This window comes from Azohydromonas australica DSM 1124, from assembly GCF_000430725.1.
Classification (GTDB): domain Bacteria; phylum Pseudomonadota; class Gammaproteobacteria; order Burkholderiales; family Burkholderiaceae_C; genus Azohydromonas; species Azohydromonas australica.
This window is the reverse complement of sequence record NZ_KE387205.1, coordinates 323,972-381,172: the sequence shown is the minus strand read 5'-3', so window position 1 is coordinate 381,172 and position 57,201 is coordinate 323,972. Positions and strand designations below refer to the sequence as shown.

The following is a 57,201-nucleotide window of genomic DNA, read 5'->3' as shown; positions in this document are numbered from 1 at the left end:
TGTCCACCGAGGTCCCGCTGCTGGAAGTCGAGGTGCTCGCGGCGCCGCAGGCCGATGCCCTGGGCATGGTGCAGGACGGGCGCGCGCAGCTCGCGCTGGTGTTCGAGCGCCTGGGCGTGGACGCGCGCGAGGAGTTCCAGGAGGTGGCGCAGGAAACGCTGATTGCGGTGGTCTCGCCGGCGCACCCGCTGCTGGCGCGGGAGGGCAGCCCGGCCGTTCGCGACGAGCAGCTGCTGTCGGAGCGCCAGATCATCGTGGCCGGGCGGCACTGCGGGGACGTGGACCAGCGCATCGCCATCTCGCGCCACCAGTGGCGCACCGACAACCCCGTCGCGGCGCTGCAGATGGTGATGGCGGGGCTGGGGTGGGCCTGGCTGCCGCAGGGCTTCGTGCGCGCTGCGCTGGCGGCGGGCCAGCTGGTCGAGATTCCGGCGCAGAACTTCACCAACGTCCTGAAGCTCTGGGTGGACGTGGTCTGGGCCAAGGACAAGCCGCCGGGGCCGGCGGCGCGCCGCTTCATCGAACTGGTGAGCGCGCGGCAGGGCCGCGCCCACTGAGCGGGCGCCCCGCGCGCAGCTCAGGTGCCCGCGCCAGCCGTCCGCGCGGGCAGCCGCCGCCGGACCAGCTCGGCGAAATACCGCGCGCCGATGGGCAGGATGCCGTCGTTGAAGTCGTAGGCGCCGTTGTGCAGCGGCACGCCGCCGGCGCTGCCCACGGCGCCGTTGCCGATGAAGACGAAGGCGCCGGGCACGACCTTCAGGAAGGCGCCGAAGTCCTCGGAAATCATCATCGGCCGCACGTCGCCATCGACCTGGTCCGCGCCCACCACGGCCGCCGCCGCGGCGGTGGCGAGCTCCACGCACTGGGGCCAGTTCACCGTGGGCGCGAACTCGTGCGTGTACTCCACCTCGCACTGCGCGCCGTGGGCGCTGCAGATGCCCTGGCACAGCTCGCGCATCCGGCGCTCCAGCAGGGCCTGCACCTGTGGCGAATAGCTGCGCGTGTCGCCCTTGATCGTGACGTTCGACGGCAGGGCGTTGCGGATGCCGTCGCTGAAGATCTCGGTGCAGGAGACGACGGCCGGTTCGCCCAGGTCCACCGAGCGCGCCACGATCGTCTGCAGCGCCAGGATGATCTCCGCCGCGACGACCAGCGGATCGACGGCCATGTGCGGCCGGGCGGCATGGCCGCCGCGGCCCTGGATGCGGATCACGAAGTTGTCCTCGCTGGCCATGATGCCGCCCACGCGTGTGGCGACGTGGCCCTCGGCCAGGCCGGGGATGTTGTGCGCCCCGTAGATCTCGTCCACCGGGAAGCGCTCGAACAGCCCGTCCGCAATCATGGCGCCCGCGCCGCGCCCGTGCTCCTCCGCAGGCTGGAAGATGAAGCGCACCGTGCCGTCGAAGTCCGGTCGCTGCGCCAGCAGCTGCGCCGCGCCCAGCACCATCGCCATGTGCCCGTCGTGGCCGCAACCGTGCATGCAGCCGGCATGGCGGGAGGCGTGGGGCCGGTCGGGCGCCGTCTCGGCCATCGCCAGGGCGTCCATGTCCGCGCGCAGCCCGATCACGCCCGGGCCGTCGCCCGCGCGCAGGCTGGCCACCAGGCCGGTGCCGCCGATGCCGCGGTGGACCTCCAGGCCCAGCAGCTGCAGCACGCTGGCGACGTAGTCCGCGGTACGGTGCTCGTTGAAGCCGGTCTCGGGAAACTGGTGGAAGTGATGGCGCCAGCGGACCATCCGCGCCTTGAGGTCGTCGTCAACGAGCATCGCGTGCTCCCGCTTGCCAGCCCGCTTGCCGCTGCAGCACCGCATCCGCCGTCTCGCCGACCAGCGCTTCGTAGACCGCCGGCGCCGTGGCGCCCTCGGTGTTGATGAGCAGGACCCGCGAGCGTTCGTCGAGTCCGAGCTGCGCCGACCCGGCCGCGTCACTGCGCAGGGCCTGAAGGCCGGCCAGGCCAGCGGCGCCGGACTCGCCGGCGACGATCGGGATGTCCTGGCCGCTGCCCGCGGCCAGCACCCGCATCGCCTGCACGGCCGCCTCGTCCTCGATGGTCATGAAGGCGTCGATGCCGGGCTGCAGGAAGCGCCAGGCCAGGGGCGAGGTCTCGCCGCAGGCCAAGCCGGCCATCACGGAATCGACCGAGCCGGTCGCTCTGGCGGCGCGGCCCTGGACGGCGCTCTGGAACAGGCAGTCGGCCTGCCGCGGCTCCACCACGACGAAGCGAGGCCGCTGTGCGCCGTGAAACTCCCAGAAGCAGCTCGCCACCCCGGCCGCCAGCCCGCCGACGCCGCCCTGCAGGAAGAGGTGCGTGAAGGCGCCGGGCTCGTTCGCGGCCGCGCCGGTCTGCTCCAGCACCTCCGCCGCGATGGTGGCGTAGCCCTGCATCACGTCGCGAGGGATGTCCTCGTAGCCCTCGTAGGAGGTGTCCGAGACCACCTGCCAGCCGTTGGCCGCCGCCAGGCGCGCCGCCTCCTCGACCGAGTCGTCGTAGTTGCCCGCGATGCGCACGATGCGCGCGCCGTGCACCGCGATGGCCTGCTCGCGCTCCGCGCTCACGTGGGCATGCAGCACGATCACGCAGCAGCAGCCGATGCTGCGCGCCGCGGCGGCCAGTCCGCGGCCGTGGTTGCCGTCCGTGGCGCTGACCACGGTGGTGTCCTGAAGCAGGCCGGCATGGTGGCCGTTGAGCAACGCGGCGGGGTCGAGATCCGGATGCCGGCGCAGGATCTGGCGAACCAGCGCGATCGGCGCCCCCAGGGCCTTGAAGCTGCCCAGCGGCGAGCGCACCGATTCGTCCTTGACGCTGAGCCGCGCCACGCCGAGCCTGGCGGCCAGATCGGGCAGGTCGTGCAGCGGCGTCGCGCCGCGCGCCAGCGCCGCCCACGAGGCGAGCCAGCGCCGGTTTTCCCGGGCGCGATCGAGGTTCATGAGCGACCGGAGCGCCGCGGGGTAAGGCCCGCGTTGGGCGCGCGGGTTGGCGATCAGCATGCAGCCTGCCGGGGGACGAAGTTGCGGCCGCGGGTCCTGCGGACGCTCGGTATTCGACAAGACGGGGGGCGCGGACATCACGGTCTCCAGGGAGTGTCGGCTGGAATAATATTTATCCGCATTGCTCGATTTTTCGAAAACCAAGGCGTTTCGTTGAATGTTTTCTCGCATTGAAGCGCCAATCCGGATCGTTCTTCACCATGGCCCTGAAGCTCGACAGCTATGACCGCGTGCTGCTCTCCGCGGTGCAGGAAGACGCGCGGGTGGCGCAAAGCGAACTGGGCGAGCGCGCCAGCCTGTCCACCGCCGCCGTGAACCGCCGGCTCAAGCTGCTGTCCAGCGAAGGCGTGATCGAGCGCTACACCGCCTGCATCAACCCGAAGGCCGTGGGCTATAACCTGACCATCGTCGTGGAGGTCAAGGTGGAGAGCGAGCGGGCCGACCTGCTCGACGAGATGCAGCGCAGCTTCCAGGCCTGCCCGCAGGTGCAGCAGTGCTACTACGTGACCGGCGACTGCGACTTCGTGCTGATCTTCCTCGTGCGCGACATGGAGCAGTACGTGGCGCTGACGCGCAAGCTGTTCTTCGAGAGCAACAACGTCAAGTCCTTCAAGACGCTGGTGGCGATGAACCGGGTCAAGACGGGCATGAGCGTGCCGGTGGATGCGCCGTGACCCGGGCCCGGCGGCAGCCGCGCTCAACCATCGAAGGCGGCCCGCGGCCGCTCCCCGTCCGGGCGCAGCCCTGCCGGGCCTGACAATTCAGCGGCATCCCCTGCCTGCATCCGATCGGGCCGCGGCGGCGTATTGCCATTCCATCAACGTTTCAGACTTCGCCGCCGCCATGAGCCGCTGCCCTGCCCCCTCCTCGTCCCGCTTCGCCTTCCACGCCGTCGCCGTGGCTGCCGCCTCGTGCGTGGCAGCCGCCACCGTCCACGCCCATGACGCGCCCGAGACGGCCGAGGGCGCGGTGCAGCGTGTGGACGTCACCGGGCGGCACTACGACAACGCCGTCGGTACCAGCGATGCGGCGTCACAGGGCGTCATCCGCGCCGAGCTGCTCAAGAGCCGGCCCGCGCTGCGCCCGGGCGAGGTGCTGGAGTTCGTGCCCGGGATGATCGTCACGCAGCACTCCGGCGACGGGAAGGCGAACCAGTACTTCCTGCGCGGCTTCAACCTGGACCACGGCACCGACTTCGCCACCAGCGTCAACGGGCTGCCGGTGAACATGCCCACGCACGCCCACGGCCAGGGCTACTCGGACCTGAACTTCCTCATTCCGGAGCTGGTGGACCGCGTCGAGTACCGCAAGGGGCCGTACTTCGCGCGCAATGGCAATTTTTCAGCCGCAGGCTCGGCCGACATCGCGTACCGCCGCACGCTGGACGTGCCTTTCGCCGCGCTCACGCTGGGCCAGCGCGGCTACCAGCGGCTGGTCACGGCCGGCTCCACCGAGGTGGCGCCGGAGCTGTCGCTGCTGGGCGCGCTGGAGCTGCAGCGCAACGACGGGCCGTGGACCGTGCCGGAGGGTCTGCACAAGCTCAACGGCGTGCTCACGCTCAGCGGCGGCAGCAAGGCGCAGGGCTTCAGCGCCAGCCTGATGCACTACGACGCGCACTGGACCTCGACCGACCAGGTGCCGCAGCCGCTCATCGACAGCGGCCGCCTCGGCCGCTTCGACTCGCTCAACCCCACCGACGGCGGCAGCACGCGGCGCAGCAGCGTCTCGGGCGAGTGGCACCGCCGCGGCGACGATGGCTCGGCCACGCAGGTGTCGGCCTACGCCATCGACTACCGGCTCAAGCTCTTCTCGGACTTCACCTACGACCTGCCAGAGGCCCTGGACGGGCGGCCCGATGCCGAGGGCGACCAGTTCGCGCAGCAGGACCGGCGGCAGGTCTACGGCTTCCAGGCGAGCCATGCCTTCGACCACGCGCTCGCGGGCCTGCCCGCGCGCACGGAATTCGGGCTGCAACTGCGCCACGACCGCATCCGCGTGGGCCTGTTCGACACGGTGGCGCGGCAGGCCGTGCGCACCACGCGCGAAGACCGCGTGCGCGAGACCCAGCTGGGCGTCTACGGCCAGACTTCGGTGGAGCTGGCGCCGTGGGCGCGCACCATCGTGGGCCTGCGTGCCGACCAGGCGCGCTTCGAGGTGGACAGCCTGTCCAACGCCGCCAACTCGGGCCGCGCCTCGGCCCACCTGTTCTCGCCCAAGTTCTCGCTGATCCTGGGGCCGTGGAACAGGACGGAGCTGTTCCTCAACGCCGGCCGTGGTTTCCACAGCAACGACGCGCGCGGCACCACCGCCTCGGTGGACCCGCGCAGCGGCCAGCCGGTGGACCGCGTGCCCGGCCTCGTGGCCGCGCGCGGGCAGGAGATCGGCGTGCGCACCGAGTGGCTGCCGGGGCTGCAAAGCTCGCTGGCGCTGTGGAAGCTGGACTTCGACTCGGAGCTGGTCTACGTGGGCGACGCCGGCGCCACCGAGGCGAACCGGCCCAGCCGCCGCCGTGGCGTGGAGTGGAACAACCGCTGGATCCCGGTGCCGTGGCTGCTGGTGGACGCCGACCTGGCCTGGACCCATGCGCGCTTCGGCGGCGACGACCCCGCCGGCGACCGCATCCCCAACGCCGTGGACCGGGTCGGCTCCGTGGCGCTCACGCTGCGCGAGCTCGGCCCCTGGTCCGCGAGCCTGCAGTGGCGCTACCTGGGCTCGGCCGCGCTGGTGGAGGACGACAGCCAGCGCTCGCGCTCCTCGCTCACGACCAACCTGCGCGTGGCGCGCCGGCTGGGCCGCAAGGCCGAGGTGACGCTGGACGTGTTCAACCTGTTCGACCGCCGCGTCAACGACATCGAATACTTCTACGAGTCACGGCCGTCGGGCCAGGCGGACGTGGCGCCGGCCCACCACGTGCACCCGGCCGAGCCGCGCACGCTGCGGGTGACGCTGAAAGTGGACTTCTGAACAAGTTGCCGGGATCACCTTCGGGCCGCCTGCGTGCCTGCCGTACCCTTGCCGCCCATGGTGACCCACAAGCAGTTGCGCTATTTCGTCGAGATCGTGGAGGCTGGCAGCTTCAGCTTGGCGGCGCAGCGGCTGTACGTCGCTCAGTCCGCGCTCAGCCGCCAGGTGCGCGAGATGGAGGACACGCTGCAAGTGGTGCTGCTGGAGCGTGATGCGCGCCATCTGGCGCTGACGGCGGCCGGGCGCTCGCTGTACGAGGACGCGCGCCGCCTCCTGGCCCTGCTGCAGGACGCCGTGGCTCGCGCCGGGCATGCGCAGCGCGGTACCGAGGGCACGCTGAAGCTGCTGCATTCCAGCTCCGTGCCCTTGGATCCGTGCGTGCTGGCGCTGCTGCAGCGCCATGTGCAGGACTGCCCAGGCGTGAGCATCGAGGTCTCGCAGGGCTCGTCCGAGCAGCAGGCGCTGGAGATCGACGAGGGGCGGGCGGACGTCGGGCTGGTGCGCGCGCCGCTGTTGCGGCGGCTCGCCCGGCTGCAGTACACGCCGCTGTACGCCGAGCGCCTGTGGGCGGCGCTGCCGGCGGCGCACGCGCTGGCGGGGCGCGAGAGCGTGGGCCTGGGGGAACTGCGCGAGGACCGTTTCGTGGCGGTGCCGCATCCGGAGCGCGGAGGCTTGAGCCACCGCGTGGCCGAGCTGTGCCGGGTGGAGGGTTTCCAGCCCCGGCCGGCGGCCGTGCGCTCGCGCAAGTGGTCGCAGCTGTCGCTGGTGCAAGCCGGCTTCGGCGTCGCGGTGGTGCCGGCTTCGATGGCGCAGCTGGCGCCGGCCGGGGTGCGCACCGTCCCGCTGCGGGGCGAGGGTTGCACGACACAGGTCATGGCGTTGTGGCGGCACGACGCGCCGGCACTGGTGCTGCGCTTTGCCCAGGCGCTGCAGGCGGCACTGGCGCCGGGCTGAGAAGGACACGACGCCGCAGCAGGGCGGCGGCCGGATCGGCGCGCGAGGCCGCCGCCGTGCATCTGATTTCGAGATGCTTGCACGCCGAATTCCATATTGGACCGAGCGCTGGCCGTTCCCTAGATTGGCGCCCGTCGTCATTCCTGTGTCCCGTGCGCCGTGAGCCTGTCCTTCCTTCCCCTTGCTTCCACCGAGCTGTGGCTCGCCATCACGGGCGTGGCCTTGGCCTACGTCGTCTTCGGCATCGCCGGCTTCGGCACGGCCCTGGTGGCCGGGCCGGTGCTGGCGCACGTGATGCCGGTGGCGCAGGTGGTGCCGCTGCTGGCGCTGCTGGACTGCGCCGCTGCCGGCCTGGCCGTGGCGCGGCAGCGCCACAGCGCCGACCGTGCCGAGCTGCGCCGCCTGGTGCCGCTCATGGCGCTGGGCAGCCTGGTGGGCGCGGCGCTGGTCCTGCTGGGGCGGCCGCAGGCGCTGCTGCTGGCCCTGGGGCTCTTTGCCGTCGCCTACGCGGCCTATGCGCTCAGCGGCCTGAAGCCGGCGGTGCGATTCACGCCGCGCGCGGCCTTGCCTTTTGGGCTGATCGGTGGCGTGTTCTCGGCGATGTTCGGCAGCGGCGGTTTCCTGTACGCCATCTACCTCGGCGGCCGGCTGGAAGACGCGCAGGCGCTGCGGGTGACGCAATCGACGCTCATCGGGTTGAGCACGCTCACGCGCGTGCTGCTGTTCATGCTGGCCGGCGTCTACGCCGATGCCTCGCTGCTGGCGCTGGCGGCGCTGCTGGTGCCGGCCATGCTGCTGGGCTCGACACTGGGCCGGCGCATGACGCAGCGCGTGTCGCGCGCGCAGTTCATGCGGCTGGTCCACGGCGTGGTGCTGTGCTCGGGCGCGGTGCTGCTGGCGCGCGCGGTGCTGGGCTGAACCGGCCCGGGCCCAGCGCCAGGGCGAGCTTGAAGAAGGTGGTGTCGAGGTCCTGGGGCGTCCCCTGCCGCCCGCCCGGGCGGACGCCCGTTTTACACGGCGCCGCGGCGCGGGCTCAGTAGACCTCGGGGACGATCATCTCGGCCGGCACGGGGGTGCGGAAGTAGTCCTCGTGGCGCTCGCGCCCGGGCAGCTCGATCGGTTCGCGCGGCACTTCCGCGTAGGGCACGAGGCTGAGCAGGTGGTGGATGCAGTTGAGCCGCGCGCGCTTCTTGTCCACCGCCGGCACCACCCACCACGGCGCCTCGGCGATGTGGGTGCGCTCCAGCATCTCCTCCTTGGCCTTGGTGTAGTCCTCCCAGCGCCGGCGCGACTCCAGGTCCATGGGCGAGAGCTTCCACTGCTTGAGCGGGTCGTGGATGCGTGCCAGGAAGCGCCGGTGCTGCTCGTCGTCGGTGATGCTGAACCAGTACTTCACGACCTGGATGCCCGAGCGCACCAGCATGCGCTCGAACTCCGGCACGGTGCGGAAGAACTCCTCGACCTCCTCCTCGCTGCAGAAGCCCATCACCCGCTCGACGCCGGCGCGGTTGTACCAGCTGCGGTCGAACAGCACGATCTCGCCGCAGGCCGGCAGGTGCGTGACGTAGCGCTGGAAGTACCACTGGGTGCGCTCGCGGTCGTTGGGCGCGGGCAGCGCCACGGTGCGCACCACGCGCGGGTTCAGGCGCTGCGCGATGCGCTTGATCACGCCGCCCTTGCCCGCGGCGTCGCGGCCCTCGAAGACGATGACCATCTTGTGGCGATGGGCCACCACCCAGTCCTGCAGCTTGATGAGCTCGCGCTGCAGCCGGAACAGCTCGCCGAAGTAGCGCCGGCGCGGCATCCCGTCGTCGCCATTGCCGCCGGCCGGCCCGGTGGCGGGCTCGCCGCGCCGGTCTTCCCATTCGAGCTCCAGCTCCTCGTCGTAGTCGTCGATCAGGTCCTGCATCAGCAGCTTCCACTGCTTGTCGTCTTGGGGAATTGCACTCATGGTCGTCAGGCGCGGGCGGCGGGTTCGTGGGAGGCGCGGGTTTCGCGGCAGGCCACCTTGGCGGGGCATGAGCCATGCCGGGGCCGGAGGGCCGGCGCGGTCGTGCCTGGCGTTGTAGGAGCGCGGCGTGACAAGGGCGTGTCAGCCAGCGCGGCGCGAGATGCCCCGGCCGGCGCTCGAACGCGCCGGCTCCCCCTGCGGCGCCTGAAATGCGTGCGGCCAGCCCGTGGGGGCCGGCGCGGCAATGGCTGGCGATGCCATTGCCGCGATGCGGCGGCCTGCGTCCGCAGGCGCGGCGCCGGAATCGCCGCTGCGCCGCGGCAGACCTCAGGGCTTGGGCACCAGCATGTAGGCCCGCACGTTGCGCGCCCCGGTCTGCCCCACGCCCACGATGACGCCGCGGTTGTTGATGGCCGTGGTCTCGCCCAGCGCGTACCAGCCTGCCGCCGCGGCTTCGGGCAGCACGTCCAGCGCCACGGGCTGCGAGTTCTGCCACAGGCGGCCGCGCTGGCGCGGGTCGCCGCCGGCGTCGAACTTGTGGCCCACGGTCTGGCGCGCGTTGTTGATGGCGGCGGCCGAGGCCGGCGAGCCGTTGCAGCAGGCGTCGCTGCGCAGCCGCTTGAGCTGCGTGCCCACCAGCGTGAAGGCCTGGGTGTCGAAGCTCAGGCCGCCGGCCTTGTGCAGGGTGCCGGCGATGTCGCCGTTCCTGTTGATGGACTGCGGCACCAGGGCGTCGAAGCCCGCCGGCGGGCGCAGCAGCTGCGGCGCTTGGCCACTGAGCACGCGCACGCCCTGGCGCACCAGCACGCCCTCGCGCATCACCTCGCGGAAGCCCACGATGTCGCCGTTCTCGTTGATGCCCGTGGCCTGCGCGCTCACGCCGCCCCAGGTGCCCAGGTCCACCACCTTGCCGGCATGGAAGTAGGCCGCATGCACCACGCCGGGCGAGACCTCGGACCAGCCCACGATCTCGGAGCGGTCGTTGATCGCCGCGGCGTAGCTGCTGCCGCCCAGCGTGGGCAGCGGCGTGAGCGTGTTGCCCTTCCAGCGGAAGGCCTGCGTGGCCGCACCCTGCATGTACCAGCCCACCACCTCGCCGAGGGCGTTCACGCCGGTGGCCTTGCCGGGGCCGTCCGTGTATATCGGGACGGGCAATTTTCCCAATTCAAACAGCGCCGGCCTGAAACTGCCGTCGATATTGAAGGTGACATACCCGGCCGCCTTGCCGTTGCTGCTGACGCTGCGCGCGTCGCTCATGCCGCCTTCGACCGATCCCAATTCATGCACCGTATAGGCCGGCTGCGCCAGATTGGCGGATACCGGTGGTGATTCGCCCGAATTGGCGCCCAGGGCCGCCGGGCTGGCGTGCAGCAGCGTTGCGGCTGCCAGGAAATAGGCCGTCGAATATGCCGTGGTCTTGAGGTTCATGCTGCCTCCTATGCATGTCCTGGGAAAGCAGCGTAACGGTGCGTGAAAAATTGTCCAGTGTTCAACCAATTCCGAAGGTTGTTACTGACACGGCGAAATCGTTGGAGTATTTCGCGGGCGTGGGTGGAAAAGCCTGCACGGCTGAGCCGAATTTTTGCGTCGGTACCACGGAATCCGGATTTCCCCTGATTTGCGCATGGCGGCCCGCAAGTCCGGATGCTGGCCTTCCGGATGGAGCCTGGCGAGCTCCATGAGCCTCTTTCACCAAAAAAAACGAAGGCACTGCAACGCCTTGCGTGCGGCATGCCGTGCGCCTCTATTGAATTTATTTTCTTCCCGGAAATGAATGCCGATAAATGCGGTGGGTATTGGTGGTCATTCAGGAATCACCCGTTCCGAGTCAGGAGTGAGATTCGTGAAATAGTACCGCTGCTGGATGGTGTAAAAGTCGAGTGCATTGCGGGGTTGTTACATGCATCCTGTGGAATCAGGGAGAAGTGATACCGAGCCTGTATCCATGTTGCCGTATCAGGTTACCTGAGAAACATGCACTCACACTGCTGCTGCTTATTTCACGGTGGACGCCGCCGAAACAGTAGGCACGTCGCTTGAAAAGCCGGCTCGATAAAAAGGGCCGCAGGCGACACCCGAATCCAATCCCGTTTGAACTGCCCCAGTCTGCCGCAGCGTGAAACCGTTGCGGGCAGGCGGGAGCGTGCCCTAAAAACATTTTCGAATCTGGCGGCCATGAATATCCTGAAGTCCCCGTTCCAAGCGCGCCTGGCCCTGGCCGGCTCCCTGTTCTCCATGACCGTGATGCTGGCGGCCTGCGGCGGCGGCGCCGAAGATGCGTTCACGCCGGCTGCGAACCCCGAGGCTGCACAGGCCCTGGGCACCGCCTCGGTGGCCAGCGGCGAAGGGGCCACGGACAGCGGCGCGACGGCTCCAGCGCCCGAAGCGTGGGAGCTGGAGGACGACCCGGTGGAGTCGGCCCGGTTCCTCTCCCGCCAGCTGGCCCGGGCGGCAGCCACGCCCAGCGAAAGCGCGATGGCCGTCACGCCCACCGACACCCGCGTGAAGTGGAACCCCGGCCACTACATTGCCCTGCCGCAGCGCGACGAGGCGACGATCCAGAAGGTGATGGCGGAGATCAAGCCGCTGCCGCAGGTCAAGGGCCTGATCCTGCGCTACGAGTGGTCCAAGCTGGAGACGGCCAAGGGCGTCTACGACTTCTCGCGCATCGAGCACGACCTGGCCCTGGTGCAGGCCGCGGGCAAGCGGCTGTTCGTGATGGTCGGCACCAAGGTGTTCCACCCGGGCGGCCGCGCGGTGCCGGACTACCTGCACACCGCGGAGTACGAGGGCGGCGCCTACAAGATCGTCATCGCCGGGCGCGACGCCATCGGCAGCAAGGAGCGCTACGGCGAGAACGCCGCGCTGCACAACGTCAAGGTGCGTGACCGCTTCATCGCCCTGATGAACGCGATGGGTGCGCGGCTCAACAAGCACAACGCGCTCGAAGGCGTCACCTTCAACGAGACGGCCATGGGCCAGATGCTCGTGCCGCTGACCACGGCGCAGCGCGCCACCTACTTCGACAACCTGGCACAGACCGATGCCGCCGCCCAGCGCGCCTTCCCGAACACGGTGGTGATGCAGTTCATCAACTTCCCGCGTGCCTACATGCCGGGCCTCATCTCCAACATGGTGAGCAACAAGGTCGCGCTGGGCGGGCCGGACATCCTGATCGAGGACGCCGACCTCAACACCCACATCTATCCGATGTACGACCCGGCCAAGGGCAAGGTCGCGGTGGGCCCCTCGGTGCAGCCCGAGAACTTCGCCACCACCGTGCAGCACGGTGCCTACAACCCGCCCAAGATCAGCGACCTCTACAACTTTGGCCGCACCCGCCTGAGCGCCAACTACATGTTCTGGACCCGTGTGACCGCCGGCTCGCCCTCGCCCTACACGCGCACCCTGGACTTCTTCAAGTCCAGCGCCTTCCCCAAGGACGCCTCCGGCGGCCTGATCAGCACCTGCCCCTCGACCTACGCGTCGTGCGTGTCGAAGCTCTGATCGCCCGCTTGCGCGGCTGAACGAAAAAGCGGGCCTTCGGGCCCGCTTTGCGTTGGGGGCGCCGCCCTCACCCCGACAGGTTGCGCAGCAGCTGCATCAGCCGGCGCGGCGCCACCGGCTTGACCAGCACCTGGAAGCCGCTCTCGGTGGCGCGGCGCAGCTCCTCGTGCGTGGTGTCGCCGGTCACGAGCACGGCCGGCAGCTCGCAGCGCCAGTGGTGGCGCATGGCCTCGATGGCGGCGATGCCGTCCGGGCCCTCGCCCAGGTGCAGGTCCGACAGGATCAGGTCCGGCGGCAGCGCCTGCGTGCGCTGCGCCATCAGCGCCTCGCGCGCCGAGGCCGCCAGCACCACGCGGTGGCCCCACTCGCGCAGCAGCGCCCCCAGCGCCTCGCGGATCGGCTCCTCGTCCTCGATCACCAGCACCGTGCGCGAGGCGGCCTCGGGCATGGGCAGCGTGCAGTCGGGGCCGGCGGCGTCCTGCAGCGCATCGCGCTCGGCACGCGCCACGCCGACGCGGAACACCGTCCCCCGTCCTGGCTGCGACACCACGCTGAGCTCGTGGCCCAGCAGCTGCGCCAGCCGCTTGACGATCGCCAGCCCCATGCCCAGCCCCTGCGTGCGCGAACGGCCGCCGCGCCCCACCTGGTAGAACTCGTCGAACACCCGCGGCAGCTCCGCGGCGCCGATGCCCACGCCGGTGTCCCAGACCTCGATGTTCACGTGCGTGGCGGTGCTGCGCGCGACCACCACCACGCCGCCGTTCTCGGTGTACTTGAGCGCGTTCTGCACCAGGTTGGCCAGCAGCCGCTCCAGCAGCTGCGGGTCGCTGCACACGCACTTGCCGCCGGGCGAGAAGCGCAGGTTCAGCCCGGCCAGCTCGGCCTGCCCCGCGAACTGCATGTGCAGCCGCCGGAACACGTCGCGCAGCGGGAAGGTCTGCATGCTGGGCTCGATGCTGCCGGCATCCAGCCGCGACACGTCCAGCATCGCGTTGAAGGAGCGCTCCAGCGCCTCGATGCAGCGGATGAGATTGCGGATGTAGGGCTCGTCCTCGCTGCCGCGCAGCCGCTTCTCCAGCGTCGCGGCGAACAGCCCGATGGCGTGCACGGGCTGGCGCAGGTCGTGGCTGGCGTTGGCCAGGAAGCGGGTCTTGTCGCGGTCGGCCCGCAGCGCCTGGTCGCGCTCGGTGCCCAGCGCGCACACCTTCTCCTCGCGCTCCAGCTGCGCCGCGGCCAGCGTGCGCCAGTGGCGATGGCGGTGCAGCGCCATCGCGGCCACGGCCACGCACAGCAGCCCGCCCACGCCCAGCACGGCCATGGCACGCCCGGACTGCGCCCGCAGCGTCCAGGCCAGCGCCAGCGCGGCGGAGCCGGGCAGCAGCAGCGCCAGCATCACGGCCGGACCCAGCGGCGCCAGTCCGCCGGCCACGACGAAGGCCATCATCGCCAGCACGATGAGCAGCAGCCACTGCTCGGTCTCGCCTGCGGGCAGCCAGGCCATCAGGGCCAGCAGCCCCAGCGCCAGCCCCGTGACGCCCACGTAGGCGCGGTACACCGCGATCCGCGGCACCGGCGGGCCGCACAGCCAGTCCGGCCGCCAGGCCCACAGCAGCCACAGCGCGGCCGTGCACGACGCCCAGGCCAGCACGCCCGGGCTCCTGGGGCTGAGCACCAGCGCCACCGCCAGCGAGCCCAGCACGGCCGCCACCACGCCCGGCGCGGCCTGCAGCAGCTCGGCCCGGGCCAGGTCGTGCAGCCGGCGCTCCCGCGCGCGGCGCTCGGTCCAGGTCCGGGGCGCGGCGCCGGGCACCGGCTCCTGGCCTCCCACGGCGACAAAACTGCCCCGCGCCGCCCGGCCCGCCAGGGCAGCAGCGATATTCACGCCCGACATGGACCCTCCTCGGTGCGGCGCTCAGCGGAAAAGGCTGATCAGGTGGGAGCGGGATTTCACGTCCAGCGCCAGCAGCAGCGCCGACACGTAGTTTTTCACCGTGCCCAGCGACAGCGACATGCACTGGCTGATTTCCTGGTTCGCACAGCCCGAAAGCACCAGCTCCAGTATTTCGAGATGGCGCGGGCCCAGCTCGGAAACGCGGTCCATCAGCGCCGAAGCGGCAAAGCGTGGAAACAGCGCCGCATTCGGCGACATATTCGCTTCGCGTTTTCCGGGGCGGGCCTGCAGCAGCGCCTGCAGGGCGCGGCGCATGTCCTCCATGAGCGCGCCCTTGTGCACGTAGGCCGCGGCGCCCAGGGCCCGCGCCTGGCGCACCACGAACTCGTCGGCGGTGCCGCTGAACACCGCCACGCGGGCGCCGGGATGGCACTCCACGAAGCGGCGCAGCCCTTGTAAACCCTTGCAGTCGCTCAGGTTCAGGTCCAGCAGCACCGCATCGATGGGCGGCTGCCGGGCATAGACCTCCAGCGCATCGAGCAAGGTCACGGCTTCGAGCCATTCGATGCGCAGGTTGTCGATTTCCGCGTAGAGCGAGCGCACGCCGCAGCGGATCAATTCATGGTCGTCCACCAGCAGCACGCGGCGCTGGGACAAGGTTTCCCCCTCCGGCATGCCAAAACGGCCGGCCGAATGCACAGGCTGGGACTCGATGACGCAGTGCATATCTTCCCCCTCTCGAAACAATGGGAAAGCCAGGCGCCTGCTGTAATTCTCGCGCAGTCAGCTTTCCTGAAAGCTACACGCTAAAATCGTCAACAGGTTCAAGGTATTGTGTCCATGCGAAAAATAAAAACAAACACGATGAAGAGTTGACCCCGATTGGGGTTGAAATCCCCCAAAGGGGGATGAAAGAATTATGGTCCGATATTCCCACGACAGCGGGTGGGAATTTCACATGCGGTGCGGCGGCGTGATGCCGTGGCGCTTCATCTGCCGGTACACCGTGGCCCGGCACACGCCCAGCTCGCGCGCGGCGGCGCTGATGGCCCACTTGTGCCGGCGCAGCGCCTGCAGCAGCAGCTGCGCCTCGGCATCGTCATCGGGCTGCGTTGCGACGGGCAGCGCCGCCATGGCGGTCGTGGCGGGCGGCATCGCCACCGTGATGGCCAGGGTGCGCGCGGGCGGCGCGGCCTCCACCACCTCCAGCGGCAGCTCCGCCGGCGTCACGGGCGACTCGCCGGCCAGTGCCAGCGCATAGCGCAGCGCATTGCGCAGCTCGCGCACGTTGCCCGGCCAGCGGTGCGCCAGCAGCAGCCGCAGCGCCTCGTCCGACAGGCTGGCGCGCTCCAGCTGCATCTGCCGCGCCTCCTCGGCGAAGAGCGTGCGCACCAGGTAGTCCAGGTCGCTGCGCTCGCGCAGCGGCGGCAGGCGCAGCACCGCGCCGCTGAGGCGGTAGTATAGGTCCTCGCGGAACGTGCCCTGCGCGATGGACTGGCGCAGGTCGCGGTGCGAGGCGGCGATCACGTGCAGCTGCACCGGCACCGGCTTGTCCGCGCCCAGCGGCAGCACCTCCGACTCCGACAGCACGCGCAGCAGCCGCGTCTGCAGCTGCAGCGGCATGTCGCCGATCTCGTCGAGGAACAGCGTGCCGCCGTCACTCTGCGCGATCAGGCCCTTCATGCCCTTGCTGCGCCCGCCGGTGAAGGTGCCGGGCGTGTAGCCGAAGAGCTCGCTCTCGATCAGCGACTCGGGGATGGAAGCGCAGTTGACGGCCACGAAGGGCTTGTTGGCGCGGCGGCTGTGCGCGTGCAGCGCCTTGGCCAGCACCTCCTTGCCCGCGCCGGTCTCGCCCTGGACCAGCAGCGCCACGCCGCTGTCCACCAGGCGCCGGGCGTGGCCGATGAGCTGCTGCATCGCCGCGTCGTCGCCGGCCAGCCGCTCCAGCGGGCCGCGCGGCGGCACCGCCTCCTCCACCGCCTGCAGCCGCGGCGCCGGCGTGCGCAGCACCGAGGCGGCGCGGCTGCGCGGCGGGATCACGCTGGGGAAGAAGCGCTGGCCGTGGTGCGGGAAGCGCGTGGCGACCTCCGCCGCGCCGTGGCCGCGCGCTAGGCCCCACAGCACGTTGGGGCTGATGTCCAGGAGCTCCGTCAGCGGCGTGCCGATGAGCCCGGCGGCATCGCGGTCGCCGCGCAGCGTCTGCCAGAACTGCCGCCGCGCGCCGGTGTTGGCGCCGACGATGACGCCCTCCTCGTCGAAGGCCAGCATCAGCTCGCCCGACACGTCCACCAGCCCGCGCGAGCGGCCCAGGCGCAGGATCCAGTGATGGTCGAAGGCGCGCAGGAAGTTGGCGTCCTCGATCATCTGCGCGTACATGGTGGTCAGGTGCCACACCAGGTGCTGGCTGTCGCGCGCCTCGGCCGACTTCAGCGCCGACACGTCCAGCACGCCCAGCAGCTCGCCGTCGGGCGCGTACAGCGGCGAGGAGGTGCAGGTCAGCGAGATGTGCGTGGCGTCGAAGTGCTCCTCGCGGTGGCAGGTGATGGTGGTGCGCTCGATCAGGCAGGTGCCCACGCCGCAGGTGCCGGCATGGGCCTCGTTCCAGTCGGCGCCGATGTAGAGCCCGGCGCGCTTGAGCTGCGGCTCGGTGGCGGGGTTGCCGATGTAGTCCACCGCGATGCCGTCGGCGTCGGTGAGCAGCAGCATGTAGCCCAGGTCGGCCACGCGGCGGTACATGTCCTCCATGCCGGCGCGCGCCACGCGCAGGAAACCTTCCATGCGCTGGCGGTGCTCGCGCACCGCGGCCGAGGGCAGGATGCGCGCGGGCGTGGGCCGGGAGGGGTCCAGGCCATGCTGGCTCATGCAGCGGGCCCACGATTTGTGGAACAGCGATTCCGGACCCGCGGCCCGCACCGCCAGCGCACCGGTGCCGACGGCGATCACGTTGTCGATGTGTCGGGTCAGGGCGTTGGTCATGTGTTGTCTCCTCCTGTTGCCGGCCGCTGCCGCGGCCGGGCTCGCATCATCTGAGTGCGGGCTCCCAGGGAAAACAGCAATTACCCCGAAGCCGCCCGGGTGACTTGCAACCGGACGTGGAGCAACTGCGACAGCTGTGCTGCGACACCTGTCGCACGGCGATGGGGCCGCTGCAACAGGTCCGGGCCGCAACGGCCCGTGCGCGGCACGGTGCCGCCCGGGCGATCGCCCGAATCCGGCCGGCCGGCGCCACTTTTTCACGCGTGGCACAGGCCTTGCGGTTAGGGCCCCGTCCAGTTGACGGAGTGCCCGGACCATGTCGATGCCAGCGAAGAGCGGGGAAGTGTGCGTGGGGATCATCGCGAACCCGGTGTCCGCGCGCGACATCCGCCGCGTGCTCGTCAACGCCAGCAGCCCGCAGCTCGCCGAGCGCGTGAGCATCGTGCTGCGGCTGCTGACGACGCTGAAGTCGCTGGGCGTCGGCCGCGTGCTGGTGATGCCGGACAAGGCCGGCATCCGCGCCCTGCTCAACCGCCACCTGCAGCGCGAGCCGGCGTCGGGCGGCACGCTGCCCGCGGTCGAGTTCCTGAACATGCCGGTGAGCTCCAGCGTCGAGGACACCTTCGAGGCCGCGCGCCGCATGCGGGCCGCGGGCGTGCGCGCGCTGGTCGTGCTGGGCGGCGACGGCACGCACCGCGCGGTGGTGCGCGAGTGCGCGGACGTGCCCATCGCGGGCCTGTCCACCGGCACCAACAACGCCTTCCCGGAGCTGCGCGAGCCCACGCTGGTGGCCATGGCCGTGGCGCTGTTCGCCACCGGCCGTATCGGCGCGGACGAGGCGCTGGCCTGGAACAAGGTGCTGGAGGTGAGCATCGGCGAGCGCCGCCGCGACATCGCGCTGGTGGACGCGGTGATCAGCACCGAGCGCTGCATCGGCGCGCGCGCGGTGTGGAAGACCGAGCAGCTCAGCGCCGCCTACCTCACCTTCGCCGACCCGCAGTGCATCGGGCTGTCGGCCATCGGCGGCCTGCTGCAGCCGGTGGACCGGCGCACGCCGCAGGGCTTGGCCGTCACGCTGGCGCGCGACGGCACCGACGCGCAACTGACGCTGCGCGCACCCATCGCGCCGGGGCTGCTGGCCGAGGTGCCCATCGCGCACTGGGAGCCCATGGCGCCGGGCCGCGCCTTCGAGGTCGCGCAGGCCGGCGGCATCGTGGCCCTGGACGGCGAGCGCGAGCTTCCCTTCGAACCCGGCGAGCGCGTGCAGCTCACGCTGCGCCCGAACGCCTTTCCCACGGTGGACGTCACCCGCTGCCTGCAGCTCGCGGCGCAGCGGGGGCTGTTCCACCGTTCCCCAAGCAACCACTGACAGGAGACGAACCATGACTGTGAAACCCTTCCCGCTGGAGCGGCAGGCACTGCTGCAGTGCTACCGGACCATGCGCACCATCCGCGAGTTCGAGGAGCGGCTGCACGTGGACTTCGCCCGCGGCGACATCCCGGGCTTCGTGCACCTCTACGCCGGCGAGGAGGCCACCGCCGTGGGCATCATGAGCCACCTCGGCGACGGCGACCGCATCGCCAGCACGCACCGCGGCCACGGCCACTGCATCGCCAAGGGCGTGGACGTGGCGTCGATGATGAAGGAGATCTACGGGCGCAAGGGCGGCTCCTGCAACGGCAAGGGCGGCTCCATGCACATCGCGGACCTGTCCAAGGGAATGATGGGCGCCAACGGCATCCTGGGCGCGGGCGCGCCGCTGGTGTGCGGCGCGGCGCTGGCGGCCAAGTACCGCAAGAGCGGCGAGGTGGCGGTGTGCTTCGTGGGCGACGGCGCCTCCAACCAGGGCACCTTCCTGGAGAGCCTGAACCTGGCGGCGGTGTGGAACCTGCCCGTGCTGTTCGTGGTGGAGAACAACGGCTACGCCGAGGCCACCTCGCGCGACTACGCCACCGCGGTGGAGAGCTACGTGGACCGCGCCGCGGGCTTCGGCATCCCCGGCGTGGCCGTGGACGGCACCGACTTCTTCGCCGTGCACGAGGCCGCAGGCGAGATCATCAAGCGCGCCCGCGAGGGCGGCGGCCCGGCGCTGCTGGAGTGCCGCATGGTGCGCTTCTACGGCCACTTCGAGGGCGACGCCCAGACCTACCGCGCCGCGGGCGAGCTCGACGACATCCGCGCCAACCGCGACTGCCTCAAGAAGTTCGCCGCCGCCGTCACGAGCGCGGGCGTGCTGCAGGCCGGCGAGCTGCAGGCCATCGACCACGAGGTCCTGGGCCTGATCGAGGACGCGGTCAAGCAGGCCAAGGCCGCACCGCTGCCCACCGCTGCGGACCTGCTCACCGACGTGTACGTCAAGTACTGACGCGCGCACGTCGCCACGTTTTCAACGCATTCATTCACACAGCCATCCAGCCAGGAGACAGGACATGGCCAGGAAGATTTCATTCAAGCAGGCGATCAACGAAGCCATCGACCAGGAAATGGCGCGCGACCCGTCGGTGATCATGATGGGCGAGGACATCGTCGGCGGTGCCGGCGCCGAGGGCGAGAAGGACGCCTGGGGCGGCGTGCTCGGCGTCACCAAGGGCCTGTACGCCAAGCACGGCGACCGGCTGCTGGACACGCCGCTGTCCGAGAGCGCCTACGTGGGCGCGGCCATCGGCGCCGCGGCCTGCGGCATGCGGCCCATTGCCGAGCTGATGTTCATCGACTTCATGGGCGTGTGCTTCGACCAGATCTTCAACCAGGCGGCGAAGTTCCGGTACATGTTCGGCGGCAAGGCGGAGACGCCGGTGGTGATCCGCGCCATGGTGGGCGCGGGCTTCCGGGCCGCGGCGCAGCACTCGCAGATGCTCACGCCGGTGTTCTCGCACATCCCGGGCCTCAAGGTCGTGTGCCCGAGCACGCCCTATGACACCAAGGGGCTGCTGATCCAGTCCATCCGCGACAACGACCCGGTGATCTTCTGCGAGCACAAGAACCTGTACGGGCTCGAAGGCGAGGTGCCCGAGGGCTCCTACGCCATCCCGTTCGGCGAGGCCAACGTGGTGCGCGAGGGCGAGCACGTCTCCATCGTCACCTACGGGCTGATGGTGCACCGCGCGCTGGAAGCCGCCGCGGCGCTGGCCAAGGAAGGCGTGGAGGCCGAGGTGATCGACCTGCGCACGCTCTCGCCGCTGGACATGGACACGGTGCTCGACAGCGTGGAGCGCACCGGGCGCCTGGTGTGCGTGGATGAGGCCAGCCCGCGCTGCAACATCGCCACCGACATCTCCGCGCAGGTGGCCATGCACGCCTTCAAGGCGCTCAAGGCGCAGATCGAGCTGGTGTCGCCGCCGCACGTGCCGGTGCCCTTCTCGCCCACGCTGGAGGACCTCTACATCCCCAGCGCCCAACAGATCGGCGACGCCGTGCGCCGCACGCTCAAAGGAGGCAAGCAGTAATGACCGCAGCAATCACGCCCATCGTCATGCCCAAGTGGGGCCTGTCGATGAAGGAAGGGACCGTCATGTCGTGGCTGGTCGAGGAAGGAACCGAGATCACGGTGGGCATGCCGATCCTGGACGTCGAGACCGACAAGATCGCCAACGCCGTGGAGGCGGCCGACCCCGGCGTGCTGCGCCGCAAGGTCGCGCAGGAGGGCGAGCTGCTGCCGGTCAAGGCGCTGCTGGGCGTGATGGCGGGGCCCGAGGTGTCCGACGCCGACATCGACGCCTACGTCGCGGCCTACCAGACGCCTTCGGCCGACGACGAGGAGGATGCCGATGCCGCGCCCGCCTACCTGTGGACCGAGGTGGACGGCATCCGCGTGCGCTACGCCCGGCGCGGCGCGGAGAGCGGCACGCCGGTGCTGTTCATCCACGGCTTCGGCGGCGACCTGGACAACTGGCTGTTCAACATCGACGCGCTGGCGGAAGTGGCGCCCGTGATCGCGCTGGACCTGCCGGGGCACGGGCAGTCCGACGTGAAGCTGCCGGGCGCGAGCCTGGCGGCGCTGGCGGACTTCACCGCCCGCTTCCTGGACGCGCTGGACGTGCGGCAGGTGCACGCGGTGGGCCACTCCATGGGCGGCGCGGTCGCGTCGCAGCTGGCGCTGGCGCACCCGGCGCGGGTGGCCTCCGTCGCGCTGATCGCGCCGGCCGGGCTGGGCGAGGACATCAACCACGCCTACACCGAAGGCTTTGCCACGGCGGCGTCGCGGCGCGAGCTCAAGCCGGTGCTGGAGCAGCTGTTCAACGACCCCACGCTGGTGAGCCGCCAGATGGTGGACGACGTGCTCAAGTACAAGCGGCTCGACGGCGTGGAGCCGCTGCTGCTGTCGCTGAGCCAGGCGCTGTTCCCGCAGGGCCGGCAGGCGGCGCGGCCCGGGCTGGAGCTGGGCTCCGGCGGGCAGCCGGTGCTGGTGGTCTGGGGCACGGAAGACCGCATCGTCCCGGCCGCGCACGCCGCCCACGCCCCGCCGGGCGCGACGGTGGAGCGCTTCGAGGGCGCCGGCCACATGGTGCAGATGGAGCGCGCCAACGACGTCAACCGGCTGCTGCGCAAGCACGTGGGCGGCTGATCCGGCCGGCTGACTGACTCAAGCGCAGACTGGTCCCCGTCGCGCCCGTGCAGGCGGGTGCGGCGGGGATTCTTCTTTGGCGCCGTGAACGAGAAGACAAGGAGGCACCACCATGACGACGCACACCCTTTCTTTCGCGCCGCCGCGGCAGCCGGCTTTCGTGCTGCTGCCCGATGCCGGTCAGCCGCAGGACGACCTGGCGCTGGAGACGCGGCTGCTGGAGCAGGCCGCCGAGGGCGGCGCCTATGCCGCGGTGTGGGAATGCCGCCCCGCGCTGGTGGTGCCCGCCACCTACCGGCGTTTCGAGCGCTTCGAGGCGCTGTGCGAGCGCTTCGCGGCCGAGGGCTGGCCGGTGTCGGTGCGCCGCTCCGGCGGCGGGCTGGTGCCTCAGGGGCCGGGCATGGTCAACCTCAGCCTGGCCTGGCGCACGCCCGCGCGCATGGCCGACGCGATGGAGCCGGTCTACCTGGGGCTGTGCGCCCTGCTGCAGGAGGCTTTCGAGAGCTTCGGGCTGGACGCCCAGGCGCAGCCGGTGGAAGGCTCGTTCTGCGACGGCCGCTTCAACCTCGCGCTGGACGGGCGCAAGGCGGTGGGCACGGCGCAGTACTGGAAGCGCGCCAACGCCACGGAGCACGTGGTGCTGGCGCATGCCTGCGTGCTGGTGGACGCGGACCTGCCGCTGCTGGTGGGGCGGGCCAATGCCTTCGAGGCCCGGCTCGGCAGCGACCGGCAGTACCGGGTGGAGGCGGTGGCGAACCTGGTGCCGCCGGCGGGCTGGATGCCGGTGGACGCGGCGGGGCGGCCGCTCACGGCAGCGCATTTCGCGCAGGTGCTGGGGAGGATCGTGGCCGTGAGCAGTACGCCGTGTTGAAGGCAATGGGCCCCGGTCTCTGCATTCCCAGTAAAGCCTTCTGAGACGGACCCGGTGAATCGCCTTTGACCCCGAAAGCACGAGCCCCGCGGCCCCGCTTTGCGGCGCTCGTTTCCGCTTCAAGCGGCCCTGCATTAGCTTTGACGCGCATCGCATCAGGCAGGCAGGCAGCAGCGCATGGACCTTGAAGAAAGCACGATCCGGCACGCCCGGCCGGCCGCCCCGGTCGCGGCCTCCAGCGGCAACGCCCTGCTGGACCTCTTGCGCCGCCAGGCGCCGGTCGCGCTCCTGGACCAGGCCGAGCCCGTGGAGCTGCAGGCGGGCCGGCTGCTGCAGGCGCGCGGCGAGCCGGCGCCCTGGGCCTGGTTTCCTGTCGACGCGGTGGCCTCGGTGCTGAGCGTGATGCGCAACGGGCAGGCCCTCGAGGTCGCCATGGTGGGCGCCGAGGGCATGGTGGGTGCCGAAGCCTGCCTGGCGGAGCTGCCCGCCGGCCATGACGTGGTGGTGCAGATCCCGGGCCGCGCCTGGCGCGTGCCGCGCGAGACGCTGCACCAGGCCTGCCGCGAGGAGCCCGCGTGCCACGCCACCGCGCTGCAGTGCACGCTGGCGCTGCTGGCGCAGGCCACGCAGGGCGCTGCCTGCAACCGCCTGCACTGCATCGAGCAGCAGCTGTGCCGCTGGCTGCTCAGCGCCGCCGAGCGGCAGCGCGGCGAGGAGCTGCCGATGACGCAGGAACGCCTGGCCGCCGCGCTGGGCGTGCGCCGCGAGGGCGTGACGGAAAGCGCGCGCCGGCTGCAGGACGCCGGGCTGATCCGCTACAGCCGCGGCCGCATCCGCCTCACCGACCGCGAAGGGCTGGCCGCGCGCGCCTGCGAGTGCTACCACGCGCTGCGCGGCGTCTCTCTTGCGGGTGGAGCACGGTCATCCGCTCGCGCTCACGGTGCTTGCGTGGACAGCCAATTCAAATAGGCCACCAGCTCCCAGACCTGCTCCTGGGTGAAGGTCTTGCCCCAGGGCGGCATGATGTCCGTGCCGCGGCGGCCCTCGGTGATCACCTTGAAGGCCTCGGCGGGCACGAAGTCGCTGCGGCCCTTGAAGCTCGGTGCGCGCCCGCCCACGCCGCCGCTGCCGTGGCAGTAGGCGGCGCAGGTGGCGCCGAAGCGGCCCTTGCCGGCCTCGACGCGGGCCGGGTCGTCCAGGGAAAAGGGCGGCGTGTGGGCTGCCGGCGCGGCCACCGGCGCAGCGGCCGGCACGGCCTCGGCGCCGGCCGGCGGCGCGGCGGACTGCGCCAGCAGCGGCAGCAGGGCCGCCGCGGCCACCAAGCCGGCCGGCACGGCGCGGGTCAGGAGCGTGGTTACAACCATGGAAATGCTCATCGCGGAAACGGGAAAAAACGGAGGACGGCCGCGGACGGCCGCCCTCCCCAAGCGATGGCCGCACTCACCGGCCACCGCCATGCGCGAGGGGACGCGGCCGTTCAGTCGACCGTGAAGGCGATCAGCGCGGCGCCGCCGGGCAGGTCGCGGATCTGCGGGAAGGCGCCGGTGAGGAAGCCCGGCGCGTGCGAGCCGAGGCCGGTGGGGATCACGATGTATTGCTTGCCGTTGACGGCGTAGCTGATCGGGCCGCCGCGCACGCCGGAGCCGGCGTTGAACTTCCAGAGCTCCTTGCCGTTGTCGGCGTCGAAGGCGTAGAGGCGGCCCTGCATGTCGCCGGTGAACACCAGCCCGCCGGCGGTGGCCAGCGCCGAGCTCAGCGGCGGCAGCTCGAAGCGCACCTTCCAGGCCTGCTTGCCCGTGAGCGGGTCGAAGGCGCCCAGCCAGCCGTCGGCCTTCTTGCCCGGCGGGTCGGTCAGCGTGATCTCCGACAGCCCCAGCGACAGCATCCCGATGCCCGGCACCTCGCCCTGCTTGGCGCTGGTCACGGTGTTGCACACCTCCATGCCGTGCGAGTACCAGAGCCTGGTGTTCGGGTTGTAGGCGCCGTGGTTCCAGCTGCGCGCGCCCAGCAGGTTCGGGCAGTGCAGCTTCTGCTTGCCGGTCTCGGGGTGCACGGGGTCGATGGGCAGGCCGGTCTTCGGGTCCACGCCCTTGGCCCAGTTCATGTTCTCGGTGTACTGCCAGACGTTGCGGATGCCACCGTCCTGCGGGTTCATGACGTACACGAAGCCGTTCTTGTTCAGGTGCACCAGCGCCTGCTTGCCCTTGCCGTCGGGCACCAGCAGCGCCTCGTAGGCGGCGTCGAAGTCCCAGGTGTCGTTGGGCACCTCCTGGCGGTGCCACTTGACCTGGCCCGTCTTCGGGTCCAGCGCCAGCAGCGTGGCGGTGTAGAGGTTGTCGCCCAGGCGGTCGTCGCGGTTGAAGTCCGGCGCGGCGTTGCTGGTGCCGATGTAGATGGTGTCGCTGCCCGGATCGTAGGTGCCGGGCAGCCAGGCCGAGCCGCCGCCCTTCTTGCGGCTGTCGCCGGGCCAGCTCTTGGGGTCGTCGCGCGGCACCTCGAAGGTCCAGGCGCGCTCGCCGGTGTCGGCCTTGACGGCGAAGATCTTGCCGACGGTGGGCTGGTCGCCGCCCGTGGTGCCGCCAAAGAGGATGTCCCCGGCGAGCTGCGGCGGCGAGGAGAACAGCGCGCCGTACTCGTTCTTCATGTCGCTGAGCTGCGTGGACCACAGCGGCTTGCCCGTCTTCTGGTCCAGCGCGATGAAGCGCCCGTCCAGCGTGCCGATGAACACCTTGCCCCGCCCGACGGTCACGCCGCGGCTGGCCGAGCCGTAGAACACCTCCTTGACGATCGGGTCCAGCTTGGGCGCATAGCGCCACAGGATGCGGCCGCTGGCGGCGTCGAGCGCGAAGACGTTGTTGTCGGCGGCAATGGTGTAGAGCACCCCGTCCACCACGATGGGCGTGGCCTGCAGGCCGTGCGTGATCACGCCGGGCTGGTGGATCCAGGCCACGCGCAGCCGCGACACGTTGCGCTTGTCGATCTGCGTGAGCGGGCTGAAGCGCCAGGCGTTGTGGCTGCGGTGGTACTGCGGCCAGTTGTCGGGATCATCGAAGCCCGGTCCGCTGCCCGCCGCGCCGGCCGGCATGCCGACCAGCAAACCGATGGCGCACAGCGCGCCCGCGGAACTCCACCCCTTGATGCTGCCGAACAGGTTCTTCACGGCTTGTCTCCTGGAAGCTCGTTGTTTGCGGAAATCGCAGGCGACCGTGGCCGCCGTGAACAGAACCGCAGCTTCCATGCCATGAAACGCAGCGCGCATGAAACGCCGCCGGCGCCGGGCGAGGCGGGGCGGATGTGCCCGGCACGCAAGCGCCGGGCGGCGACAGGTGTCGCATGCAACGGTGGCGCCGGCGCGACAGCTGTCGCTGCGACAGGCGCCCGGACGCGCAGCCTCAGGCCAGGGCGGACTCCAGCGCCTGCAGCACCTCGCCCACCGCGCCGCGGCTGGCCAGGCCCACGGCGGGACTGGCCTTCAGCACGGCCTCGAACACCGCGCGCACGTCCTCGGCCGTGACGGCCTCGATCTGCGCCACGGTTTCCTGCGCGGCGATGAGCCGCCCGTGCACGAAGAGCTGCTCCGCCGCGGCCTCGATGGCGCTGAAGGGCCGCTCCTGCTTGTGCACCGCCTGCACCAGCAACTGGTTGCGCGCGCGCTCCAGGTGCTGCGGCGCGATGCCCTCGGCCTGCTGCTTGAGCAGCGCGCCCACGGTGCGCATGTACTCCAGCAGCTTGTCGGGCTGCGTGATGGCGTCGATGACCAGCAGCCCGTGCACGTCGCTGAGCTCGGCCTCGCTGGCCACGTGGTAGGCCAGGCCGCGGCGCTCGCGCACCTCGTCCACCAGCGGCGCGCTCATGCCGCCGCCGAAGAGCGTGGCGGCCAGCGCGCCGGCCTGGTGGCCCTGCTTGAGCGTGGGCAGCGGCAGTCCGATGGAGCTGTAGACCTGCGAGATGCCCGCGCGCCGGCGCGACTGCAGCCCGCCCAGGTGCTCCGCGGCCTCGCCGCGGTTCTCCTCGCCGCGCGGCAGCGCGCCGAAGAGCCGCTCGGCCGCCTGCTCGACCTGCGCCGCGTCCACCGCGCCGCCGGCGGCGACCACGACGTTGGCGCCGGCGTAGTGGCGGCGCACGTAGTCCACCAGGTCCGCGCGCGTGATGCGCTCGATGTGGCGCTTGGTGCCGATGATGGGCCGCGCCAGCGGCTGCTTGCCGTAGGCCGCCACGTCCAGCAGCTGCGACACGACGGACTGCGGGTCCTCCTCGTACTCGATGAGCTCCTGCAGCAGCACCTCGCGCTCGCGTTCGATCTCGGCCTCGGGGAAGGTGCTGTGCAGTACCACGTCGGCCAGCATCTCCAGCATGCGCGTCGCGTCGCGGCCCAGGCCGTTGAGGTAGTAGACGGTGGTGTCCTTGGAGGTGTAGGCGTTCATGTCGGCGCCGATGCGCTCGGCGTCGAGGTTGATCGCCTGCACGTCGCGCGTGGCCGTGCCCTTGAAGGCCATGTGCTCCAGGAAGTGGGAGATGCCGTTGAGCTTGGCGCTCTCGTTGCGCGAGCCCGTGCGCACGAACACCGCGACGCTGGCGCTGCGCAGGTGCGGCATGGGGATGGTGACGACGCGCACGCCGTTGTCCAGGGTGGTCAGGACGGGGGCCGCGGCGGGGCGGGAATGGGTGTCGGGGGTATTGCTCACGCGCCGATTGTTGCAGCGCGCCGGCCCCCGCTGCGGCAGCACAGGATGCGGGCGCCGCCACCGCCCCGCGCGCGGCGAGCGCCGGGGCGGGGCGTCACCGCCTCACTTCACCAGCCCGGCCTCCTGGCGAAAGAGGTTTTCCATCTCCTGCCGCACGCGCACGTCCTCGCGCGCGGCGTCGAAGCTCACGTCGCTCCAGCGCACCGGCTCGCCGGCAGGGACGTCGCGCTGCAGCACCATGCCGTGTGCCAGCCCGATGGGCAGCAGGCCCTGGCGCAGCGCGTCCGCCGCGGGCAGCAGCCGGCCGTAGACCGTGAAGCCGCCCTCGCCGTCCAGCCGCTCGCCCGCCTTGAGTTGCCGCTTGGCGGTGGCGGCCACGTCGCCGCGCCACGCGCCCGTGGCGCCGGTGGCCTCGCCGCGCAGCGCGATGCTCGCCACCGAGATGCCCAGCTCCAGACCGATGAGGTGGTAGGGCTTGTACATCGCCGCGTAGCGCCCGCTGGCGTCGGTCTTGAGCCCGTACTGCGCGAAGCAGTCGCGCACGTAGGGAGTCGGCGCCTCGAACACCACGTACACGCCCCAGCGCAGGTCGCGGAACACCGGCCGGCCGTCGCGCTCCAGCGAAGACACCACTTCCACGCTGCCGCGCCGCTCCAGCATCCCGCCGTCGGCCACGGGGCGCAGCACGGTGGGCAGGTCGTCCACGCCGCAAGGCGGGAAGGCCAGGCCGGCGCTGGGCGGCGTGAGGTCGCAGGCGTTGGCCACCGCCGCCATCTCCAGCGCGGACTTGGTGCCGTCGAGGAAGGAATTGAACATCTGGGCGTTGAAGTCGCCGCCGGCCACCTGCTCCGCGCTGAAGCCGTAGTGGCCCCACACCGTCTCGGGCGTGGACTGGTGGTAGCCGGGCAGGTACTTGGTGCCCTTGCCCGCGCACACCACCTCCAGCCCGATGCTGCGCGCCCAGTCCACCATCTCGGCGATCAGCGCCGGCTGGTCGCCCGAGGCCATGGAATAGAGCACGCCGGCCTCGGCGGCGCGCCGCGCCAGCAGCGGGCCGGCCAGCACGTCGGCCTCGACGTTGACCATCACCACGTGCTTGCGATGCTCGAAGCAGCGCAGCGCGTGGCGGATGCCGGCCGCGGGGTGGCCGGTGGCCTCGATCACGACGTCCACCGCGTCGCTGGCGATCAGCGCCTGGGCGTCGTCGGTGACGCAGGTGCTGCCCTGGCGCAGCGCCTCGTCCAGCGACGCGGCAGCATGGCGCGCCGGCTCCCAGCCCACGCGCGCCAGCGCGGCGTGGGCGCGCGCGGGCGAGAGGTCCGCCACGCCCACGAGATGGATGCCCGGCGTGCGCGGCACCTGCGACAGGTACATGGAGCCGAACTTGCCGGCGCCTATCAGGCCCACGCGCACCGGTCTGCCGGCCGCGGCACGGGCCTGGAGTTTCTGGAACAGCGACATGAGAGGTGTCTCCTTGTTCATCGAAGCGGGGTTCTGCGCCCCGCCGGGAGACACCTTAAGCCAAGCCGGCACGGCGTCCGGCGGGCACGGCTTCGGCGCTACGCCATGCGCGCCACCTGGCCCAACAGCCCGACCGGCGGCACGGCCGATCCGCGCGTGAAGGACTTGGCCGACAACGCCCTGACGGCGGAGCGCCACTGGACCTTCACCACGCGCTGAGCGTCCTGGCACGCCCGGGCCGTGTGTTTCTTGGCGACCGGACTCTGAGGCCCTCCGGGTCAACAAATTGCTGCACCTGCACGCGAATCGCGGAGGAAGACGCCATGACACCCAGCTCCATTCACGCCTGGACTTCCCGCCTCGCCGCCGCCCTGAGCCTGGCGTTGCCGCTGGCCGCTGCCGCGGCGCCCGGCGCGGAGGACGCCCCCCAGGGGCCGGCCGCCGAGGCCCTGCGCCAGAACGGCCCCTTCATGGCGCACCTGCTGCTCACGCCGGACGAGGCGGCGCTGCGGCGCGGCTGGGCCGAGGCCGTGGCGGCCGGCGCGGGCGTGCAGCCGCGGCTGGAGATCACCGACACGGCGGCGCCGGGCCAAAGCGTCAGCGCCGTGGTGGTCTTCACCGGCTGCGCGCCCGGCGCCGCGGGCCACTGCGACGTGGCCGTGGAGTACGCGCTGCAGAAGCGCGGCGGCATGCCCGCGGCGCTGGGCAGCGGCGTGCTGTGGTCCCAGCCGCCGCACACGCCGCGCTTCATGCTTGGCAGCACCTCGCTGAAGCTGGCCTTCGGGGCGCCGGACCGCGGCGCGCAGCTGCGCGTGCTCGCCAAGGTGACCGACCGCGTCGCCAGGCGCTCGGTGGAGCTGGCGGCGCCGTTGAAGGTGGAGTGAGGAAACGAATGGAGAAGCCCGGCATGCACACCGCTCGCCCCACCGGTCGCCGCCGGCTACTGGCGGCGTGGGTTGCACCTCTCCTGGCCATGGGTCTTGCGAACGTCCTTCCCGCCGCCGCCCAGACTGCCTCCAGCGACCCCTGGGCGGCGCTGCGCGAGGACGGCGCCATCGTGCTGTTCCGCCACGCCGAGGCGCCGGGCATTGGCGATCCGGGCGGTTTCAGGCTGGGGGACTGCACCACGCAGCGCAACCTCAGCGAGGCCGGCCGCAAGCAGGCGCGGCGCAGCGGCGAGTCGTTGCGGCAACAGCGCATCCCGGTCGGGGCCGTGTGGGCCTCGCAGTGGTGCCGCACCCGGGACACCGCCGCGCTGATGGACCTGGGGCCGGTGCGCGAGGAGCCCGCCTTCAACTCCTTCTTCGACGAGCGCGGCGATCAAGCCGCGCAGACGGCCGCCGCGCGCCGCAAGTTGCTGGACTGGCACGGCCCCGGCGCGCTGGTGGTGGTGACGCACCAGGTCAACATCACGGCGCTCACCGGGCTGGGCGTGGCCTCGGCCGAGGGCATCGTGCTGCAGCGGCGCGGCGACACGCTGGCCGTCACGGGGCGTATCGCGCCGCCACGGTAAGCGGCCCTGGTGCCAAAAAAGCACTTGGCAGCCGCACGACGACTCCATACGGACTGCGAAATACGCCGCACCGGCCAAGCTGTTTGGGCTGGGGGCAGCGCAATATTGCACCTCGCCGCGGCACTTCAGTGCGCACGGCCCCATCGGGGCCGGCAAATGAGAAAACCGGCTCCGGACATCGCGCCGGCGCGTCCACCAATGTCCGGTTCCTTGCCTTCAAGGCACGGCATTTCCAGGGCAGCGAATTCAGCCGGCGGTTTTACGGCCCAAAGCAGCGCGGCCCTGATATTTCTTCAGGGCCGCAACCGAAAGTCAGTTCGCCGTCAGGATTCCGCAGTATGCCAATTTTCGATGGCAAGCCTCGCAACCCGGACCGGCATGGCACAAATTCAGGCCGCCTCGTACCGTGCAACCTGGCCGATTTTCCAGTGGATGGCGAAGGCGACGGCGTCCACCACCAGCACGACCAGCATCTTGAACAGGTTCAGCTGGCCGTCATGGCGCTCCACGCGCAGCGTCTGCTTGAGCTCGCCCAGCCGCTGGCGCGTGAGTTCCTCCCGGGGAAGCGTCTTCAAGACGACCTCGGCCTGCGCCGGGTTCGGATGCGCGGCGCGGACGTACGATTCGTTGGACAGGTAGCGCTCGTAGTGATGCCGGTTCAGCGTGAATTGCGGGCTGATGATCTGGACGGCGTCATGAATGGCCAGCGCCGCGACGAACACGAAGCACACCACGGCAAAGAAGCACACCGTCAGCGCATAGATTTCCAGGATGCTCTTTCTCATGAACGGAATATTCTTTCTGGAACGGGCGTCAAACCTCCCTGCCGAGCCCACCGGAGGCCATGCAGCACAGGCCATGACTGAAAGCTGTCAGCTTCCAGCACGTTCCATGGAGTGGAGCACAGTGACCGGACATTAACCAATTTACGGCCGCCGGCGACGCGCCGGCCGGAAATGTCGTGATTCTTGCCTTGGATGTCCCATTCCATGAGCCCGGCAAGCCCTGGCGCCCTGATTTACGTCCGCTCCGGAATATTGAACGGTGCACCGCCCCGGCTGCGCGGCAGGTCGCCGTACCCATTCGTGCCTCGATGGCTCAGCAGGAGCGAGCCTTTGAATATCCCGGAATACGCGGAAGTTTCTGCGCGCTGAAACTCGACCCGGCTGTTTCACCGTGACTGACCGTCCGTTGAGGCAACTGCACTTACCTGGCCTTTCCTGCCCACCACCGACCCAGCAGGCAAACGATGGTAACAGAGCGATACACCCTGTCGCGCGGCGGCCTGCGCGAGGAAGTGCCTTGTCCAGGCTGGAAGTGACGGGCGCCGCGCTCCGGCCATGGAGCACGGCGCCCGGGCGCGTCAGGCCGGGCTGCGGCTGCCCTTGAGCTGGTCGCCCACCGGCAGCCTGCGGATGCGCGTGCCCGTGGCCCAGTACAGCGCGTTGGTCAGCGCCGGCGCGATGCCGGAGGTGCCGGGCTCGCCGATGCCGCCGGGCTTGTCGCTGCTGGGCACCAAGTGCACCTCGATGCGCGGCGCCTCGCCCATGCGCATCACGCGGTAGTCGCCGAAGTTGGCCTGCTGCACACGCCCCTGGTCGAGCGTGATCTCGTTCCACAGCGCCGCCGACAGGCCGAACACCACGCCGCTCTCCAGCTGCGCCCGCACCGTGTCGGGGTTGACCACCTGCCCGCAATCCACCGCGCAAACCACGCGGCGCACGCGCACCTGGCCCTGCGCGTCCACCGCCACCTCGGCCACCATCGCCATGTAGCTGCCGAAGGCGTACTGCGCCGACACGCCGCGCCCCGCGCGCTCGTCGGCACTCATGCGCAGCGGGCTGTCCCAGCCGGCCTTCTCGGCCGCAAGCCGCAGCACCGCCTGCAGCCGGGGCTGCTTGTCCAGCAACGCCAGCCGGTACTGCACCGGGTCGCGCTGCGCCTTGGCCGCGAGCTCGTCGATGAAGCTCTCCACCACCCACACGTTGTGCGTGGCGCCCACGCCGCGCCAGAAGGCGGTCGGGACGGGCGGCTCGTGGCGCACGTACTCCACGCGCTGCACCGGGATGTCGTAGGGGATGTCGCGCGCGCCCTCGACCGCGTCGGGGTCCACGCCGTCCTTGACCAGCGGCGGCGCGAAGCGCGACATGATCGACGAGCCCGTGATGCGGTGCAGCCAGGCCTTGGGGCGGCCCTGCTCGTCCAGCGCGGCGGCGATGCGGTCCAGGTAGTAGGGCCGGTACATGTCGTGCTGGATGTCCTCCTCGCGCGACCACACGAACTTCACCGGCGAGGAGGCCTGCCGCGCGAAGGACACCGCCTGCACGATGAAGTCCACCTCCAGCCGCCGCCCGAAGCCGCCGCCGAGGTAGTGGTTGTGCACCTGCACCTTCTCCTCCGGCAGCCCGGCCGCCTTGGCCGCCGCGGTGCGCGCCAGCACCGGCACCTGCGTGCCCACCCACAGCTCGCAGCCCTCAGGCGTGAGCGAGACGGTGCAGTTCATCGGCTCCATGGTGGCGTGGGCCAGGAAGGGCATCTGGTAGAGCGCGCTGACGCCGTTGGCCGCCGGCGTGGCCGCCAGCGTGGCCATCGCGTCGCCGTCGCGGCGCGCCACGGCGCCTTCCTGGCGCGAGGCAGCCTCCATCTCGGCCACGATGGCCGCGGTGGTCAGCGCGCTGTGCGGCCCGCCGCTCCAGGTGGGCGCCAGCGCCGCCAGGCCCTGCTTGGCGGCCCACATGTGGTCGCCCACCACCGCCACGGCGTTGTCCAGCCGCAGCACCTGGCGCACGCCGGGCACGGCCAGCGCGGCGCGCTCGTTCAGGCCCGCCAGCTTGCCGCCCACGATGGGGCAGGCCGCCACGGTGGCCACGCGCATGCCCGGCACCTTGGCGTCGATGCCGAACAGCGCGCGGCCGTTGGTCTTGTCCGGCGAGTCCAGCCGCTTGACGGGCTTGCCGATGAGCTTGAAGTCCGCCGGCTGCTTCAGCGCCACGTCGCGCGGCACGGGCAGCTTGGCTGCGGCGTCCACCAGCTCGCCGTAGTGCAGCCGCCGGCCGCTGGGGCCGTGCGTGACCACGCCGAGCGCGGCGCTGCACTCCTTCGCGTCCACGTTCCACTGGCGCGCCGCGGCCTGCAGCAGCATCACGCGCGCGGTGGCGCCGGCGCGGCGCAGCGGCTCCCAGGCGCCGCGGATGGAGGTGGAGCCGCCCGTGACCTGCCCGCCCAGCAGCGGATCGGCGTAGAGGGCGTTGTCCGGCGGCGCCTGCTCCAGCTTCACGCGCGCGGGGTCCACCTCCAGCTCCTCGGCCAGCAGCATGGGGATGGAGGTGAAGGTGCCCTGCCCCATCTCCACCTTGTGGACGATGAAGGTCACGGTGCCCTGCCGGTCAATGCGGATGAAGCCGCTGTAGGCCAGCCCGGGCGAGTCCTGCGACTCCGTGGTGGTGGCCTGGCCCACGGCGGCCTCCGGCGGCTTCGTGTCGCGCGGCGCGGGCGCCGGCGTGGGCGCGGGTGCGGCCGGCGGCACCACGGCGCAGCCCGGCAGCGCAATGCCGATCAGCAGCCCGCCCCCGGCGGCGGAGCCGGCGCGGATGAAGGCGCGGCGCGACAGGCCCAGGCTTTCCTCGACGTGCTCGGTGGGTCGCATCTCAGGCTCCCCGGCTCGGCGTGGCGATCTGCGAGGCCGCGAGCTTGATGGCGGCGCGGATGCGCTGGTAGGTGCCGCAGCGGCACAGGTTGCCGGACATGGCGCCCTCGATGGCGGCGTCATCGGGCGCGGGGTTGGCGCGCAGCAGCGCGCAGGCTGACATCACCTGGCCGCTCTGGCAGTAGCCGCACTGCACCACGTCGAGCTCGCGCCAGGCGGCCTGCACGCGGCGGCCCACCGGGTCCTGGTCGATGCGCTCGATGGTCACCACGCGCTTGCCCTCCACCGCCGACAGCGGCGTGATGCACGAGCGCACCGCCTGGCCGTCGAGGTGCACGGTGCAGGCGCCGCAGGCGCCGATGCCGCAGCCGAATTTGGTGCCGGTGAGGCCGGCCACGTCGCGCAGCGCCCACAGCAGCGGCATGTCCGCGGGAAGATCCAGCGCCGTGGGCTGGCCGTTGAGCGTGAAGTTCGGCATCGCGCACCTTTTCCTTTAGATGACCACCGGGACGGCAGCCCCGGCCAAAGGCAAGGAGCATGCCTCAAGCGCCTGGGGGTGCCATTACAGCAGGCGCAGCGAGACCGCGACCGCGCCCGTCCTCGACGCCGAGCGCCCTGCCCGCCGACTGTTGCGTGCCCGCCCGTGACCGACACTCCCACCCATGAAAACCCAGTACTACACCGCCTCCACGCTCGACGGCTTCATCGCCACCGAGGAGCACTCGCTGGACTGGCTGCTGCAGTTCGGCGAGGCGCCCGGCGGCAGCTATGACCGCTTCATCGCCGAGGTGGGCGCCATCGCCATGGGCTCGCACACCTACGAGTGGTTGCTGCGTCATCAAGTCCGGCCCGAGGGCCGCGAGCCGCAGCCCTGGCCCTATGCGCAGCCCGCCTGGGTGTTCAGCACCCGCGAGCTGCCGGGCGTGGACGGCGCCGACATCCGCTTCGCCTGCGGCGACGTCGCCCGGCTGCATGCCGAGATGGCGCGCGCCGCCGGCGGGAAGAACCTCTGGATCGTCGGCGGCGGCGAGCTGGCCGCGCAGTTCCACGACGCGGGGCTGCTGGACGAGATCATCGTCACCGTCGCCCCGGTCACCCTGGGCCGCGGCGCGCCGCTGTTCCCGCGCGCGCTCACCACACCGCCGGCGCTGCGGCTCGAATCGGTACAGGCCTACGGCGACGTGTTCGCCGAGCTGCGCTACGCCGTGAAGCGCGGCTGAAATCGCCGCGCTCGATGCAACCGGCAACCACCGCAGCTTGCGAAAACTCAACCAAGAGCGAAATGTCCGGGGTTAACCCTTAGAATGCGGGCCGTTGCTGTAAGCGTTTGCTGCCCTTACTTACAGCGTGAAGCAATCAGCCCGTTTTCGTGTCCTTGCAGTCCCCATCCAACCCCGTTCCGAGTCTGAGCCGCCAGGCCTTTCGCCTGGCGCTGGCGCTGCTCGCGTGGGGTCTGCTGACCTGCGGCCTGGGCTACACCGTCGATCACGCATCGGGCTTCAAGGCAACGAGCGGCAAGCTGCCGCAGTGGAGCGTGGACGACGCCGTTCACGCCGCGACGCTGCCGAGCCGGCTGCTGATCGGTGATCCGGCGCCGGGATGGCGCCAGCACCGCGCCGCGCCGTCCTTCTCCGGCGGCTTCGGCGCCTCGGGGCGGTGGCTGCTCGAAGACGTTCCCCTGAGCCTGGACCTCGACCTGGAGGTCCCGGAGTACGCGATGCTGCCGGCCGAGCCGGCGTACCGCTTCGAATCCCCGCGGGGCCAGCCCGCGGCACCCCCGGCCGTGGCCGCCATCGCGCGGCCGCAACGCCTGCTGCGTCCGCCCAACCTCGCCTGAGCCTGCCGCCCCGGCGCCGCCTTGACGCGGCCGCCTGAGCGCGCGCAGCGCCTCCACCGCTCCCTTTCCGTCACGCGTCTCCACCGGCGATGCGCCACGGCCCTGCGCGGCCGTGCGCGTGGCCGCGGGTGATCGCGTCCCGTCGCCAGGGCCCGCAGCCATGCGGGCCCCGGCCAGGCTCGTCCCTGTTGCCCATGCTCCGAAGCCCTTCCAACACCTCTTCGCGGTGCCGCCGCGCGCCGCTGCACCGCGGCCGCCACGGCCTGCTCGCCTGCGCCCTGGCCACCCTGCTGGCCGGTGCGGCCTTGCCCGCCCGGGCCCAGTCCCCGGAGGCCGAGCCGCCCGTCTTCCGGCTCGAACAGCTCATCACCCTGGCGCGCGACGCCCATCCCGCGCTGGCCGCGGCACGGGCGCGCGTCGATTCGGCCCAGGCCGCGGTGCGCAGCGCCGGCGCGCTGCGCAACCCGGAGGTCGAGTTCCTGACCGGCCGCCAGCACGCGCGCGTGCCCGGCGCCGCCGCCGGCTCGGCCAGCAGCCTGTCCATCACGCAGCCCATCGAGTGGCCCGCGCTGCGCGGGGCGCGGGTGCAGGCGGCGGAAGCGGCGCTGGACGGCACGCGCGCCTCGGCCACCGGCTTCACGCTGGAGCTGCTGGCCGAGCTCAAGCGCCGCTACTACGGCGTGCTGCGCAGCGAGGCCGAGCTGCAGAACGCGCGCGAGGACCTGGCGCTGGCCGACCAGATCCGCAGCCGCGTCGCGGTGCGCGTGGACAGCGGCGAGGCGCCGCGCTTCGAGCTCGTGCGCGCCGACACCGAGCAGCTCAACGCCCGGCGCGCGCTGCGCGCCGCGGAGCTGCGCGTGCGCCAGGCCCAGCACGAGCTGCGCCGCCTGGTGGGCCCGACGCTGCCGGAGAGCTTCAGGCTCGGCACCGACGCGGAAGAAGCGCCGCTGGGCGCCACGCCGCAGCCGCCGGGGCTGATGCGCGCGGCGCTGCTGGAGCGCCATCCCGAGCTGCAGGCCGCGCGCGCCGAGGTGCGCGCCGCGCAGGCACGGCTGGACGTGGAGCGCCAGCAGCGGCTGCCTACCCTCGCGCTGCGCGGCGGCGTCAGCCGCGAGCCCGACCTGCGCGCCAGCCAGCTGGGCGTGGTCGTGAGCGTGCCGCTGTTCGACCGCCGCGCCGGACCCGTCGCCGAGGCCGAGGCCGAGCTGCGGCGCCTGAGCTACGCGCTGTCCGACCGCGAGTTGCAGCTCACGCAGCAGCTCGACACCGCCTGGCAGCAATACCAGATCGCCGCCGCGCAGGTCACTGCGCTGGAGAGCGGCATCCTGCGCCAGGCCGAGAGCGCCATGCGCATCGCCGAAGCCGCGTACCGCAGCGGCGAGCGCGGCATCCTGGAATGGCTGGACACCCAGCGCGCCTTCCGCCAGGCGCGCAACGACCTCGACAGCGCGCGTTTCGACCTGCGCGTGGCCCGCGTCGAGCTCGAACGCCTGCAGGCGCAGCTGCCATGAGCGCGCGCCGCCAACCCCCTTCCCTCCCGGCCCTTCGCATGAACCCGATGAACAGCATCTACCTCCCGTCCCGGCGTGCGATCGCACTGGCCGTGTCCACCGCGCTGCTCGCCGCCGGCCTGGCCGGCTGCGGGGAAGCCACGTCCGCCGCGCCCCAGGCCGCCGCGTCCGCCGCCTCGGCGGCGGCGCCGGCCGACCCGCTGGTGGTGCAGCCCTCGCCCACGCTGGCGCAGCGCGTCAAGGACGCCAAGGTGTCCGAGGCGCCCGTGAGCGAGCCGCTGGAAGTGGTGGGCCGCATCGACTTCAACGAGCAGACGCTGGCGCGCATCGGCGCCGCCGTCACCGGCCGCATCACCGAGCTGTACGCGCTGCCCGGGCAGAACGTGCGCGCCGGCGAGGCGCTGGCGCAGCTGCACAGCGCCGAGCTGGCGGCCGCGCAGCTGGCGCTGCTCAAGGCCAACGCCCAGCGCGAGCAGGCCGCCAAGGCGGTGGAGCGCGCGCGCACGCTGCTGGCCTCGGACGTGATCGGCAGCGCCGAGCTGCAGCGGCGCGAGAACGAGCTGGCGGTGGCCGAGGTCGAGCAGCGCGCCGCCGCCGACACGCTGCGCGTCATGGGCGTGTCGCCCAAGGCCCATGCCGGTGGCGTCATCAACTCCACCTCCTCCATCGTCTCCACGCTCAACGGCGTGCTGGTGGAGCGCCGCGTCAACCGCGGCCAGGTGGTGCAGCCGGCTGAAGGGCTGTTCACCGTCGCCGACCTGTCCACGGTCTGGGTGGTGGCGCAGGTGCCCGAGAGCGAGGTGGGCCGCGTGCGCGCCGGCCAGAAGGTGCGCGTGTCGGTGCCTTCCAACGGCGTGGAGCCCATCGAGGGCCAGCTCGTGTGGGTGGCCGACACCGTCAATCCCGAGACGCGCACCGTCACCGTGCGCACCGAGCTGCCCAACCCGAAGCGGCAGCTCAAGCCGGCGATGCTGGCGACCATGGCCATCGAGCCGCTGCCGGTGCCGCGCCTGGTGGTGCCCACCAGCGCCGTGGTGCGCGAGGAGAACGCGGACCACGTCTACGTGCGCCAGGGCACGTCCAACGCCTACCGGCTCACGCGCGTGCAGCTGGGCGACGAGGCCGGCGGCGTGCGCGTGGTCAAGGACGGGCTGCGCGGCGGCGAGACCATCGCCGCCGAGGGCGGTTTCCACCTCAACAACGAGCGCAAGCGCGCCGAGATGGAGTAAGGATGATCGAGTCCCTGATCCGCCAGGCGCTCGCGCAGCGCCTGGTCGTTGTCGTCGTGGCGATGATGCTGCTGGCCTTCGGGCTGGACGCGGCGCGCAAGCTGTCGCTGGACGCCTTCCCCGACGTCACCAACGTGCAGGTGCAGATCGCCACCGAGGCCCCGGGGCGCAGCCCCGAGGAGGTGGAGCGCTTCGCCACCGTGCCCATCGAGATCGCCATGACCGGCCTGCCCGGGCTGGAGGAGATGCGCTCGCTCAACCGCCCGGGGCTGTCGCTGATCACGCTGGTGTTCACCGACGCCACCGACGTGTACTTCGCGCGCCAGCTGGTGATGGAGCGGCTGATCGAGATCGGCGGCCGGCTGCCCGCGGGCATCACGCCGGTGCTGGGCCCGGTCTCCACCGGCCTGGGCGAGGTGTACCAGTACACGCTGGAGCACCCCGGTGACGGCAACCGCGCCCTGACCGAGGAGGAGCTGACCGAGCGCCGCACGGTGCAGGACTGGGTGGTGCGGCCGCTGCTGCGCTCGATTCCCGGCATCGCGGAGATCAACTCCCAGGGCGGCTACGAGCGGCAGTACCAGGTGCTGGTGGCGCCGGAGAAGCTGCGCTACTACGGGCTGACCATCCAGCAGGTGTTCGAGGCGCTGGCGCGCAACAACGCCAACTCCGGCGGCGGCGTGCTGCCGCACCACGCGGAGCAGTACCTGATCCGCGGCGTGGGCCTGGCGCAGTCGCTGGACGACCTGGGCCGCATCGTGCTCAAGGAGTTCGAGGGCACGCCGGTGATGGTGCGCGACGTGGCCGAGGTGCGGCTGGGCACCGCGGTGCGCGCCGGCGCGGTGGTCAAGAACGGCGTCACCGAGAGCGTGGGCGGCATCGTCATGATGCTGCGCGGCGGCAACGCCAAGGAGGTGGTGGCCAACGTCAAGGCCCGCGTGGCCGAGATCAACGAGCGCGGCATGCTGCCCGACGGGCTGCGGATCGCCGCCTACTACGACCGCTCGGAGCTGGTGGACTCGGCCGTGGCCACGGTGGTGAAGGTGCTGCTCGAAGGCGTGGCCTTCGTGGTGCTGGTGCTGCTGCTGTTCCTGGGCAACCTGCGCGCGGCGCTGGTCGTGATCGCCACGCTGGTGCTCACGCCGCTGCTGACCTTCATGGCCATGAACCAGCTGGGCATCTCGGCCAACCTGATGTCGCTGGGCGGCCTGGCCATCGCCATCGGCCTGATGGTGGACGGCTCGGTGGTGGTGGTGGAGAACGCGGTGTCGCACCTGTCGCGCACGCACAAGCCGGGCGAGCCGCGCGCACGCATCGTGCTGCACGCGGTGCAGGAGGTGGCCACGCCGGTGATCTTCGGCGTGGGCGTGATCATCCTGGTGTTCCTGCCGCTGATGACCCTCACCGGCATGGAAGGCAAGATGTTCGCGCCGCTGGCCTACACCATCGCCATCGCGCTGGCCATCTCGCTGGTGCTCTCGCTCACGCTCTCGCCGGTGCTGTCCTCGTACCTGCTGAAGGTCAAGCCCACGCCCGAGGGCGAGGTGCACGACGAGGAGGCGCACGACACCTGGCTCATCCGCAAGCTCAAGAAGCCGTACCTGGCGGTGCTGGGCCGCGCCATCGCGGCCCCGAAGGCCACGGCGGCGCTGGCGCTGGCGCTGCTGGTGGGCACCGGCGCGCTGGTGCCCTTCCTGGGCAGCGCCTTCATTCCGGAGATGAAGGAAGGCTCCGTGGTGCCGGGCATCAACCGCGTGCCCAACATCTCGCTGGAGGAGTCCATCGCCATGGAGATGGAGGCGATGAAGCTCACCATGGAGGTGCCGGGCGTGCGCTCGGCCGTCTCCGGCGTGGGCCGCGGCGAGTCGGCGGCGGACCCGCAGGCGCAGAACGAGTCCACGCCCATCGTGTCGCTCAAGCCGCGCGACGAGTGGCCCGAAGGGTGGACGCAGGACACCATCGCCGACGAGATCCGCAAGAAGCTCTCGGTGCTGCCCGGCGTGCAGGTGGTGATGGCGCAGCCCATCTCCGACCGCGTGGACGAGATGGTGACGGGCGTGCGCGCCGACATCGCCGTGAAGATCTTTGGCGACGACCTGCCCACGCTCAAGCGGCTGGGCGACGAGATCGCCAAGGTGGCGCAGGGCATCCGCGGCGCGCAGGACCTGCGCGTGGAGCGCATCTCCGGCCAGCAGTACCTGCAGATCGAGATCGACCGCCAGGCCATCGCCCGCCACGGGCTGAACGTGTCGGACGTGCACGACGTGATCGAGATCGCCATCGGCGGCAAGTCGGCCACCGACATCTACGAGGGCGAGCGCCGCTTCGCGGCCTTCGTGCGGCTGCCTCAGAGCTACCGCGACGACGTGGAGGCGATCCGCAAGCTGCAGGTGTCGGCGCCCAACGGCGCGCAGGTGCCGCTGGCCAACCTGGCCAAGGTGCACGTGGTCGAGGGCCCGGCGCAGGTCAGCCGCGAGATGGGCAAGCGCCGCATCACGGTGGGCATCAACGTGGCCGACCGGGACCTGGGCGGCTTCGTGGCCGAGCTGCAGCAGGCGGTGGCGCAGGACGTCGACCTCCCGGCGGGCTACCGGCTGGAGTGGGGCGGTCAGTTCCAGAACATGGAGCGCGCGCTGGGCCACCTGTCGGTGATCGTGCCCATCACGGTGGGGGCGATCTTCTTCCTGCTGTTCCTGCTGTTCCGCAGCGTGCGCATGGCCTCGCTGATCATCCTGGTGCTGCCCTTCGCCTCGATGGGCGGCGTGATCGGGCTGTTCGTCACGGGCGAGTACCTGTCGGTGCCGGCCTCGGTGGGCTTCATCGCGCTGTGGGGCATCGCGGTGCTCAACGGCGTGGTGCTCATCAGCTACATCCGCGACCTGCGCACCCAGGGCATGCCGCTGGAGCGCGCCGTGGCCGAGGGCGCGAAGCTGCGCTTCCGCCCGGTGATGATGACCGCCACGGTGGCGATGCTGGGCCTGATCCCGTTCCTGTTCGCCACCGGACCGGGCTCGGAAGTGCAGCGCCCGCTGGCGATCGTGGTGATCGGCGGCCTGATCAGCTGCACGCTGCTGACGCTGGTGATGCTGCCGGCGGTGTTCCGCTGGTTCGACACCGAGCCCGACCCGGTGCCGCACCCGCTGGGCATGGACGCCGCGCGCTGAGGCGCCGGCTCCGGGCCCGGACCGCTGGCGGACCGGGCCCGGCTATACAGACAGCAGATAGGCAAAGCGCGCCCCGGGCGCGCTTTCCTTTTTGATACGTCCCCTTGCGCCGCCTGTGCGAGCCTGGGCGGCCCGGGCCCAAGGCCTGCTGCAGCGTCGGCGGCCCGGCCTGCCCGGGCCTGTCGCGACCTGTCTTGAAAGGAACGTAGCTCCATGCCGAACCTGAACCGCCGCCAGCTGCTCACCGCCACGGCCGCCGCCTGCGCGCCCGGCCTGCCCTGGGCCCAGGGCGCGGGCATGAAATGGCACCCCGGCCAGTACATCCACATTCCCACCCGCGGCGGTGCGGAAATGGTCGAGGACACGCTGGACCAGATCCGCAACGTCCAGTCCGCCCGAGGCCTGCAACTGCGCTACACCTGGGCCGAGTTGGAGCCGAACGAGGACCGCTTCAATTTCGACCGCCTGCGCCAGGACCTGGACCGCGTCGCCTCCTACAAGAAGCGGCTGCACGTGCTGCTGATGCTCAAGTCATTTGCCGGCGGCGCGCGGCCGGTGCCCGAATACCTGGAGCAGAAGGCCGGCTCGGGGCGCAGCACCTACAGCATCGGCATCGAGGAAAAGCAGGCGCCGGGCGGGCCCAAGGCGCGGGCCGGGCAGAACGTCGCGCTGTGGGAGCCGGCGGTGCTGGAGAACCTGGAGAAATTCCTGTTCGCCATGGGCAAGGCGCTGGACTCGCACCCGGCGCTGGAGAGCGTGGCCTTCAACGAAACCGCGCTGGGCCGGGCGGACCGCTCCATCAGCGACGACGACCGCAACCAGTTCTTCAAGAATCTCGCCTCCGCCAACCGCACGCTGCGCAAGGCGTTTCCGACCACGGTGGCGATCCAGTTCGTGAATTTCCCCAAGCAGGCGATCCAGACGCTGGTGGGGCAGATGCCCGAATACGGCATCGGCCTGGGCGGGCCGGATGTTTTCCTGGACGACCGCTCGCTGCGCGACAACGTCTATACCCAGTATCCGCGCCTGGCCGGCGTGGTACCGCTGGCGCCGTCGGTGCAATTCGAGAACTACGTGGCGCTGAGCCACCAGGGCGAGCGCACTTCGATACCCATCGAGGACTTGTACAACTTCGCGCGCAATCAATTGCGCGCCAATTACCTGTACTGGACCCGGCCGCAAAAGGGCTTGAAGAACGTCTGGCCCGACGTGCTGAATTTCCTCAAGACCCACCCGCAGGGCTCGACGCTCACGGGCGGGCTGGCAACGGCGTGCCCGTCGAGCTTCAGGGGCGGGTGCAGCGCGGCGTGAGCGCCGCGCGCCTGCTCAGCTGAACTTGGGCGGATCCTTCACCGGCGGCGTCTGGCTGGGCGCCGGGGGATCTTCCACATGCGGCTCCGCGTCCGGCGCCGGTGCCGGCGGGGGCTCGGGCACGAAGGGATCGGGCGGGATGTCGTGCAGCCTCTGGCTCATGTCGTCCGCCCTTCAGCCCTGCTTCTTCGCGATCTCTCGCGCCAGCGCTTCCTTGTTCATGCGCGAGCGCCCGGCGATGCCCAGATCCTTGGCGCGCGCGTAGAGCTCCTGGCGCGTGTGGCCCATCACGTCCACGCCGCCGAAGGTCTCGCGCGGATGATTGCGCGCCTCGGCGCCGCCGGCGGCGGCCTGCGGGTCCGACGGGCCCTTGTGGTCCTTGGGCTCCCAGTGGTTGCCCACCTTCTCGAAGCCGTGCTTGAGCGAGGCCAGCGCCGTGCGGCTGGCGCGCTCGCCGCGGCCGTATTCGCGCTCGGCGTTGCGCAAGGTCTTGGCATAGGTGCGCTGCGCCTTGGCCGGCGAGCGCTCCAGGGTGCCCGGCAGCTCCACCCCGTACTTCTGCTTGCTCATGCGGATCTCCTGCGGTTGGGCGCCGCCCACGGCGGCGGCGCCCTGCGTGCCCACGGACACGGCAACCGCCATTCCCGGCACCCGGTGCCGGCACGGCCCACGGCGGGCTCAGACCCGCGCCAGCTGCGCCACCAGGGCCGCATCCGCGGCGCCCGTGGCGGGCAGGCCCTGCGCCTGCTGCCACGCGTGCAGCCCGGTTTGCGACGCCTGGCCGAAGAGCCCGTCGGCCTTGATGTCCACGCCCTGCAGCGACAGCCCCAGCTGCAGCAGCCGCACGTCCAGCCCGCGCTGCAGCGGCTGCGCCAGCATCAGCGCGCGCGTGCCCGGCTGCGGTCCGTCGTAGCAGCCCGGCGGGGTGCCCGTGAGCGACGCCAGGGAGATCTCCTTGCCGCGCACCACCAGGGGCAGCGGCAGGCCCCAGAAGCCCTGGTCGATCAGGCGCTGGAAGGCGTCCATCCGGTACACCGTGCGACGCAGGTCCTGGCGCTCATGCGTGCCCAGCCACTGGCGCCGGACCTTGACGTAAGCCGCGATCCAGCCGCGCTCGCCCAGGGCCTGCACGCTGCCGGCCTGCGCGTCGGTGCGCTGGCGCATGTCGCCCCAGGAGCCGTGCACGATGCTGTCGTACACCACCGCCACGCCCAGGGCCGAGGAGATGCCCAGCTGCTGGGCACGGCGCAGCGCGGGCGTCCAGTAGACGTCGTCGAAGAACTGGTCCTGCGTCTCGCGCATCACCGGATCGTCCGCGGCGGCGCGCAGCAGGTTGTGCAGCTGCGGCGCCTGGTCCAGCGCCTTGTCCCGGGCCTGGACGCGCGGCAGCCAGGGCTGCAGCCGCGCGCCGAAGCGCGCGCCCGGGTTGCCGCAGTAGCGCTGCAGCAGCAGCGCCAGGTTGCCCGAACCCAGCGTGGTCTGTGAGCGGCCGTAGGTGAGGTGGCCGGTGTCGCCCTCGATCAGCGTCACGTCGCCGTAGTCGCCCAGCACCTCGCTGGTCTCGAACAGGTTGACGATGGCCTGCGCCGTGCGCACCTGCGTCGGCGTGAGCGCGCCAAGCGCCGCCGCCGCGGCCAGTGTCGCGCCGGCGGGCTGCGGCGACGCCAGCGGCTCCACCGTGGTAGTCACGGTGACGGCCTCGACGGCAACGCCGTCCGCTTCCACGGATTCGGTCGTGACGGTGCGCGTGACGGCGGCGCCGCCGCTGAGCGCCGGGTCCTCGTAGCTGAGGGTGCAGAAGCCGGGCTTGCCCGCGTCGGGCGTGCAGCCCAGCACCTTGAAGCCGTGCAGGCTCAGCCGCTCGCGGCGCTCGCCGCACAGCTCGCAGGGCAGGGATTCGGTGGCTACTGGCATGGTGCGGTCTCCTTGGCGGATCGACGGGAAGGGGCGCGTGCCGGGCTAAGGCGCCAGCGTGCCGGTCGCCAGCGCACAGACATAGCGCTGGTGGACCTGGTAGGCCGCGGTACGGGCCGCGTCGTCGGCCTGGCCCAGCGTCAGCCGGCGCGTGTACTCGGTGCGCGCCTCGGCGGGCGTGGGCTTGCCGCGGATGGCCTGGTAGGGGCCGGGATCGGCGCCCAGCACCTTCTCCAGCTCCGCGTGCGCCCAGACGCCGGGCAGCCGCGCATCGGGCAGCCGGGACAGGCAGTACAGCGTGTCCAGCGCCGCGGTGCCCTGAAGGCGCTCCTGGGTGAAGTAGGCCTGCACGGCGCCCTGGCCCTCGGCCTTGAACGCGCGCCTGATGTCGGGGTCGCTGGCCAGCGCATCGGCGGCGTCGCCGGTGGCGAAGTACTGCTCCAGCCCCAACCCGGCCTTGTCGCGCGAGCCGGCCTGGACGTCGTTGCTGAGCACGGCGATCACCGAGGGCAGCCGCAGCCGGTCCTCGGTCACGGGGATCACCGACGCCTCCTTGCGCCGGTAGCCCAGCGTGAAGGAGCCGGGCAGGCCGTCCTGGCTGAAGCTGAACTTCAGCCCCAGCACCGTGCCGGTGCCGAAGAACACCGGCCGCTGCGGCCCCGAGGCGGCGGAAGCCGGTGCGGACGCCGCCTCGGCTGCGGGCGCGGGCGCGGACGCCGGGCTGTTGACGATCAGCGCGGCGCGGCCGGTGGCGTACACCTGCCGGATGTTGCGCGCCAGCAGGTTGCCGTCGGTGCGGATGCTGCCGGTCACGGGCGGCGCCTTGCCGTCCAGAAGCTGCGGCCCGACGTAGCCCTCGACCCGGTCGTAGGCGACGCTCACGCCGGGCGGGGTGGAGTCCACGTCCACGATCGACAGCGAGGTCTTGGTCACGAAGGTCACGTAGCCCTGGGGGCCGGCGCAGCCGCCCAGCCAGGCGGCCACCAGCACTGCACCGGCGCGGCACAGGCGTGCCCGGCCTGCCGCGGGCGCACGCTCAAGGTTTTCCTTGGTCATCGGACGCTCCTGTGTCAGCCCGCGACAGCGGGAGGCCCGGCGCGCCCACGCGCACCAGGCTGTGGTTGCGCAATGCCAGCACGCCGACATCGCTGTAGCCCAGGGTTAGCGCCGCGCCCTCGGCCGAGCGCAGCCAGGACAGGCCCAGGCTGCGCACACGCAGCCCCGAGCCGCCGGAGTCGTCGGCGGGCGGCAGGCTCAGGTGCACCCAGCCCGCGACGTGGCGCGTGCCGTCGGCATCCACCCACACGTGCGCGCAGCCGCACAGCCCGGCCGGCAGCAGCAGCAGCGCCAGCGCCGTGCGCCGGGCCGCTCCAGGCCGCCGCGCGCCGCCGGGAAACGGGAGCGTCCACGACGGCGGCGGCGCCTGACTCATGGACTTGAACAGCGCTCTCAAGGCACGAAGGCACACGGACATGGCCATAAGGTCCTTTCGCTGCCGCCCCGCGCCCGGCCGCCCTGCCCAGGACGTCGCACGCCTCGGGGTTCATGCCGCTGCCAGGCGGCAGTGCCCTTCTAGCAAGGGAAAACGGCTTCGCGCCAGCGACCAAAGACACCCTGCGCCGCAGCGGATCGCCGGATCGGGAGGGTGCGCGGCCAAGCCCCAGGCACCGCGACGTATCAGACTGAAACCGTCCCGCCCTTCGTGACCCGTGTCACGCCGGCGCCCTGGTGTCGGCCGTGACAATGGCAAAAAAACGGCCATTTTCATTACGGCCTCGCAGCATGGAACAGCAGCATGGCGAACCGCGACGCGGCGGCGCCTGAGTCGACTCGCCGCCGCGCCGGGGCACCTTCCACCGACGAAGACTTCAGGCCCTCCCACGCGCCGGGGCTGGGCCTTTACGCCGCCGCGGCGCCGGCGGCGCTGCTGTTGCTGCTGCTCATCGGCGCGGTGCTGCACGTGCCCGGCGGCTGGGGCATCGAGGACTTCCTGGGCTGGCCGGACACGCGCCGCAACGCCGCGGCGCACCAGATGCTGCGCCTGTGGTCGCGCTCGAACCGCATCGAGCTGGCTTGGCTGTACCTGGCGCTGGACAGCGTGCTGTTCGTGCCGCTGTACGTGATCGGCCTGGCGGGACTGGCGCAGCGGCTGGCCCAGGCCCTGGGAGACGACGTGGCGCAGGCGCGCTCCAAGGAGCGCGAAGGCCTGGCGCTGGTGCTCCTGCTGCTGCCGGTACTGGCGCTGATGGCGGTGGACCTGCTGGAAAACGCCATCGGGCTGTCGCGGCTGGGCACGGTCGGCACGGCGCTGGCCGTCATCGCCACGCTCGTGGGCATCGGCCTGGCGCTGTGGAGCAGCACGCTGAGCGCACCGATCTCTCGCATCAGCGGGGGCGGGGCAGCCGTGCTCCTGTTCGTCACGGTGGCGGTGGTGGGCATCAACGGCTTCCTCGGGACGCAGTGCGCCGTGCCCGCCGGCCGGGCCACGGAATGGATCACCACGGTGGGCTGCGGCGCGCATGCGGCCAAGCCGTGGCTGGCCCTGGTGGTCGCAGTGGTGCTGGGCGGCGCGACGTTGATGTGGCTGACCGGCGCGGCGGTGGGGGCCGACGCGCCACCCACGCGGCGCGCGGAGCGGGCGCGGCTGCGCGGCTCGGTGCGCGAGGTGCTGCTGCGCAGCCGCTACGTGCTGCTGGTGCTGGCGCTGCTGGGCGCCGGGCTGCTGGCGCTGGATGTCGGGCGCGACACCCTCTATGCCATGGCCGCGTCGCCCTACCGCGGCGACGGCGCGTCGCTGCAGGAGCGGCTGCTGCGCATGCTGGGCACGATGGTCGCGTTCGGGCTCACGGCGCTGGCGCTGTGGGCGCTGGCGTTCACGACCTGGCTGTGGGCGCGTGCGGCCTGCCAGCTGCGGCGCCCGCACAGCCCGGCGCCGTCGGTGCAGGGGGCCGTTCCAGGCCAGGGCTTCGCACGCTGGTGGGCGCGGGCACTGGCCGGGGTACCGGTGGTGCTGGTGGTGCTGCTGTGCGTGCAGGTGCTGCGCGAGGGCGCGGCGGCGCAGGTCACCGGCCCGGCCACGCCCTGGCTGGGGCCCGCGATCCTGCTGCTGGCCTTCGGCGTGAGCGTGCTGACGCTGGGCCTGGTTTTCTTGAAGCACCGCCACGACGGCGCCGAGCTGCTGTACCTGGACGCATGGAGCTGGGCGGAATGGGCCACCCGCGCCGGCGTGGTGCGCCACGCGCAGCCGAGCGCGCCGCTGGCCAAGTTCCGCTTCATGGGCTGGCTGCACCCGCAGGGGCTGGTGGCGCTGCTGTTGCTGGCGCTGCTGCTGTGCCGCGCCATGGACCTGCTGCCGCCCCCGTCCGATCTCTGGGAGCAGGACCGCCTGCCCACGCTGACGCTGGCGGTGCTGCTGTTCAGCGCCGCGCTGTGGATGACCCTGTGCGGCTGGCTGACGCTGCTGGAGGTGGGCATCGCCGGTCCCTGGGCCGGGCTGCTGGCGCTGCTGGCCGTGCTGGGCCTCGGGGCCCTGGGCTGGACGGCCAACGCGGCCGTGTGGCCGGCGGTGGAGTCCACGCCGGGGCTGCCCGGCGGGGGGATGCGCATGCTGCTCTTCACCGCGCTGCTGGGCGGCCTGCTGCTGCTGGCACACGTGCTGGCGCTGGTGCTGGCGCGGCAGCACGCGCACCCGGACGGGCCGATGCACCCACTGGCCACCACGCTGCTGAGCGTGCCTGCGCTGGGCGCGGCGGGGCTGGTGCTGGCGATGCTGGTGCTGGTGGTGGGCGACCGCATCGCCAGCCCGCGCCCGGCCGGACACGAGGACGTGCTGCCCGCGCAGCAGCGGCCGACGCTGGACCAGGCGCTCAGCACCTGGCTGAGTTCGCTGTGCGAGCCCGTGGCCGGCAGCGGCATCGCGCCCGCGCAGGGCGTGCCCGACGCGGCGGAGGCCGCACCGGCACCGGTGGCGTGCCGGCCGGCGCTGCCGTTGGACGCGCAGGGCGCGATGCGCGTGTTCCTGGTCGCCGCAGAGGGCGAGGGCATGCGCGGCGCGGCCTGGACGGCCTTCGTGCTGCAGCAACTGGGACAGCACGACCCGGCGCTGCAGCGGCGCGTGTTCGCCATCACGGGCGTGTCCGGGGCGGCGGCGGGCGCCGCGGCACTGCGCGGCTGCACGCTGGACGGCCTCGTGGACGCGGAGTGCCTCACGCGCTTCGCGCGCGCGGACCTGCTGTCGCCGCTGGTGTCGGCGGGCGTGTTCGAGGAGGCGCTGGCGCTGGCGCTGCCCACGAGCTGGTGCGACACGCCGGGCTGCGGCTTCCTGTCGCGCGCGGCCTGGTTCGAGCAGGCGCTGGAGGCGGCCGGCCCGGGACTGCGGCCGGGGCTGATGGAGTCGCGGCGCCAGCTCGCGTTCCCCGGCGCCGGCCACCTGCCCTACCTGCTGCTGGAGGCCGCGTGGGTGGAGAGCGGCGAGCGCGCCATCGCCAGCGACCTGCGCATTGACTGGCGCCAGTTTCCGGGTGCGCGGGACCAGCTCGGCCTGGTGGGCCAGGACCTGTCGCTGGGCACGGTGGCGCACAACGCGGCGCGGCTGCCGCTGCTGCATCCCCCGGGTGCGCTGCGGGCGCCGCGCGGGCACTGCATGGACCGCCGCCCCGGCGCGGCGGCCTCCGCCCCGGACGCGGACGCCTGGCTGCAGACCTGCGGCCACCTGGCCGACGGACACCAGGCCGATCCCGGCGGCGCGCAGGCCACGGTGGACCTGCTGCAGGCGCTGGCGCATTGCCTGTCGGCACAGCCCTCGGCGGCGGACCTGGCGCTGTACCCGCACTGCGCGGCGATGGACGAGACCCGGCGCGCCTGGCTGCGCGAGCACCTGCTGCCGCAGGTGCTGCTGATCCGCGCCGAGGTGCCGCCGCCCGCCCTGCTTCAGGACCAATGCCCGGCGCCGGAGCCGCGTCCGCCCTCGGGCGCGGAGCTGGCGCAGCGGCAGCAGGGCACCGGCTGCGCCGCGCCCGCGGCGCAGCGCGTGGCCCAGGTGCCGGAGCGGCCCCAGTGCGCGGCACCCGCCGCGGCGGGCTGGATGGCGTCGCTGCGGGCCTTGTCCCCCGCCGACCCGCGCGACGGCGGCGCCGCGGCGCTGGCCGAGGCCCGCCAGGCGCAGGCCGTGGCCGCGCTGCGCGCCAGCCTGGGCGGCCTCGCCGCCCTGAGCGCCGAAGCGCCGGTGCGCACGCTGGACCTCTCGCCCGACGGCACGCGCCACCCCACGCACTGGCTGCTGCCGGCGCTCACGGTGGAGCGGATGTGGAAGCAGGCACGGGGATGCGCGGGCGGGGATGGGGGCTGAGGGTCGGAGCGGGACTGGATGCCGGGCGGATCAACCGGCCGCCAGCCACCGCCGCGCCAGCGCCCCGACGTCCACCTCCCCGGTGGTATCGACCTCGATGGCGCACGCCTGCTCCGCCGCGTCCAGCGCCTCGCCCGTTTCCAGCTGCTTCTCCAGCACGTCCACACCGGCTTCCGACGGATCGGTGCCGGCGGCGCCGCGCGCGGCCACGCGCCGGCGCAGCGTCTCGGCATCGGCCGTGCAGGCGAGGATGGTGAAGGGCACGCCCAGCTGCCAGGCGAGGTGCTCGAAGTCCTGCCGCGTCGCGCGGCTGAGGAAGGCGGCGTCCACGATCACCGGGTAGCCGCCCAGCAGCGCGGCACGCGCGCAGGCCTCCAGGTGCTCGAAAGTGCGGCGGCCGGCCTCGGGGGTGTAGAGGTCCAGCCCGTGCTCGGCCGAGCGCTGCAGCGCCCGCAGCCCGAACAGGCGCTTGCGCTCCACGTCCGAGCGGATGCGCACCGCCCCGGCCTGCGCCAACAACGCCGCGGCCACGGTGGACTTGCCGCTGCCCGAGGGTCCATAGGTGATCAACAGGCGCGGCGCCGCGCCGGCGTCCACCAGGGCCTGTGCATTGGCCAGGTAGTCCGGCCCTGCGGCGTGCCCCAGCGACAGCGCCTGCACCAGGGCGCGCACCAGCGCCCGGTACACCTCGTACAGGCGCAGCACGCGCGTGCCGGCGTAGTCGCCGCCGCGTTGCAGGTAGGCGTCCAGGAAGCGGAAGGCCAGGTCGCGCCGGCCGCGCGCCTGCAGGTCCATGGTGGCGAAGCCGATGTCGCTCATGGTGTCGATCCAGCGCAGCGCCGAATCGAACTCGATGCAGTCGAAGGCCGTGGCCTCCTCGTCCGCGCCCGGCACGATGAGGTTGGCCAGGTGCAGGTCGCCATGGCCCTCGCGCACGGCGCCGCTCTCCAGGCGTCGGCGCCACTCGGGCTCCAGCGCCTGCAACCGCGCCTCGCACCAGGCGCGCAGCGGCGCCAGGCGGGCATCGCCGGGGCGCGCAGCCTCCAGCTGCTCCAGCACCCGCCTCACGGACTGTTGCACCTGCACCGGTTGCCCGAAGGGACTGTCCGGCTTCGCGGCGGGCGCGGCGGCATGAAAGTCCGCCAGCCGCAGCGCCAGACATTCGACGGCGTGCGCCGACAGTTGCCCCCGCTGCAGCCGCTCGCTCATCAGCGCGTCATCGGCGAAGCGGCGCATCACCACCGCGTGGTCGATCACCGGCCCCTCGCCGCCCCAGCGCGGCGCCGCCGGCGTGCCGTGCACCGGCACCACGCCCAGGTACAGCGCGGGCGCCAGGCGGCGGTTGAGCCGCAGCTCCTCCAGGCAGGCCTGCCCGCGCCGGGCCGCGCTGCTGAAGTCCAGGAACGGCAGCCGCACCGGCTTCTTGAGCTTGAAGGCCAGGCGCTGCGTGAGCAGCACCCAGGAGATATGCGTCTGCAACAGCGCCACCGGCTGCCCGGTGCGGGCCTGCAGTTGCGCGCGCAGCGACTCGACATCGAGCTCGAAATCGGTAGCGTCCGCCATTTTTGTCTATGAAAAACGGTCCGTGAAACACTCGCACCCATCATGGCACCCATCAATTCCTGAGCGATTGAGACGGGGGCGATTGATGTTTCACGGCTTGAGGCAGCCTTGGTTCATTACGAATCGGCATGAGACGGCATGAAAACGTTCCGCGCTTCAGGCTGGCCTGTCCAGGCCGCAAGCGTGGGCATTTCCGCACACCGACGTGCCGTCGCTATTGCCCGCCGCCCCGCCGCCCCCCCGTGTCCCGCACCACTTCACCGTCCTCTTTGGTCAAGGGCGGCAGCGTCGGCACCGGCAGCAGTTCCACCACCTTTTCCGAAGGACGGCACAGCGCCGTGCCCAGCGGCGTCACGACCAGCGGCCGGTTCATGAGGATCGGGTGCTGCACGATGAAGTCCAGCAGCTGCTCGTCGCTCCACTTCGGGTCGTCCAGTCCCAGCTCCGCATAAGGAGTGCCCTTCTCGCGCAGCAGCGCGCGCACGCCCTGGCCCGTGGCTGCCACGAGCTCGCGCAGTTGCTCCTTCGAGGGAGGCGTCTTCAGGTACTCGACGACGGTGGGCTCGATGCCGGCGTGGCGAATGAGCGCCAGCGTGTTGCGCGAGGTGCCGCAAGCCGGGTTGTGGTAGATCGTGACGTTGTTCATGGGAGGCATTGTCGGCCGGAGCCCGTGCCGGGCAGCTGCGCCTTGACCAGCCCCCAATGCACTTGCACGCTCGCCGGTGTCATCCGCCATGCGATGACGGCGACGCCTCCATGGAGGGACCGATCTTGTCCATCGCACACGAACTGCCTGCCCTGCTGAGCACCGTGCGCACGCCGGGCGACTTCTACACCGCGGGGGTGATCGAGCTGTCGCTGCCCCGGCTGACGGTACAAGGTGTCGGAGCGGTCGCGCTGCCGCTGCTGCCGGTGCAGGCCGAACAGCTTATCGCCATCGCCGACCGGGCGCCTTACGGCCGCGGCACGGAAACGATCGTTGACACCTCGGTGCGACGGACCTGGCAGATCAGGGCCGAGCGCGTGCGCATCGAGGGCGCCTCCTGGGCGCGCACGCTGCAAACCATCGTCGAGCGCGCGGCCATGGGACTGGGCGTGACGACGCCCGTGGCGGCGCAGCTCTACAAGCTGCTCGTCTACGACGCGGGCAGCTTCTTCGTCGAGCACCGCGACACCGAGAAGGCTGCAGGCATGTTCGGCACCCTCGTCGTCGCACTGCCCTCGATCCACACCGGCGGCGAGCTGGTCGTGCGCCACAAGGACCGGGAAGCGCGCCTGGACCTGCAGGGCCAGGACCCGTCGATGGCGGCGTTCGCGGCCTTCTACGCCGACTGCGTGCACGAGGTGCTGCCGGTCACCTCGGGCTGTCGCCTGGTGCTGGTCTACAACTTGGTGCGCCAGGGACCGGGCCGGCTGCCCCAGCCTCCGAATTACGAAACCGAGACCCGGCGCATCGCGACGCTGCTGGCAGCCTGGGGAGCAGGCGAATGGCGGCCGGAGGACGAAGCTCCCGCGAAGCTGGTCTATTCCCTGGAGCATGCGTACACCCCGGCGCAGCTGTCCTTCCAGGACCTCAAGGGGGTGGACGCCGCGGCAGCCGCCGTGCTGGCCGCAGCGGCGCAGCGCTCGGGCTGCGAGCTGCACGTGGCGCTGCTGACCATCGAGGAAAGCGGCAGCGCCGACTACAGCGGCTACGCCGGCCACTCCTGGCCCGATGACGAAGAAGACGAGTTCGAGATCGTCGAGGTCTGCGACCGCAGCGCGGTGCTGTCCAACTGGAGATGCCCGGACGGCGCCGCGGCCGAGTTCGGCGCCTTTCCCGTCGAAAACATCGAGCTGTGCCCGCCGGACGTGTTCGAGGACATGGAGCCCGACGCGCAGGAATTCCATGAGGCCGCCGGCAACGAGGGCGCCTCGTTCGAGCGCACCTACCGCCGTGCCGCGCTGGTGCTGTGGCCCGGCTCACGGCGGATGGAGGTCATCAGCGCAGCGGGTCTGCCGGTGAGCCTGCCCTGGCTCGCAGGCCTCGCCCGGCGCTGGGAGGAAAGCGGCGCGGGCACCAATTCGGCGCTCTGGAAGGAGGCCCACGAGCTCGCCGGCCACATGCTGCAGGGCTGGCCGGAAGCCGGTGACTGGCCCCGCCACGGCGAGGCGCCGGGCACTGCCGCCACGATGCTGGCCACGCTGACGCAGCTCCAGGATGCCGCGCGCATCGACGCCTTCCTGGCCGGCATCAGCGCCGCCGGCGACTACGGCAAGACCGACAACGAGGCCCTGCTCGGGGCCCTGGCGCTGCTGTCGCCGCCGCGCGTGGCAGCGCTCATCGAGCGCATCGTCAGGGCGAACGCGACGAAGGATCCCGGCGCCTGCGCGGATCTGCTGTGCCGTGGCGCCGCGGCACCGTCAGTCCGGCCTCCTGCGCGAGACCTCCTCGCGACGGCCAAGGCGCTGCTTGATGCGCTGCCCGGCAATCCGGCGTGTGCACAGCCGCAGCCGGCCAGCACGTGGCGGCGTTCCGCAGCACCCGATCCCGAGCTCGTTGCCGACCTGGTGATGGCGTTCGAGCGCATCGACGCGTCGCTGGCCGAGCAGGCCGTCGACCACCTCCTGGCCTGGCCCGGGACCTACGATCCGGACGCCGTCATCCTGCCTGCGGTCCGACGCCTGGCCAGCGAGGCGGAAGCACGCAGCAAACCGGGCGTGCAGCGCTTGCGCGCCGCTTGCGTGCAGCACTTTCGCGCCCGCACGGCCGAGCCACTGGAACCCCCGGCCAACTGGACCCGACCTGCCCGGCTCGACTGCCGGTGTGCGCATTGCACCGGGCTGGCCAGCTTTCTGGGTGATCCGATCCAGCGGACCTGGACGCTCAAGGCGGCCGAGACGGTCCGGACCCATGTGGCCTCGACCGCACAGCGCTGCCATTGCGACGTCAACCTCGCCACCGATCGGAACGGCCGCCCCTACAGCCTGGTGTGCACCAAGAATCAGGCCAGCTACGAACGGCGGGCGAGGCAGCGCCGTGAAGACCTCCAGGACCTGGAACGGCTGGCATAGCGTTGCTTTCGCGAGTCATGTGCCACCGCGCCGACCCCGAGCCCACGCAGCCTCAGCGTGCCGCCGAAGTCCGGTGCAGGTGCCTGCGCCCGGTGGCACCAGGTGCAGCCGTGAGCGCGCGCAGGCAGCACATCGCTCAAAGGTAGCCGGCCTTGATGGCTGCGGCGTCGGCGACCAGCTTCGACAGGCGTTGCGCCTGCTGCGTCACGAAAGCAGCAAGGCTTTCGACAAACGGCCGTTCCTCGGACAGGTAGTCGGCCGACAGTGCCTGCTCCCCCGCCGCGGCGATGGCAAGCCTGGCCAGTCGCTGCCCCTCGCGACGCATGAGCTTGCGGTCGATGCCACAGCGCGTGGCGAAGTCGGCCAGGGCGAAGGCGGACACCTCCTCGTGCACGAAGACGTCGCCATACGCCATGGCCATTTCCGAGTCGAAGCCCTCGTACTGCAGCACGCTGACCAGGTCGTACCAGTCGGCAGGCTCGAGCAGGCCGCCGGGCCGCACGAAGAACGAGAAGTTCTTGCCATGCGCGTCGCTGTTGCCGATCAGGAACTGGAACAGCGCCCAGCGCAACATGGTGAGCCTCGCCGCGGCCTTGTTGCCCGTGAGCTCGGCACACCGGAACAGGCGCTCGAAGCTCACGCCGTCGCGGATGCCGCAGACGTCGGGTGCGCTGCCCAGGTTGCGTTCGTACTTGCCGCTCACCGGCAGGTCGCAAGCTTGGCAGGCGTCGATGATGTGCATCCGTTGCACCCGCACCTGGCGCTGGTCCGCCTGGACCTTGCGGTCGAAGCGGCGCACGACGAGCACGGGCCGCGGCGTGCGCAGCAGGCTCACCTGCGCCGCCGGCAGGCCCATCCTGCCGGCCAGGGCCATGCAGAAGTGCTCGTTGACGGCGAGATGGGGAGTTCTCGCCTGCCCGGTGTCAGGCTTCAGGATGTGCGTCGAGGCCAGGCGCCTGCCCTCGACGAGGGCCAGGCGTCCGCCCTCCGACAGCGGGCGGTCAAGGTAGACGAGCAGCTTGTCCTGCAGGCCCGCCACCGACATGCGCACCTTGCCGTCCCAGACGGTCAGCGGCACGTTCGCGTGCTGGGCAATGCGGTCCTCCAACTCCTGCAGCGGGATCTCGCGCGGAGCGGGATCGGCGGACAGCGCGACGTCGTGCCCATCGGCCGTGAAGCGCAAGGCTCCCGCCGTTTCCGAGCCGAGGGCGCGAATCAGGCCGAACACGTTGGACTTCGCAAGACCGTTGTACGCCACGGCCACGTCCAGCGCCCTGCCCTCGGGCAGCAGGTGCTCGATGAAGCGCCGCAGGGTGCTGGACGGGTAACCGGACGCCGGGCGCACGAGAGGCAAGGCCGGCGACAGCGGGAACGATTGCGGGTCGGCTGCCCAGGCCTCGTCATAGGCCAGGGCCCAGTGCTCGTCCTTCGCGTCGTGTGAAACGACGGCGACCTTCCGGTCGCCCGCCCACAAGTGAAGCTCGTGGCTCATGACGGCTGCGAATCGGTGGGCGTCTCGTCCGGCACCACGGCCTCCCGTACCCACGCATGCTCCTTGGGCAGGACCAGCAGCGTGAGACCCAGTCCGTCAAGCACCGACATCACCTTGTCCAGACGGACCGTGCCCTGCCCGTTCTCAAGGCGCGACATCAGGTCAACCGACACCCCAAGCAGGCTGGCGGCATCGTCGATGCGCAACGCCTGGGCCTTGCGGCGGGCACGCACGACCGGGCCCAGGGCAGCGGGCGAGGAGAGGACAGCCACTGGGAGTTTTTCCAACATGATGTTTCGGACTTTCAGAAAATGAGAGTGCCGAAGTATTGTCGGCCCAAGCGTTTCTGAAATTCCGAAATTCCCATGAAGGGGTGGCTCTCAAACCCGCTAGTTTCGGATTTTCAGAAACTTTTGCGACCATCAGGCGCCGTCGTGCGAACACCAGCCCGGCGCAACACGCTCTACAAGAAGGAAACGCATGGCATCCGCTCCCTGGACTGCAGCATGCCCACTACGCTTCCTGCTCATTCCTGCAGCGGCGGGCTGAAGAGCGCGTTGGTCAGTGCCGGGTCGCCGAGGTCCACGGCCGGCGTGGCTGGCGCCGGAGGCGTGGCCACCGCGGGTGCAGCCGCGGCGGCGGCCGGCACCAGTGCCCAGCCCTGGGCCAGCAGCCCCTCGTGCGCCAGAAAGCGCAGCCGGTTGACGCGCTTGGGTCCCTTGTTGAAGCGCACGAGGTCGTCGTAGAGGCGCGGGTTGTCGTCGCGTGACATCTCGAACAGCATGCTCAGCGTCCCCTGCTCCTTGCC

The 57,201-nt window shown here is 71.5% G+C and carries 46 protein-coding genes (1 of these 46 running past the window's edge); 22 read left to right on the top strand and 24 right to left on the bottom strand.

The features are described 5' to 3' along the window. Positions 1-557 carry the 3' portion of a LysR family transcriptional regulator gene (locus H537_RS0125665; protein ID WP_029000131.1) on the top strand. Its footprint begins 346 nt before the window's first position, so the window shows 557 of its 903 coding nt (coding positions 347-903); its start codon lies off the left edge, out of view; its stop codon occupies positions 555-557. Between the two features lie 20 nt (positions 558-577). Here H537_RS0125665 and H537_RS0125660 read toward each other — a convergent pair whose 3' ends face one another. Both H537_RS0125660 and H537_RS0125655 read right to left on the bottom strand, forming a co-directional pair. Then, on the bottom strand, positions 578-1,765 hold the full coding sequence (locus tag H537_RS0125660; RefSeq protein WP_029000130.1) for a M20 aminoacylase family protein: 1,188 nt from the start codon (positions 1,763-1,765) through the stop codon (positions 578-580). Further along, positions 1,755-2,987 (bottom strand): diaminopropionate ammonia-lyase, encoded by a 1,233-nt coding sequence (locus H537_RS0125655; protein WP_029000129.1) that lies wholly within the window; start codon positions 2,985-2,987, stop codon positions 1,755-1,757. Before H537_RS0125655 ends, H537_RS0125660 begins: the two co-directional genes overlap by 11 nt. 200 nt (positions 2,988-3,187) lie before the next feature. Between H537_RS0125655 and H537_RS0125650 the strand changes: the two genes are divergently transcribed. The 4 genes from H537_RS0125650 (at position 3,188) to H537_RS0125635 (ending at position 7,823) form a co-directional block, all read left to right on the top strand. Further along, positions 3,188-3,661 carry an Lrp/AsnC family transcriptional regulator gene (locus H537_RS0125650; protein WP_029000128.1) on the top strand — a complete coding sequence of 158 codons (474 nt, stop codon included), beginning with the start codon at positions 3,188-3,190 and terminating at the stop codon, positions 3,659-3,661. Positions 3,662-3,830: 169 nt separating this feature from the next. Next, the gene (locus tag H537_RS45535) at positions 3,831-5,951 is read left to right on the top strand and encodes a TonB-dependent receptor (protein ID WP_051243255.1); all 2,121 of its coding nucleotides are present in this window, start codon (positions 3,831-3,833) and stop codon (positions 5,949-5,951) included. A 57-nt stretch (positions 5,952-6,008) separates the two neighbouring features. Continuing rightward, the gene (locus tag H537_RS0125640; RefSeq protein ID WP_029000127.1) at positions 6,009-6,905 is read left to right on the top strand and encodes a LysR family transcriptional regulator; all 897 of its coding nucleotides are present in this window, start codon (positions 6,009-6,011) and stop codon (positions 6,903-6,905) included. Positions 6,906-7,064: 159 nt separating this feature from the next. Continuing rightward, entirely contained in the window at positions 7,065-7,823 is a 759-nt protein-coding gene (locus tag H537_RS0125635) for a sulfite exporter TauE/SafE family protein (RefSeq protein WP_029000126.1), read from the top strand. A gap of 115 nt (positions 7,824-7,938) precedes the next feature. On the opposite strand, the gene ppk2 is transcribed toward H537_RS0125635, so the two are convergent. Together ppk2 and H537_RS0125625 are read right to left on the bottom strand one after the other, a co-directional pair. Continuing rightward, complete coding sequence (ppk2, locus tag H537_RS0125630) at positions 7,939-8,856, bottom strand: polyphosphate kinase 2 (RefSeq protein ID WP_043459981.1); 918 nt, start codon at positions 8,854-8,856, stop codon at positions 7,939-7,941. Between the two features lie 327 nt (positions 8,857-9,183). Beyond that, positions 9,184-10,284, bottom strand: a complete 1,101-nt coding sequence (locus tag H537_RS0125625; protein ID WP_029000124.1) for a hypothetical protein — start codon at positions 10,282-10,284, stop codon at positions 9,184-9,186. 747 nt (positions 10,285-11,031) lie between these two features. On the opposite strand from H537_RS0125625, the gene H537_RS45530 reads away from it, so the two are divergent. Continuing rightward, complete coding sequence (locus H537_RS45530) at positions 11,032-12,363, top strand: hypothetical protein (protein WP_051243254.1); 1,332 nt, start codon at positions 11,032-11,034, stop codon at positions 12,361-12,363. Between the two features lie 67 nt (positions 12,364-12,430). On the opposite strand, the gene H537_RS45525 is transcribed toward H537_RS45530, so the two are convergent. The 3 genes from H537_RS45525 to H537_RS0125605 form a co-directional block, all read right to left on the bottom strand. After that, positions 12,431-14,254, bottom strand: coding sequence for an ATP-binding response regulator (locus H537_RS45525; protein ID WP_051243253.1), 1,824 nt, complete (start codon positions 14,252-14,254; stop codon positions 12,431-12,433). A 21-nt stretch (positions 14,255-14,275) separates the two neighbouring features. Then, positions 14,276-14,911 carry a response regulator gene (locus H537_RS0125610; protein WP_169517093.1) on the bottom strand — a complete coding sequence of 212 codons (636 nt, stop codon included), beginning with the start codon at positions 14,909-14,911 and terminating at the stop codon, positions 14,276-14,278. A 297-nt stretch (positions 14,912-15,208) separates the two neighbouring features. Beyond that, the gene (locus H537_RS0125605) at positions 15,209-17,230 is read right to left on the bottom strand and encodes a sigma-54-dependent Fis family transcriptional regulator (protein WP_029000122.1); all 2,022 of its coding nucleotides are present in this window, start codon (positions 17,228-17,230) and stop codon (positions 15,209-15,211) included. Positions 17,231-17,546: 316 nt separating this feature from the next. On the opposite strand from H537_RS0125605, the gene H537_RS0125600 reads away from it, so the two are divergent. The 6 genes from H537_RS0125600 to H537_RS0125575 all read left to right on the top strand — a co-directional run bounded on the left by H537_RS0125600 (position 17,547) and on the right by H537_RS0125575 (position 23,635). Beyond that, positions 17,547-18,599 (top strand): ATP-NAD kinase family protein, encoded by a 1,053-nt coding sequence (locus H537_RS0125600; protein WP_029000121.1) that lies wholly within the window; start codon positions 17,547-17,549, stop codon positions 18,597-18,599. 13 nt (positions 18,600-18,612) lie between these two features. Beyond that, positions 18,613-19,596 carry a thiamine pyrophosphate-dependent dehydrogenase E1 component subunit alpha gene (locus H537_RS0125595; protein WP_029000120.1) on the top strand — a complete coding sequence of 328 codons (984 nt, stop codon included), beginning with the start codon at positions 18,613-18,615 and terminating at the stop codon, positions 19,594-19,596. 64 nt (positions 19,597-19,660) lie between these two features. After that, positions 19,661-20,677 carry an alpha-ketoacid dehydrogenase subunit beta gene (locus tag H537_RS0125590; protein ID WP_029000119.1) on the top strand — a complete coding sequence of 339 codons (1,017 nt, stop codon included), beginning with the start codon at positions 19,661-19,663 and terminating at the stop codon, positions 20,675-20,677. Continuing rightward, entirely contained in the window at positions 20,677-21,795 is a 1,119-nt protein-coding gene (locus H537_RS0125585) for an acetoin dehydrogenase dihydrolipoyllysine-residue acetyltransferase subunit (protein WP_029000118.1), read from the top strand. The genes H537_RS0125590 and H537_RS0125585 overlap by 1 nt, the downstream gene beginning before the upstream one ends. A gap of 112 nt (positions 21,796-21,907) precedes the next feature. Further along, a complete protein-coding gene (locus tag H537_RS0125580) occupies positions 21,908-22,666 on the top strand; it encodes a lipoyl protein ligase domain-containing protein (protein ID WP_029000117.1) in 759 nt (252 codons plus the stop codon). A gap of 177 nt (positions 22,667-22,843) precedes the next feature. After that, a complete protein-coding gene (locus tag H537_RS0125575; protein ID WP_051243251.1) occupies positions 22,844-23,635 on the top strand; it encodes a Crp/Fnr family transcriptional regulator in 792 nt (263 codons plus the stop codon). Here H537_RS0125575 and H537_RS0125570 read toward each other — a convergent pair. From H537_RS0125570 to H537_RS0125555, 4 genes are all read right to left on the bottom strand, one after another. Continuing rightward, a complete protein-coding gene (locus tag H537_RS0125570) occupies positions 23,602-24,030 on the bottom strand; it encodes a c-type cytochrome (RefSeq protein WP_211235076.1) in 429 nt (142 codons plus the stop codon). The two genes, H537_RS0125575 and H537_RS0125570, sit on opposite strands and share 34 nt — an antisense overlap. Before the next feature lie 113 nt (positions 24,031-24,143). Then, complete coding sequence (locus H537_RS0125565) at positions 24,144-25,826, bottom strand: pyrroloquinoline quinone-dependent dehydrogenase (RefSeq protein ID WP_043459979.1); 1,683 nt, start codon at positions 25,824-25,826, stop codon at positions 24,144-24,146. 232 nt (positions 25,827-26,058) lie between these two features. Continuing rightward, positions 26,059-27,351 carry a M16 family metallopeptidase gene (locus tag H537_RS0125560; protein WP_051243250.1) on the bottom strand — a complete coding sequence of 431 codons (1,293 nt, stop codon included), beginning with the start codon at positions 27,349-27,351 and terminating at the stop codon, positions 26,059-26,061. Between the two features lie 102 nt (positions 27,352-27,453). Beyond that, positions 27,454-28,812 carry an NAD(P)H-dependent oxidoreductase gene (locus H537_RS0125555; RefSeq protein ID WP_029000112.1) on the bottom strand — a complete coding sequence of 453 codons (1,359 nt, stop codon included), beginning with the start codon at positions 28,810-28,812 and terminating at the stop codon, positions 27,454-27,456. Positions 28,813-29,135: 323 nt separating this feature from the next. On the opposite strand from H537_RS0125555, the gene H537_RS0125545 reads away from it, so the two are divergent. Next, on the top strand, positions 29,136-29,696 hold the full coding sequence (locus H537_RS0125545) for a hypothetical protein (RefSeq protein ID WP_029000111.1): 561 nt from the start codon (positions 29,136-29,138) through the stop codon (positions 29,694-29,696). Positions 29,697-29,719: 23 nt separating this feature from the next. Continuing rightward, positions 29,720-30,325: a histidine phosphatase family protein gene (locus tag H537_RS0125540; protein ID WP_238446798.1), complete on the top strand. Its 606-nt coding sequence runs from the start codon at positions 29,720-29,722 to the stop codon at positions 30,323-30,325. Between the two features lie 389 nt (positions 30,326-30,714). On the opposite strand, the gene H537_RS0125535 is transcribed toward H537_RS0125540, so the two are convergent. From H537_RS0125535 to H537_RS0125525, 3 genes are all read right to left on the bottom strand, one after another. Beyond that, the gene (locus tag H537_RS0125535; protein WP_029000109.1) at positions 30,715-31,110 is read right to left on the bottom strand and encodes a hypothetical protein; all 396 of its coding nucleotides are present in this window, start codon (positions 31,108-31,110) and stop codon (positions 30,715-30,717) included. A gap of 578 nt (positions 31,111-31,688) precedes the next feature. Then, positions 31,689-33,971: a xanthine dehydrogenase family protein molybdopterin-binding subunit gene (locus H537_RS0125530; protein WP_029000108.1), complete on the bottom strand. Its 2,283-nt coding sequence runs from the start codon at positions 33,969-33,971 to the stop codon at positions 31,689-31,691. 1 nt (position 33,972) lies between these two features. Beyond that, on the bottom strand, positions 33,973-34,449 hold the full coding sequence (locus H537_RS0125525) for a (2Fe-2S)-binding protein (RefSeq protein WP_029000107.1): 477 nt from the start codon (positions 34,447-34,449) through the stop codon (positions 33,973-33,975). 184 nt (positions 34,450-34,633) lie between these two features. On the opposite strand from H537_RS0125525, the gene H537_RS0125520 reads away from it, so the two are divergent. The 6 genes from H537_RS0125520 to H537_RS0125495 all read left to right on the top strand — a co-directional run bounded on the left by H537_RS0125520 (position 34,634) and on the right by H537_RS0125495 (position 43,023). Next, positions 34,634-35,191 (top strand): dihydrofolate reductase family protein, encoded by a 558-nt coding sequence (locus tag H537_RS0125520; RefSeq protein WP_029000106.1) that lies wholly within the window; start codon positions 34,634-34,636, stop codon positions 35,189-35,191. 149 nt (positions 35,192-35,340) lie between these two features. Continuing rightward, positions 35,341-35,808 (top strand): hypothetical protein, encoded by a 468-nt coding sequence (locus tag H537_RS0125515; RefSeq protein ID WP_156901933.1) that lies wholly within the window; start codon positions 35,341-35,343, stop codon positions 35,806-35,808. A gap of 194 nt (positions 35,809-36,002) precedes the next feature. Next, a complete protein-coding gene (locus H537_RS0125510) occupies positions 36,003-37,319 on the top strand; it encodes a TolC family protein (RefSeq protein ID WP_043459975.1) in 1,317 nt (438 codons plus the stop codon). Between the two features lie 38 nt (positions 37,320-37,357). Then, positions 37,358-38,548, top strand: coding sequence for an efflux RND transporter periplasmic adaptor subunit (locus tag H537_RS0125505; protein ID WP_051243249.1), 1,191 nt, complete (start codon positions 37,358-37,360; stop codon positions 38,546-38,548). Positions 38,549-38,550: 2 nt separating this feature from the next. Further along, a complete protein-coding gene (locus H537_RS45520; RefSeq protein ID WP_051243248.1) occupies positions 38,551-41,712 on the top strand; it encodes an efflux RND transporter permease subunit in 3,162 nt (1,053 codons plus the stop codon). A gap of 213 nt (positions 41,713-41,925) precedes the next feature. Further along, on the top strand, positions 41,926-43,023 hold the full coding sequence (locus H537_RS0125495; protein WP_029000102.1) for a hypothetical protein: 1,098 nt from the start codon (positions 41,926-41,928) through the stop codon (positions 43,021-43,023). Between the two features lie 15 nt (positions 43,024-43,038). On the opposite strand, the gene H537_RS53390 is transcribed toward H537_RS0125495, so the two are convergent. The 5 genes from H537_RS53390 to H537_RS55105 form a co-directional block, all read right to left on the bottom strand. Further along, entirely contained in the window at positions 43,039-43,185 is a 147-nt protein-coding gene (locus H537_RS53390) for a hypothetical protein (protein WP_156901931.1), read from the bottom strand. A gap of 12 nt (positions 43,186-43,197) precedes the next feature. Then, on the bottom strand, positions 43,198-43,593 hold the full coding sequence (locus H537_RS0125485) for a ChaB family protein (RefSeq protein ID WP_029000101.1): 396 nt from the start codon (positions 43,591-43,593) through the stop codon (positions 43,198-43,200). 108 nt (positions 43,594-43,701) lie between these two features. Further along, on the bottom strand, positions 43,702-44,937 hold the full coding sequence (locus H537_RS0125480; RefSeq protein WP_029000100.1) for a peptidoglycan-binding protein: 1,236 nt from the start codon (positions 44,935-44,937) through the stop codon (positions 43,702-43,704). Between the two features lie 45 nt (positions 44,938-44,982). After that, complete coding sequence (locus H537_RS0125475) at positions 44,983-45,993, bottom strand: hypothetical protein (protein WP_051243247.1); 1,011 nt, start codon at positions 45,991-45,993, stop codon at positions 44,983-44,985. Then, positions 45,974-46,411, bottom strand: coding sequence for a hypothetical protein (locus tag H537_RS55105; protein WP_211235075.1), 438 nt, complete (start codon positions 46,409-46,411; stop codon positions 45,974-45,976). The genes H537_RS0125475 and H537_RS55105 overlap by 20 nt, the downstream gene beginning before the upstream one ends. Before the next feature lie 321 nt (positions 46,412-46,732). Between H537_RS55105 and H537_RS0125465 the strand changes: the two genes are divergently transcribed. Then, positions 46,733-50,284 (top strand): hypothetical protein, encoded by a 3,552-nt coding sequence (locus H537_RS0125465; protein WP_029000098.1) that lies wholly within the window; start codon positions 46,733-46,735, stop codon positions 50,282-50,284. 30 nt (positions 50,285-50,314) lie between these two features. Here H537_RS0125465 and H537_RS0125460 read toward each other — a convergent pair whose 3' ends face one another. Both H537_RS0125460 and arsC read right to left on the bottom strand, forming a co-directional pair. After that, positions 50,315-51,847: a bifunctional aminoglycoside phosphotransferase/ATP-binding protein gene (locus H537_RS0125460; protein ID WP_029000097.1), complete on the bottom strand. Its 1,533-nt coding sequence runs from the start codon at positions 51,845-51,847 to the stop codon at positions 50,315-50,317. 214 nt (positions 51,848-52,061) lie between these two features. Then, positions 52,062-52,493, bottom strand: a complete 432-nt coding sequence (gene arsC, locus H537_RS0125455) for an arsenate reductase (glutaredoxin) (RefSeq protein WP_029000096.1) — start codon at positions 52,491-52,493, stop codon at positions 52,062-52,064. A 125-nt stretch (positions 52,494-52,618) separates the two neighbouring features. Here arsC and H537_RS0125450 point away from each other — a divergent pair, with 125 nt between their 5' ends. Beyond that, positions 52,619-54,901, top strand: coding sequence for a 2OG-Fe(II) oxygenase (locus H537_RS0125450; RefSeq protein ID WP_211235074.1), 2,283 nt, complete (start codon positions 52,619-52,621; stop codon positions 54,899-54,901). Between the two features lie 136 nt (positions 54,902-55,037). Here the strand turns inward: H537_RS0125450 and H537_RS0125445 are convergent, their stop codons facing one another. The 3 genes from H537_RS0125445 to H537_RS54610 all read right to left on the bottom strand — a co-directional run. Beyond that, positions 55,038-56,393: a HipA domain-containing protein gene (locus H537_RS0125445; protein WP_043459969.1), complete on the bottom strand. Its 1,356-nt coding sequence runs from the start codon at positions 56,391-56,393 to the stop codon at positions 55,038-55,040. Further along, positions 56,390-56,683 (bottom strand): helix-turn-helix domain-containing protein, encoded by a 294-nt coding sequence (locus tag H537_RS0125440; RefSeq protein ID WP_051243246.1) that lies wholly within the window; start codon positions 56,681-56,683, stop codon positions 56,390-56,392. Before H537_RS0125440 ends, H537_RS0125445 begins: the two co-directional genes overlap by 4 nt. A gap of 236 nt (positions 56,684-56,919) precedes the next feature. Beyond that, positions 56,920-57,201 (bottom strand): hypothetical protein (locus H537_RS54610; RefSeq protein WP_051243245.1); only part of this gene is annotated, 282 nt, incomplete at its 5' end.

Bases quoted from the DNA above. Each gene is read 5' to 3' on its own strand.
- H537_RS0125460 (WP_029000097.1), bottom strand. From the start codon at position 51,847: ATGGCGGACGCTACCGATTTCGAGCTCGATGTCGAGTCGCTGCGCGCG.
- H537_RS0125525 (WP_029000107.1), bottom strand. From the start codon at position 34,449: ATGCCGAACTTCACGCTCAACGGCCAGCCCACGGCGCTGGATCTTCCC.
- H537_RS0125660 (WP_029000130.1), bottom strand. From the start codon at position 1,765: ATGCTCGTTGACGACGACCTCAAGGCGCGGATGGTCCGCTGGCGCCAT.
- H537_RS45525 (WP_051243253.1), bottom strand. From the start codon at position 14,254: ATGTCGGGCGTGAATATCGCTGCTGCCCTGGCGGGCCGGGCGGCGCGG.
- H537_RS0125540 (WP_238446798.1), top strand. From the start codon at position 29,720: ATGCACACCGCTCGCCCCACCGGTCGCCGCCGGCTACTGGCGGCGTGG.
- H537_RS0125520 (WP_029000106.1), top strand. From the start codon at position 34,634: ATGAAAACCCAGTACTACACCGCCTCCACGCTCGACGGCTTCATCGCC.
- H537_RS0125595 (WP_029000120.1), top strand. From the start codon at position 18,613: ATGACTGTGAAACCCTTCCCGCTGGAGCGGCAGGCACTGCTGCAGTGC.
- H537_RS45530 (WP_051243254.1), top strand. From the start codon at position 11,032: ATGAATATCCTGAAGTCCCCGTTCCAAGCGCGCCTGGCCCTGGCCGGC.
- H537_RS0125485 (WP_029000101.1), bottom strand. From the start codon at position 43,593: ATGAGCAAGCAGAAGTACGGGGTGGAGCTGCCGGGCACCCTGGAGCGC.
- H537_RS0125535 (WP_029000109.1), bottom strand. From the start codon at position 31,110: ATGAGAAAGAGCATCCTGGAAATCTATGCGCTGACGGTGTGCTTCTTT.
- H537_RS0125480 (WP_029000100.1), bottom strand. From the start codon at position 44,937: ATGCCAGTAGCCACCGAATCCCTGCCCTGCGAGCTGTGCGGCGAGCGC.
- H537_RS0125530 (WP_029000108.1), bottom strand. From the start codon at position 33,971: ATGCGACCCACCGAGCACGTCGAGGAAAGCCTGGGCCTGTCGCGCCGC.
- H537_RS0125440 (WP_051243246.1), bottom strand. From the start codon at position 56,683: ATGTTGGAAAAACTCCCAGTGGCTGTCCTCTCCTCGCCCGCTGCCCTG.
- H537_RS0125495 (WP_029000102.1), top strand. From the start codon at position 41,926: ATGCCGAACCTGAACCGCCGCCAGCTGCTCACCGCCACGGCCGCCGCC.
- H537_RS0125465 (WP_029000098.1), top strand. From the start codon at position 46,733: ATGGCGAACCGCGACGCGGCGGCGCCTGAGTCGACTCGCCGCCGCGCC.
- H537_RS0125575 (WP_051243251.1), top strand. From the start codon at position 22,844: ATGGACCTTGAAGAAAGCACGATCCGGCACGCCCGGCCGGCCGCCCCG.
- arsC (WP_029000096.1), bottom strand. From the start codon at position 52,493: ATGAACAACGTCACGATCTACCACAACCCGGCTTGCGGCACCTCGCGC.
- H537_RS0125580 (WP_029000117.1), top strand. From the start codon at position 21,908: ATGACGACGCACACCCTTTCTTTCGCGCCGCCGCGGCAGCCGGCTTTC.
- H537_RS0125605 (WP_029000122.1), bottom strand. From the start codon at position 17,230: ATGACCAACGCCCTGACCCGACACATCGACAACGTGATCGCCGTCGGC.
- H537_RS0125655 (WP_029000129.1), bottom strand. From the start codon at position 2,987: ATGCTGATCGCCAACCCGCGCGCCCAACGCGGGCCTTACCCCGCGGCG.
- H537_RS0125505 (WP_051243249.1), top strand. From the start codon at position 37,358: ATGAACCCGATGAACAGCATCTACCTCCCGTCCCGGCGTGCGATCGCA.
- H537_RS0125640 (WP_029000127.1), top strand. From the start codon at position 6,009: ATGGTGACCCACAAGCAGTTGCGCTATTTCGTCGAGATCGTGGAGGCT.
- H537_RS53390 (WP_156901931.1), bottom strand. From the start codon at position 43,185: ATGAGCCAGAGGCTGCACGACATCCCGCCCGATCCCTTCGTGCCCGAG.
- ppk2 (WP_043459981.1), bottom strand. From the start codon at position 8,856: ATGAGTGCAATTCCCCAAGACGACAAGCAGTGGAAGCTGCTGATGCAG.
- H537_RS0125585 (WP_029000118.1), top strand. From the start codon at position 20,677: ATGACCGCAGCAATCACGCCCATCGTCATGCCCAAGTGGGGCCTGTCG.
- H537_RS45535 (WP_051243255.1), top strand. From the start codon at position 3,831: ATGAGCCGCTGCCCTGCCCCCTCCTCGTCCCGCTTCGCCTTCCACGCC.
- H537_RS0125545 (WP_029000111.1), top strand. From the start codon at position 29,136: ATGACACCCAGCTCCATTCACGCCTGGACTTCCCGCCTCGCCGCCGCC.
- H537_RS0125445 (WP_043459969.1), bottom strand. From the start codon at position 56,393: ATGAGCCACGAGCTTCACTTGTGGGCGGGCGACCGGAAGGTCGCCGTC.
- H537_RS0125590 (WP_029000119.1), top strand. From the start codon at position 19,661: ATGGCCAGGAAGATTTCATTCAAGCAGGCGATCAACGAAGCCATCGAC.
- H537_RS0125475 (WP_051243247.1), bottom strand. From the start codon at position 45,993: ATGACCAAGGAAAACCTTGAGCGTGCGCCCGCGGCAGGCCGGGCACGC.
- H537_RS0125570 (WP_211235076.1), bottom strand. From the start codon at position 24,030: ATGGTTGTAACCACGCTCCTGACCCGCGCCGTGCCGGCCGGCTTGGTG.
- H537_RS0125510 (WP_043459975.1), top strand. From the start codon at position 36,003: ATGCTCCGAAGCCCTTCCAACACCTCTTCGCGGTGCCGCCGCGCGCCG.
- H537_RS0125625 (WP_029000124.1), bottom strand. From the start codon at position 10,284: ATGAACCTCAAGACCACGGCATATTCGACGGCCTATTTCCTGGCAGCC.
- H537_RS0125600 (WP_029000121.1), top strand. From the start codon at position 17,547: ATGTCGATGCCAGCGAAGAGCGGGGAAGTGTGCGTGGGGATCATCGCG.
- H537_RS0125555 (WP_029000112.1), bottom strand. From the start codon at position 28,812: ATGTCGCTGTTCCAGAAACTCCAGGCCCGTGCCGCGGCCGGCAGACCG.
- H537_RS0125650 (WP_029000128.1), top strand. From the start codon at position 3,188: ATGGCCCTGAAGCTCGACAGCTATGACCGCGTGCTGCTCTCCGCGGTG.
- H537_RS45520 (WP_051243248.1), top strand. From the start codon at position 38,551: ATGATCGAGTCCCTGATCCGCCAGGCGCTCGCGCAGCGCCTGGTCGTT.
- H537_RS55105 (WP_211235075.1), bottom strand. From the start codon at position 46,411: ATGTCCGTGTGCCTTCGTGCCTTGAGAGCGCTGTTCAAGTCCATGAGT.